The organism is Pseudomonas juntendi (assembly GCF_009932375.1).
GTDB classification, from domain to species: domain Bacteria; phylum Pseudomonadota; class Gammaproteobacteria; order Pseudomonadales; family Pseudomonadaceae; genus Aquipseudomonas; species Aquipseudomonas juntendi.
This window is the reverse complement of the sequence record NZ_BLJG01000210.1, coordinates 1-56,145: the sequence shown is the minus strand read 5'-3', so window position 1 is coordinate 56,145 and position 56,145 is coordinate 1. Positions and strand designations below refer to the sequence as shown.

Sequence of the window (56,145 nt, the reverse complement as noted above, 5' to 3'; positions counted from 1 at the left end):
CAAGCAAGCCGCCGCCGACCCGGCCTGGCTGGGTATGGCTACCGAGGGCTACGTTTTCGCCGCCCTGGTGTTCTGGATTTTCTGTTTCGGTATGTCCCGCTACTCCATGCACCTGGAGCGCAAGCTGGACACTGGCCACAAGCGTTAGGAGTTTCGAAATGAGTGAAGCGATCAAGCAGCCTGCCGGCCCCGAAGGGATCATCCAGATGCAGGGTGTGAACAAGTGGTACGGTCAGTTCCATGTGCTCAAGGACATCAACCTCAATGTTCGCCAGGGCGAGCGTATCGTGCTGTGCGGGCCGTCCGGCTCGGGCAAGTCCACCACCATCCGTTGCCTCAACCGCCTGGAAGAGCACCAGCAGGGGCGCATCGTGGTCGATGGCGTGGAGCTGACCAACGACCTCAAGCAGATCGAGGCGATCCGCCGTGAAGTGGGCATGGTGTTCCAGCACTTCAACCTGTTCCCGCACCTGAGCATTCTGGAGAACTGCACCTTGGCGCCGATGTGGGTGCGCAAGATGCCGCGCCGCAAGGCCGAAGAGATTGCCATGCATTACCTGGAGCGGGTACGTATCCCGGAACAGGCGCACAAGTACCCGGGGCAGTTGTCTGGTGGCCAGCAGCAGCGCGTGGCGATTGCCCGGGCGTTGTGCATGAAGCCGAAAATCATGCTGTTCGACGAACCCACTTCGGCCCTGGACCCGGAGATGGTCAAGGAAGTGCTCGATACCATGGTGGGTCTGGCCGAAGATGGCATGACCATGCTCTGCGTGACCCACGAGATGGGCTTTGCCCGCACCGTGGCCAACCGGGTGATCTTCATGGATAAAGGTGAAATCGTCGAGCAGGCGGCACCGGATGACTTCTTCGACCGGCCACGCAGCGACCGGACCAAGTTGTTCCTCAGCCAGATCCTGCATTGATACAGCCGGGGCCGCAAAGCGGCCCCGATGTTTACTTCTCTTCTTGTGGGGCAGCGGGTGCCGGTGGCGGCCGCAGCCCCACCTCAGCTACCAGTTTGAGCTGCTGCCCGTTACGCATCACCTCGATGGTGATCTTTTCGTTCGGTTTGATCCGCGCCACCTGGTTCATCGACTTGCGCCCGTCACCTGCCGGTTCGCCGTTGATGCTCAAGATCACGTCACCCAGCTGCAGCCCGGCCTTGGCCGCCGGCCCTTCGCGGAAGATGCCTGCAACCACGATGCCTGGGCGGTCCTTCATGCCGAACGACTCGGCCAGTTCCTGGCTCAGTGGCTGCACTTCGATACCCAGCCAGCCGCGGATCACCTGGCCATGCTCGACAATCGACTTCATCACCTCCAGTGCCAGCTTGACCGGGATGGCGAAGCCAATGCCCTGCGAGCCACCAGACTTGGAGAAAATGGCCGTGTTGATGCCGACCAGGTTGCCGTTGGCATCGACCAGCGCACCACCGGAGTTGCCCGGGTTGATCGCGGCGTCGGTCTGGATGAAGTCTTCGTAGTTGTTCAGGCCCAACTGGTTGCGGCCGGTGGCGCTGATGATGCCCATGGTCACGGTCTGGCCAACGCCGAACGGGTTGCCGATGGCCAGCGTCACGTCACCGATATGGATGGTGTCGGAGCGGCCGATGGTGATGGCGGGCAGGTTCTTCAGGTCGATCTTCAATACCGCCAGGTCGGTCTCCGGGTCGCTGCCAATGACCCGGGCCAGGGTCTCGCGGCCATCCTTCAAGGCCACCACGATCTGGTCGGCGCCACTGGTGACGTGGTTGTTGGTCAGCAGATAGCCCTCGGGGCTCATGATCACTGCCGAGCCCAGGCTCGATTCCCAGCGGCGCTGCTTGGGCAGGTTGTCGCCGAAGAAGCGGCGGAACTGCGGGTCTTCGAACAGCGGGTGGGCGCTCTTGTTGACCACCTTGGTGGTGTACAGGTTGACCACCGCCGGGGCCGCGAGGGTCACGGCGTCGGCGTATGACACCGGGCCCTGCATGATCTTCGTGGTCTGCGGTGCCTGCTGCAGGTTGACGTCCTGGCTGGGCAGGCCGACCCATTCCGGAAACCGCTGGATGATCAGCACGGCGATCAATACGCCGGTAAGCAGTGGCCAGCCAAAGTAACGCAAAGCCTTGAACATGAACGAGTCCTGAAAAGAGCGGGAGCCAGTGGCCGCGCGGTGGGGCATGAGCGCGCGCGATCATACACCGGTTCCCCCAGTGCCGGCGACGGCCCATAATGGCCGGCATTATACGGGCGTTCCCTGTGCGTTGCGCCTGGGGAGTGTGCAGTTTTTGAGGAGATTTTCATGGCCGTCGCGCTAAACACCCTGGTTGAAGAAGCCGAGCGTTACCTGGGCAGCGCCAGGATCCAGGACTACTGCCCCAATGGCCTGCAGGTCGAAGGCCGGCCGCAGGTCAGCCGTATCGTCAGCGGTGTCACCGCCAGCCAGGCGTTGCTGGATGCCGCGGTCGAGGCCGAAGCCGACCTGGTGCTGGTGCACCACGGCTACTTCTGGAAGGGCGAAAACCCCTGCATCACCGGCATCCGCCAGCGCCGCCTGAAAACCTTGCTGAACAACGACATCAGCCTGCTGGCATTCCACTTGCCGCTGGATGTACACCCTGAGGTGGGCAACAACGTGCAGCTGGCGCGGCAACTGGAGATTACCGTCGAAGGGCCGCTTGACCCGGAGAACCCCAAGGTGGTCGGGCTGGTGGGTTCGTTGGCCGAACCGATGACCGCCCGCGATTTTGCCCGGCGCGTGCAGGAGGTGCTGAGGCGTGAGCCGCTGCTGGTCGAAGGCGACGAAATGATCCGCCGGGTCGGCTGGTGCACCGGGGGCGGGCAGGGCTATATCGACACGGCGATTGCCGCCGGGGTAGACCTGTACCTGACGGGCGAGGCGTCGGAGCAGACCTACCACAGTGCGCGGGAGAATGGCGTCAGCTTCATCGCCGCAGGGCACCATGCCACCGAGCGGTATGGGGTGCAGGCGCTGGGTGATTACCTGGCGCGGCGGTTTGCCGTGGAACACTTGTTCATCGATTGCCCGAACCCGATCTGACCTGACTGGCCCCTTCGCGGGCACGCCCGCTCCCACAGGGGGGCGCGCATTTCTTGAGTTCAGCGCCAAACGAGTGGGAGCGGGCGTGCCCGCGAAGGGCTGCAAAGCAGCCCCAGTAACGCTTAATTGAGCAGGCATTAGCCTAACCCCCAGTCATATCGTTAGACTTTTTCGATCTAGCTGGCCGCCTAAATAGAAGCAGCCGCTGTGATACAGTGATCCGCTCGAACACGGCCCGCAGGCCGTCCATAAGATCGTTTTTCGTGAGTAGCCATGGTCGACAAACTGACGCACTTGAAACAGCTGGAGGCGGAAAGCATCCACATCATCCGCGAGGTGGCCGCCGAGTTCGACAACCCGGTGATGCTGTACTCGATCGGCAAGGATTCCGCCGTGATGCTGCACCTGGCGCGCAAGGCCTTTTTCCCGGGCAAGCTGCCGTTCCCGGTCATGCACGTCGACACCCAGTGGAAATTCCAGGAGATGTACAGGTTCCGCGACAAGATGGTCGAGGAAATGGGCCTGGAGCTGATCACCCACGTCAACCCCGAGGGTGTGGCGCAGGGCATCAACCCGTTCACCCATGGCAGCTCCAAGCACACCGACATCATGAAGACCCAGGGCCTGAAACAGGCGCTGGACAAGCATGGTTTCGACGCCGCCTTCGGTGGTGCTCGCCGCGACGAAGAGAAGTCGCGGGCCAAGGAGCGTGTGTACTCGTTCCGTGACAGCAAGCACCGCTGGGACCCGAAGAACCAGCGCCCCGAGCTGTGGAACGTGTACAACGGCAAGGTCAACAAAGGTGAGTCGATCCGCGTCTTCCCGCTGTCGAACTGGACCGAACTGGACATCTGGCAGTACATCTACCTCGAAGGCATCCCGATCGTGCCGCTGTACTTCGCTGCCGAGCGTGAAGTCATCGAGAAGAACGGCACCCTGATCATGATCGACGACGAGCGCATCCTCGAACACCTCTCCGAGGAAGAGAAAGCCCGCATCGTCAAGAAGAAGGTGCGTTTCCGTACCCTCGGCTGCTACCCGCTCACGGGCGCTGTCGAGTCGGAGGCCGAAACGCTCACCGACATCATTCAGGAAATGCTCCTGACGCGCACTTCCGAGCGCCAGGGCCGGGTCATCGACCACGATGGCGCCGGTTCGATGGAAGACAAGAAACGTCAGGGCTATTTCTAAGCTTCAAGTTACAAGCGGCAAGCTGCAAGACAGAAGCGGAGCGAGTAGTTTCTGATTTTTGTGGACTGCCGCCTGCATTGCGGGCGCACAGGGAGTGCCTGCAGTGGGTTTTGAGAAGTTGCTGGTTTGGCAGAGAAGTAAAAATTTAGCCGTCGCGATATATCGGGCATTTGCTGGGTGTCGGGATTTTGGATTCAGGTCCCAAATCACTCGAGCAGCCGTTTCAGTCCCCTCCAATATCGCTGAGGGAATGGAGCGCAGAGGAATGCGGGAGAAGGCATGGTTCCTGAGCGTGGCGAAGGCTTCCTGCGCAGAACTGCGGACCCAACTGATCATCGCCGGTGAAATTGGTTATTTGCCTGCCGAGTTGGCCAACGACTGGATAACTGAAACCCGTGAGCTATCCAGAATGCTTGCTGGGTTGATCAACAAAATTTCTAACTAGCTGTACGCCGACAAGCTTGCTGCTTGAAGCTTACAGCTTGGAGCTTGAATGCAATGAGTCATCAATCCGATCTGATCAGCGAGGACATCCTCGCCTACCTGGCTCAGCACGAGCGTAAAGAACTGCTGCGTTTCCTCACCTGCGGCAACGTGGATGACGGCAAGAGCACCCTGATCGGGCGCCTGTTGCACGACTCCAAGATGATCTACGAGGACCACCTCGAGGCCATCACCCGCGATTCGAAAAAGTCTGGCACCACCGGCGAAGAGGTCGACCTGGCGCTGCTGGTAGACGGCCTGCAGGCCGAGCGTGAGCAGGGCATCACCATCGATGTCGCCTACCGCTATTTCTCCACCGCCAAGCGCAAGTTCATCATCGCCGACACCCCGGGCCACGAGCAGTACACCCGCAACATGGCCACCGGTGCATCCACCTGTGACCTGGCGATCATCCTGGTCGATGCCCGCTATGGCGTGCAGACCCAGACCCGCCGCCACAGCTACATCGCGTCGCTGCTGGGCATCAAGCACATCGTGGTCGCGGTCAACAAGATGGACCTGAAGGGCTTCGATGAAGGCGTCTTCGAGGCCATCAAGGCGGACTACCTGAAGTTCGCCGAAGCCATCAACCTGACCCCGAGCAGCCTGCACTTCGTGCCGATGTCGGCGCTCAAGGGTGACAACGTGGTCAACCACAGCGAGCAATCGCCGTGGTACACCGGCCCGACCCTGATGGAAATCCTCGAAACCGTCGAAGTGTCGGCTGACCGCAATTTCACCGACCTGCGTTTCCCGGTGCAGTACGTCAACCGGCCGAACCTGAACTTCCGCGGTTTTGCCGGCACCCTCGCCAGCGGCGTGGTGCACAAGGGCGACGAAATTGTCGTGCTGCCGTCGGGCAAGAGCAGCCGGGTCAAGTCCATCGTCACCTATGAAGGTGAACTGGAAAGCGCCGGCCCAGGCCAGGCCGTGACCCTGACCATGGAAGATGAGATCGACATCTCCCGTGGCGACCTGCTGGTGCATGCCGACAACGTGCCACCGGTCACTGACCAATTCGATGCCATGCTGGTGTGGATGGCCGAAGAGCCGATGCTCCCGGGCAAAAAGTACGACATCAAGCGCGCCACCAGCTACGTGCCGGGCTCGATTGCCAGCATCACCCACAAGGTTGATGTGAACACCCTCGAGAAGGACGCCGCCAGCGCCCTGCAGCTGAACGAGATTGGCCGCGTCAAGGTATCCCTGGACAGCGCCATTGCCCTGGACGGTTACGACAGCAACCGCACAACCGGTGCGTTCATCGTCATCGACCGCCTCACCAACGGCACCGTCGGCGCAGGCATGATCATCGCCCAGCCAGTCTTGCCGCATGGCAGCACCGGCCAGCATGGCAAGCAGGCCCACGTGTCTACCGAGGAGCGCGCCCTGCGTTTCGGTCAGCAGCCAGCCACCGTGCTGTTCAGTGGCCTTTCTGGCGCCGGCAAGAGCACCCTGGCCTATGCCGTTGAGCGCAAGCTGTTCGACATGGGCCGTGCAGTGTACGTGCTCGACGGGCAGAACCTGCGCCATGACCTGAACAAGGGCCTGCCGCAGGACCGCGCTGGCCGCACCGAAAACTGGCGCCGTGCCGCCCATGTGGCGCGCCAGTTCAACGAAGCCGGCATGCTGACCCTGGCAGCGTTCGTGGCCCCGGATGCCGAAGGCCGCGAACAGGCCAAGGCGCTGATCGGCAAGGATCGCCTGGTGACGGTTTACGTCCAGGCGTCCCCACTGGTTTGCCGCGAGCGTGACCCACAGGGCCTGTACGCTGCCGGTGGCGACAACATCCCGGGTGAAAGCTTCCCGTTCGATGTGCCACTGGATGCCGACCTGGTGATCGACACCCAGGCCACCAGCGTGGACGAAGGCGTTAAACAGGTGTTGGACGTACTGCGTCAGCGTGGTGCGATCTAAGCGCTGGCCTGCACTACCAAAAACCCCGCTTCGGCGGGGTTTTTTTGTGCAGGTTGTCTCACGCCTGGTGATGCGCCAGGGGGGCGTGCTTGCCGTTCAGATGTGGTGTTCCGATAGAGGAATTACCCGGCGCTCCTTCACCGCCTTGTACGAAAAACTCGAATAGATCTCCTTCACCCCCGGCAACCGCTGCAGCACCTCGCGGGTGAATTCGCCGAACGATTCCAGGTCCCTCGCCAGAATCTCCAGCAGAAAGTCGTAGCGCCCAGAGATGTTGTGACAGGCGACGATTTCGGGAATTTCCATCAGCCGCTGCTCGAACGCCAGGGCCATGTCCTTGGTGTGCGAGTCCATCATGATGCTGACAAAAGCAGTGACGCCGAAGCCCAGTGACTTGGGCGAGAGCACGGCCTGGTAACCGGTGATGTAGCCGTTGTCCTCCAGCAGTTTGACGCGGCGCCAGCAGGGCGAGGTGGTCAGTGCCACCTGGTCGGCGAGTTCGGCAACGGTGAGGCGGGCGTTGTCCTGCAGGGCGGCCAGCAAGGCGCGGTCGGTGCGATCGAGGCTCGAAGGCATGTTTTGCCCTCCTGCTTGTTTGATTGTTGTTTTCTTTCCACCAAGTAGGCCGCTGTGTGGGCTACTTTGGAAAAATTCGGGCAGCTCGGTGGCATAAGCTTATAGCAAACCACAAGAGGCTGTTGCCATGCGCGACTCCCATAACAACACCGGTTTTTCCACGCGAGCCATCCACCACGGCTACGACCCGCTGTCCCATAGTGGCGCGCTGGTGCCGCCGGTTTTCCAGACCGCCACCTATGCTTTTCCCACTGTTGAACACGGCGCAGCGTGCTTTGCCGGGGACGTGGCAGGGCATTTCTACAGCCGCATCTCCAACCCCACATTGGCGCTGCTGGAGGAGCGCATGGCTTCGCTGGAGGGTGGTGAGGCAGGCTTGGCGCTGGCGTCGGGGATGGGCGCGATTACCTCGACAATCTGGACCCTGCTGCGCCCCGGCGACGAACTGATCGTGGGGCATACCTTGTATGGGTGCACCTTTGCGTTTCTGCATCACGGCATTGGCCAGTTCGGGGTGAAGGTCCGTCACGTCGACCTCAATGACGCCAAGGCTTTAAGGGCGTCCATCACCCGCAAGACACGCATGATCTACTTTGAAACGCCAGCCAACCCCAACATGCAGCTGGTGGATATCGCGGCGGTCGCCGAGGTGGCCCACGGGCATGGATTGCATATCGTGGTCGACAACACCTATTGCACGCCCTACCTGCAGCGGCCACTGGCGTTGGGGGCGGACCTGGTGGTGCATTCAGCGACCAAGTACCTCAGTGGCCATGGTGATATCACCGCGGGGTTGGTAGTGGGGCGCAAGGCGCTGGTCGACCGCATTCGTCTGGAAGGGCTGAAGGACATGACCGGGGCGGTGCTGTCTCCGCATGACGCGGCTTTATTGATGCGCGGGATCAAGACCCTTGCACTGCGCATGGACCGCCACTGCGCCAACGCACTGGAGGTAGCGCAGTTCCTGGCTCGGCAGCCTCAGGTCGAGCTTATCCACTACCCGGGCTTGCCATCGTTCGCCCAATACGAGCTGGCGCAGCGGCAGATGCGTTTGCCGGGCGGGATGATTGCTTTTGAGCTCAAGGGTGGCATCGAGGCCGGGCGCAGGTTCATGAACGCACTGCAGCTGTTTGCCCGGGCGGTGAGCCTGGGGGATGCCGAATCGTTGGCGCAGCACCCGGCGAGCATGACCCATTCCAGCTATACGCCAGAGGAGCGGGCGCATCACGGGATCTCGGAGGGGTTGGTGCGCTTATCGGTGGGGTTGGAGGATGTGGAAGACCTGCTGGCGGATGTCGAGCAGGCATTGCAGGCTTGCAGCTAGGTTGTTGGGGCTGGCCGTTCCATAGAGCAGTACATAACTTATTGATTTAGCAGGGGCCTGTGGGAGCGGGCGTGCCCGCGAAGAATCCAGCGCGGTGGCTCGCACCCCCTACCTCTGTGCTCGCGGGCACGCCCGCTCCCACAGATATTGCGCAGATTTCAAATGCTTCGGCGTACCTGGGCTGCCCACAAAAAAGGCCTCTCACGAGGCCTTCTTCATGTTCAGCGAATCAACGCTTGAGCCCGTAGCTCTCGTCGAGCATGCCCGGGGAATTCGGCACTTTTGGCGCATAATCGCGCGGCACTTCGGCAGTGTCCTTCGGTGGGGTCAGGCGATCACGGGGGCCATGCGCACCTTCGGAGTGCAGGGCGGCCAGCAGGCGCTGGCGGGTCAGTTCGTCCAGCGCCAGGGTGTTGGCACCGTCGGCCAGGTGGTCCTGGACATCCTGGTAGCTCTGGGTCAGCTTCTTGACCAGTACTGCAGTGCTGTTGAAGTGGGTAACCACTTCGTTCTGGTAGTTGTCGAAGCGTTTCTGCATTTCATCCAGCTGGCGCTGCGTGCTGCTGGGCGCGGCATTGGGCAGCAGGCGAGCCACGACGAAACCGACGACCACGCCAATGACCAGGGCCAAGGTCGGCAACAACCAAACAAGGAGCGAGAGTTCCACGAGTCCTTCCTCTATAAACGGCTTTGCTTTACGTTAACGGCTCAGACCTGCGCTGTATACCGCGAGCGATCGCAAATCAGAACAGAATTCCTCACCTAGACGAAACGACCCACCCCGAGGTCACGGAGTAGTGCCTTGCTTGTCCGCGAAACCCCCTTGTTCATCGATGGCCCCAGTGGCCAGTTGGAAGCCTTGTACCTGGACGTGGCCGATGCCCGCGGCGCGGTGCTCATCTGCCACCCCAACCCGGTTCAGGGCGGCACCATGCTCAACAAGGTGGTCTCGACCCTGCAGCGCACCGCCCGTGACGCCGGCTATGTGACCCTGCGGTTCAACTACCGGGGCGTTGGGCAGAGCGCTGGCAGCCACGACATGGGCGCAGGCGAAGTGGCCGATGCCGAGGCTGCTGCGGCCTGGCTGCGCGATAAGCACCCGCAATTGCCGCTGGTGCTGATGGGCTTCTCGTTCGGCGGCTTCGTTGCCACCAGCCTGGCTGGCCGCTTGGAGGCGGGCGGGGTGAGCCTGCAGCACTTGTTCATGATTGCCCCAGCGGTAATGCGCCTGACCGACGAATTCCCCCTGCCACAGCAATGCCCGATCACCGTGGTGCAGCCGGAGGCCGATGAAGTGGTCGCGCCGCAGCTGGTTTACGATTGGTCCGACAGCCTGTCGCGCCCCCATGAGCTGCTGAAAGTGGCAGAATGCGGACACTTCTTTCATGGCAAGCTGACCGATCTCAAGGATCTGCTGCTGCCGCGCCTTTCGAACTGAGCCAAGCCTGAATAAGCGAACACCCATGACCACGCGCATTCTCACCGGTATCACCACCACCGGCACTCCGCACCTGGGCAACTACGCCGGCGCCATCCGCCCGGCGATCCGTGCCAGCCAGCAGCCCGGTGTCGACTCGTTCTATTTCCTGGCCGACTATCACGCGCTGATCAAGTGCGACGACCCGCTGCGCATCCAGCGCTCGCGCCTGGAAATCGCCGCCACCTGGCTGGCCGGTGGCCTGGACGCCGACAAGGTGACCTTCTACCGCCAGTCCGATATTCCGGAAATCCCCGAATTGACCTGGTTGCTGACCTGCGTTGCAGCCAAAGGCCTGCTCAACCGTGCACATGCCTACAAAGCCTCGGTGGACAAGAACGTGGAAGCCGGTGAAGACCCGGATGCCGGCGTGACCATGGGCTTGTTCAGCTACCCGGTGCTGATGGCGGCCGACATCCTGATGTTCAATGCCAACAAGGTGCCGGTGGGCCGCGACCAGATCCAGCACGTGGAAATGGCCCGGGACATCGGTCAGCGTTTCAACCACCTGTTCGGCCAAGGCAAGGACTTCTTCGCCCTGCCAGAGGCGGTGATCGAAGAAAGCGTGGCGACCCTGCCGGGCCTGGACGGGCGCAAGATGTCCAAGAGCTACGACAACACCATTCCGTTGTTCACCAGCGCCAAGGACATGAAAGACGCCATCTCGCGCATCGTGACCGATTCGCGTGCGCCTGGCGAAGCCAAGGACCCGGACACTTCGCACCTGTTCACCCTCTACCAGGCCTTCGCCACGCCAGAACAGTGCGCCGGGTTCCGCGACGAGTTGTTGCAGGGCCTGGGCTGGGGCGATGCCAAGCAGCGCCTGTTCCAGTTGCTGGACGGTCAGTTGGCGGAAAAACGCGAGCACTACCACCAGCTGATCGCGCGCCCGGCCGACCTTGAGGATATCCTGCTGGCGGGGGCCGCCAAGGCCCGCAAGATTGCCACCCCGTTCCTGGAGCAACTGCGCGAGGCGGTTGGCCTGCGCTCGTTCCGCAGCAGCGTGCAAACCAGTACCGAAGTGAAGAAAAAGGCCGCCAAGAGCGCGCGTTTCGTCAGCTTCCGTGATGAGGACGGCAGCTTCCGCTTCCGCCTGCTGGCCGCCGACGGTGAGCAACTGCTGTTGTCGCGCAGCTTTGCCGACGGCAAGAGTGCAGGTGCGGTGAGCAAGCAACTGCAGCAGGGTGCTGAGGCCGATGTGCGTGTGCAGGGCCTGGGTTTCGGCTTGTGGCTCAACGGTGAACAGGTTGCCGACGGGCCGCAGTTCGCCAGCGCAGAAGCGCGGGATGCAGCCATTCGAAGCCTGCACGAAGCCCTGGCCCCACAACAGGACTGAGGCAATTCGCCGCAACTCCAATTGCCATAAAGCGGGCCGGTCGCTACAGTGACGGCCCGTTTTTTGTTGCCTCGCTAACGAATCATGACTCCCTTAGAACGCTATCAAGCAGATCTGAAACGTCCCGACTTCTTCCATGACGCGGCGCAGGAAACTGCTGTGCGTCACCTGCAGCGCCTGTACGACGACCTGGTACAGGCGCAGAACAACAAGCCGGGGGTATTCGGCAAGCTGTTCGGCAAGAAGGAGCAGACCCCGGTCAAGGGCCTGTACTTCTGGGGTGGAGTAGGGCGGGGCAAGACCTACCTGGTCGATACCTTCTACGAGGCGCTGCCGTTCAAGCAGAAAATGCGCACCCACTTCCACCGCTTCATGAAGCGTGTGCACGAGGAAATGAAGACCCTCAAGGGTGAGAAGAACCCGCTGACCATCATTGCCAAGCGCTTCAGCGAAGAGGCCAAGGTGATCTGCTTCGACGAGTTCTTCGTCTCGGACATTACCGATGCGATGATCCTCGGCACCTTGATGGAAGAGCTGTTCAAGAACGGTGTGTCGCTGGTGGCCACCTCCAACATCGTGCCCGACGGCCTGTACAAGGACGGCCTGCAGCGCGCGCGTTTCCTGCCGGCCATCGCCATGATCAAGCAGTACACCGACGTGGTGAACGTCGACAGCGGCGTGGACTACCGCCTGCGTCATCTGGAGCAGGCCGAACTGTTCCACTACCCGCTCAATGAGGCAGCGCACGAAAGCATGCGTGCCAGCTTCAAGGCGCTGACCCCGGAATGCACCCAGGCGGTCGAAAATGACGTGCTGATGATCGAGAACCGCCCGATCAATGCCTTGCGTACGTGCGACGACGTTGCCTGGTTCGACTTCCGGGCATTGTGCGACGGGCCGCGTAGCCAGAACGACTACATCGAGCTGGGCAAGATCTTCCACGCGGTGCTGCTGAGCAATGTAGAGCAGATGGGGGTGACCACCGATGATATCGCGCGGCGTTTCATCAACATGGTGGACGAGTTCTACGACCGCAATGTCAAGCTGATCATCTCGGCCGAGGTGGAGCTAAAAGACCTGTACACCGGTGGGCGCCTGAGCTTCGAGTTCCAGCGTACCCTGAGCCGCTTGCTGGAGATGCAGTCGCACGAGTTCCTGTCTCGGGCGCACAAGCCCTGAGATCAGCGGCAAGCTTCTAGCTGCAAGCCTCAAGAAAAAGCCGGAGCAGGCCACGAGCTGCTCCGGCTTTTTGCTTTGTCTTGTAGCTTGCAGCTAGAAACTTGCCGCTGCTGGAAGCCCTCAAGCCTCCTGCATGAACTGCTGCCGGTACTGGTTCGGCGACAACTCGGTATGCTGGCGGAACAGCCGCGCAAAGAAGCTGGCATCGTCGTAACCGACCTCGTAACTGATGGTCTTGATGCTCTTGCGCGTGCTCGACAACAACCCCTTGGCCGTTTCGATCCGCAGCCGTTGCAGGTAGTGCAGCGGCTTGTCGCCGGTCGCCCCCTGGAACCGGCGCATGAAGTTGCGGATGCTCATGCCGTGGTTGCGGGCCACATCCTCGAAGCGGAACTTGTCCGCGAAGTGCTCTTCCAGCCAGTGCTGGATCTGCAGGATGATCAGGTCCTGATGCAGCTTCTGCCCGCCAAACCCCATGCGCCCCGGCGTGTAGTTGCGCTGCACTTCGTAGAGGATGTCGCGCGACACCGCACGGGCCACATTGGCCCCGCAGAAACGCTCGATCAGATAGATGTACAGGTCACAGGCCGAAGTGGCGCCGCCAGCGCAATAGATGTTGTCGGCGTCGGTCAGGTGCTTGTCCTGGTTCAGGCGGATCTTCGGAAAGCGCTCGGCGAAGCTGCTGAAGAAGCGCCAGTAGGTGGTCGCCTCCTTGCCGTCGAGCAGGCCACTTTCGGCCAGCCAGAACACGCCACTGGCCTCGGCGCACAGCACCGCGCCGCGGGCGTGCTGGTTACGCAGCCACGGCAGCACCTGTGGGTAGCGTTGCAGCAGGTTGTCGAAGTCGTCCCAGTAGGCTGGCAGGATGATGACATCGGCGTCATCCAGGCCGCCGTCGACCGGTAGCTGAACATTGCTGAAGCTGTCCACGGGCAGGCCATCGGGGCTCACCAGACGGATCTCGAACATGGGCTGCAAGCCCAGGCCCAGCTGCTTGCCGTAGCGCAGGCTGGCGAGGTGGAAGAAGTCCTTGGCCTGCATCAAGGTCGAAGCGAACACCTTGTCAATGGCCAGGATGCTGACGCGCCGCAGCGACGCGGGGGGTTGGGTAAACATCATTGTCATTGTTCTTATAGGGTAGAGTGGTCAATCACCGGCTGGATCGTCTTATTTTTTTGGTCGAGCTGCAAGCTTCAAGCTTCAAGCTTCAAGCTGCAAGATAAAGCAGGTCAGCATGCGGACCGCTCTGTCTTGTAGCTTGTAGCTTGCAGCTTGCAGCTTGTAGCTTGCAGCTTGCAGCTTGCAGCTTGCAGCTTGCAGCTCTGATCAAGGTGCCGGGTTCGGCTGCGCCTGGTGAATGGCTTCGATCGCCGCCAGCAGCTCGTCGCTCAGGTGCAGCTCGGCGCTGGCCAGGTTGCTGTCCAGTTGCTCCAGGCTGGTAGCGCCAATGATGTTGCTGGTCACGAACGGCTGGCCCGTCACGAACGCCAGGGCCATCTGTGCCGGGTCCAGGCCGTGTTCGCGGGCCAGCTGCACGTAGCGGCTGCAGGCGGCCACGGTCTGCGGGTTGGAGTAGCGGGCAAAGCGGCTGAACAGGGTCAGGCGGGCGTTTTCCGGCCGAGCGCCGTTCTCGTACTTGCCCGACAGCATGCCGAATGCCAGCGGCGAGTACGCCAGCAAACCGCATTGCTCGCGAATGGCGACTTCCGCCAGGCCCACCTCGAAGCTGCGGTTGAGCAGGTTGTACGGGTTCTGGATCGACACCGCCCGTGGCCAGCCCCGGCTTTCGGCCAGTTGCAGGAATTTCATGGTGCCCCACGGCGTTTCGTTGGACAGGCCAACATGACGGATCTTGCCCGCCCGTACCTGGTCGTCCAGCACTTCCAGCGTTTCTTCCAGCGGCGTGAAGTGATCGTGCGGCAGGTGCTGGTAGCCCAGTTTGCCGAAGAAGTTGGTGCTGCGTTCCGGCCAGTGCAGCTGGTACAGGTCGATGCGATCGGTCTGCAGGCGCTTGAGGCTCTCGTCCAGCGCCGCGACGATGTGCTGGCGGTTGTGCTTGAGCTGGCCATCGCGGATGTGGCTGATGCCGTTGCCGGGGCCGGCAACCTTGCTGGCCAGCACCCAGTCATCCCGGTCACCGTTGGCCCTGAACCAGTTGCCGATGATGCGCTCGGTTGCGGCGTAGGTTTCCGCACGTGGCGGCACCGGGTACATTTCGGCCGTGTCGATGAAGTTGATCCCCGCGGCCTTGGCCCGGGCAATTTGGCCGAAAGCCTCTTCCTGGTCGTTCTGCTCGCCCCAGGTCATGGTGCCCAGGCACAGGGCGCTGACGTTGAGGTCGGTTCGGCCGAGCTGGCGGTATTCCATCGGGTAAACACTCCTTGGCAATGGAAGCTCATCAAAGCAGGTTGAAATTTTTCGCGCAATCTGGATAATTCAGCCCCTCTCCGCGTGGCGGAAGTGATGCACCATCACGCAGGAAGAACCCCGTCGAATATTGGCGTGCCCGACCCGAGCCCCCAAAAGCGTCAGTGTTCGGCTGCGCGCTTGCCCTTGGCAAGCTGTGCACTATCCAGTAAGATTCGCCGTCTATTTTTCGCTGGGCGGCCTCTGAGGCTTTAGAGAATGAAAACTTTTACTGCTAAACCGGAAACAGTAAAGCGCGAGTGGTTCGTAGTCGACGCCGCTGGCCAGACCCTGGGTCGTCTGGCTACCGAAATCGCTACCCGTCTGCGTGGCAAACACAAACCAGAATACACCCCTCACGTTGACACCGGCGACTACATCGTCGTTATCAACGCTGAACAGGTTCGTGTGACTGGTGCCAAGTCTTCCGACAAGATGTACTACTCCCACTCCGGTTTCCCGGGCGGTATCAAGGAAATCAACTTCGAGAAGTTGATCGCCAAGGCCCCTGAGCGTGTTATCGAAACCGCGGTCAAAGGCATGCTGCCTAAGAACCCGCTGGGTCGCGACATGTACCGTAAGCTGAAAGTGTACGCGGGTGCTGCTCACCCACACACTGCTCAGCAGCCTCAAGAACTGAAGATCTAACGGGATAGTTCATTATGTCGGCGACTCAAAATTACGGCACTGGCCGTCGCAAGACCGCAACCGCTCGCGTATTCCTGCGTCCGGGTACTGGTAACATCTCCATCAACAACCGTTCTCTGGACGTGTTCTTCGGTCGCGAAACCGCTCGCATGGTTGTTCGTCAGCCGCTCGAGCTGACCGAAACCGTTGAGAAGTTCGACATCTACGTCACCGTTTCCGGTGGTGGTGTCAGCGGTCAGGCCGGTGCGATCCGTCACGGTATCACCCGCGCTCTGATGGAATACGACGAAACCCTGCGTGGCGCTCTGCGTCGTGCTGGCTACGTCACCCGCGACGCTCGTGAAGTCGAGCGTAAGAAAGTGGGTCTGCGTAAAGCGCGTAAGCGTCCTCAGTACTCCAAGCGTTAATACCGCTTCGGCAGTCGAAAAGAGCCCGGTTCCTTGGAACCGGGCTTTTTTTTTGCCTTGAACTAACCTGTCAGCATGTCTGTGGCCGCTCGTCGCATAGACGCAGATCAAGCAAAGCGCTGGTAGTGGGCCCTTGCCCGGCTAATCCCTTGTCAGTGTGTGGATTTGTTTCTTACCATGGCGACCAAATTTTAGTGCCACAGACACAACCTAAGTACAGGCCTGGTTCAACAGGCCAAGCAAGCTGATGGGAGAGGACTGAATGAGCAATGACGGCGTCAACGCAGGCCGGCGCCGCTTCCTCGTAGCCGCGACATCCGTGGTCGGGGCAGCGGGAGCAGTGGGGGCTGCGGTACCGTTCGTGGGGTCATGGTTTCCCAGTGCCAAGGCGAAAGCCGCGGGGGCACCGGTGAAGGTCAATATCGCCAAGGTCGAGGCCGGGCAGCAGATGGTAGCCGAATGGCGAGGCCAGCCGGTGTTCATCGTCAGGCGCACCGAGGAGATCCTCGGTAACCTGAAGAAAATTACCGGCGAATTGTCTGATCCCGATTCCAAGTCTTCGGTGCAGCCGACCTATGTCGATCCCGAAGTCCGCTCCATCAAGCCGGAAATCCTCATTCTCGTCGGCCTGTGCACGCACCTGGGCTGCTCGCCCACCTTCCGCCCGGAGGTTGCGCCAGCCGACCTGGGCCCTAAATGGGTGGGTGGCTACTTCTGCCCGTGCCACGGCTCCCACTACGACCTGGCTGGGCGTGTCTACAAGTCGCAGCCGGCGCCACTCAACCTGCCCGTACCGCCGCACTCGTACGAGTCGGACGATATCATCGTCATCGGCGTCGACCAGGAGAAAGCATGATGAGCAAGTTCATGGACTGGATTGATGCTCGCTTCCCCGCGACCAAGATGTGGGAAGATCACCTGAGTAAGTATTACGCGCCCAAGAACTTCAACTTCCTGTATTTCTTTGGCTCCCTGGCATTACTGGTGCTGGTCAACCAGATCGTCACCGGTGTGTGGCTGACCATGAGCTTCACGCCCTCGGCAGAAGAGGCATTCGCCTCGGTCGAGTACATCATGCGTGACGTCGAATACGGCTGGATTCTGCGCTACCTGCACTCCACGGGTGCTTCGGCGTTCTTCATCGTGGTTTACCTGCACATGTTCCGCGGCCTGCTCTACGGCTCCTACCAGAAGCCCCGCGAGCTGGTCTGGCTGTTCGGCATGTTGATCTACCTGGCGCTGATGGCCGAGGCCTTCATGGGTTACCTGCTGCCGTGGGGCCAGATGTCCTACTGGGGCGCCCAGGTCATCATTTCGCTGTTCGGTGCCATCCCGGTGATTGGTGGCGACCTCACCCAATGGATTCGTGGTGACTACCTGATCTCCGGCATTACCCTGAACCGCTTCTTCGCCCTGCATGTGGTCGCCCTGCCTATCGTCATCCTCGGCCTGGTGGTGCTGCACATTCTTGCCCTGCACGAAGTGGGTTCGAACAACCCCGATGGCATCGACATCAAGAAGAACAAGGACGAAAACGGCATTCCGCTCGATGGCATTCCGTTCCACCCGTACTACACCGTCAAGGATATTGTCGGCGTGGTGGTGTTCCTCTTCGTGTTCTGTGCGGTGGTGTTCTTCTTCCCGGAAATGGGCGGTTACTTCCTGGAAAAGCCGAACTTCGAGCAGGCCAACGCGTTCAAGACCCCGGAACATATTGCCCCTGTGTGGTACTTCACACCGTTCTACGCCATCTTGCGTGCGGTGCCTGACAAGTTGATGGGTGTGATCGCCATGGGGGCGGCGATTGCGGTGCTGTTCGTACTGCCCTGGCTCGATCGCAGCCCGGTGCGCTCCATGCGTTACAAAGGCTGGATCAGCAAGCTCTTCCTGCTGGTGTTCTGCGTGGCCTTCGTCATCCTCGGCGTGCTGGGCGTGCTGGCACCGACACCTGGGCGCACGCTGTTGTCGCAGGTGTGCACGGTGCTGTACTTCGCCTACTTCCTGTTGATGCCGTTCTACACAAGGCTCGAGAAGACCAAACCGGTTCCGGAAAGGGTGACTGGCTGATGAAAAAGTTGATTGCAGTATTTTTGCTGGCACTGATGCCTGCCTTTTGCTTCGCTGCCGAACACGGTCTGGAGCTGGACAAGGTCGATATCGACCTTACCGACAAGGCTGCCATGCAGGACGGCGCGCGGACGTTCGCCAACTATTGCATGGGCTGCCACAGTGCCAAGTTCCAACGCTACGAGCGTGTGGCCGATGACTTGGGCATCCCCCACGAGCTGATGCTCGAAAAGCTGGTGTTTACCGGGGCCAAGATCGGTGATCACATGCAGATCGGCATGAAGCCCGAAGACGCCAAGACCTGGTTCGGTGCCGCGCCGCCCGACCTGACCCTGGTGGCCAGGGTGCGTGGTACCGATTGGCTGTACACCTACCTGCGCAGTTTCTACGAAGACCCCTCGCGGCCTTATGGGGTGAACAACAAGGTATTCCCGAACGTCGGCATGCCCAACGTGTTGGTCGGCCTGCAGGGCAACCAGGTGATTGGCTGCAAGCAGGTGCAGACGGTGACCGATGGGAAGAAGCAATTCGATCCGTTGACCGGTAGCCCGATTACCCATGAAGCCTGTGACCAGCTGACCGTTACGCCGAAATCCGGTACCCTGACCGCCGAGCAGTTCGACGAGAAGGTCAAGAACCTGGTGACCTTCCTGGCCTATTCGGCCAACCCGGTCAAACTGGAAAGCCAGCGCATCGGTACCTATGTGTTGCTGTACCTGGCTTTCTTCTTCGTATTCGCCTATTTGCTCAAGCGTGAATACTGGAAGGACGTGCACTGATCACGCAGTAATTTCTGGTTGTTGAACGCGCCCGGGGCGCCTGGCAGAAATGCCAGGATGCCCCGGGCGCGTTTTCATTTAAAGTTGCACAGCATCTCGTGCGAGGAGCCGCTACATGGGCGCAACCAACAGGTTAGCCTGCTATTCCGACCCCGCTGACCATTATTCTCATCGGGTACGCCTGGTGCTGGCCGAGAAGGGGGTCAGCGTGCAGGTCATCGATGTCGATCCGGCGCGCCTGCCGCCCAGGCTGGCCGAGGTCAACCCGTATGGCAGTGTGCCGACCCTGGTCGACCGTGACCTGGCGTTGTATGAATCGACCGTGGTGATGGAATACCTCGAGGAGCGTTACCCGCACCCGCCGCTGATGCCGGTATACCCGGTTGCGCGCGGCAACAGCCGTTTGCTGATGCACCGCATTCAGCGGGACTGGTGTGCCCTGGCCGATAGCGTGCTCGATTCGCGCAGCAGCGAGGCTGCCCGAAGTGAAGCGCGCAAGGCCCTGCGCGAAAGCCTGACCGGTGTTTCGCCATTGTTCAATGAGTTCGCCTGTTTCATGAGCGATGAGCAAAGCCTGGTCGATTGTTGTCTACTGCCCATACTCTGGCGCCTGCCAGTGTTGGGCATCGAGTTGCCCCGGCAAGCGAAACCGCTGCTGGATTACATGGAGCGCCAGTTCGCCCGCGAGCCATTCCAGGCGAGCCTGTCCTCTGTAGAACGTGAAATGCGTAAGCTTTAAGGAGCCGTTGATGAACTCCAGTCGCCCCTATCTGGTTAGAGCACTGTACGAGTGGATCGTCGACAACGATTGCACGCCCCATATGCTGGTCAATGCCGAATACAAAAAGGTGCAGGTACCGGATGGTTTCGCCAATGATGGCCAGATTGTCCTGAATATTTCGCCAAGTGCTGTGCGCCACCTGCACATGGATAACGACGCGGTCAGTTTCGAGGGCCGTTTCAGTGGCGTGACCCATTCGCTGTTCGTGCCGGTTGGCGCCATCCTGGGCATCTACGCCCGCGAAAATGGCCAAGGCATGGTCTTCGAGCTGGAGCAGCCGCTGACGGATGGCGATGACCTGGAAGACGATGATGTGCAGCCGGATGACGATGGTCCGCCAGAAGGTGGTGGCCAGCCGCCGCGCCCGACTGGTCGACCAAGCCTGAAAGTGGTCAAGTAATAAAAAAGGCGACCTTGTAGGGTTAATGCCAGCAGTTAACTAATTTGGGGCCGCTTTGCGACCCTTCGCGGGTACGCCCGCTCCCACAGGGGATCGCGTGTGGGAGCGGGCGTACCCGCGAAGGGCTGCAAAGCAGCCCCAATAACGCTTGACTGACAGGCATCAACCTTTAAGGGTCGCCTTTTTTAGGCCGGGATTGTTGCCTTGCCGGCCCAGGGTTCTTCAGTCGATGTACTCGAAGAGTTTGACGATTTTTTGCACACCCGATACACCCTGTACTACGGCGGTGGCGGAATTGGCCTCCTGCTGGGTCACCAGGCCGAGCAGGTAGACGATACCGTTCTCGGTAATGACCTTGATTCGCGAGCTGGGCACGGCGCTGTCGGTCAGCATCTGGGTCTTGATCTTGGTGGTCAGCCAGGCATCGTTGTTGCGCGCCAGAATCGAAGACGGCTGCATGACCTGCAGCTCGTTGTGCACCTTTTTCACACGTTGAACCTGGCTGGCGGTTTGCTCGGCAAGGCTCTTGAGGTCGGCGCGTGGGGTTTGGCCTGCGAGCAGGACGATACCGTTGTAGCTGCTGACAACGATGTGCGAGCCCTTGTCCAGGTCCGGGTTGGCCTTGGAGATGTTGACCGCGGCTTTGGTTTCGATCAGCGAGTCGTCGATCTTGCTGCCGATGGTGCGCGTGCCGCGGTCGTCTTCAATGGGCGAATTGCGGGCAGAGGTGAGTACCGAGCTGCAGCCGGTAACGCTCAGGCACAGAGTCAGGGCCAGCAGGCCAAGGCGCATAGGGGTCATTCTTCACTCCCGAACAGTTGGCTGTCGATCAGGTCGCACAGGCAGTGGATCGCCAGCAGGTGGACTTCCTGGATGCGCGCGGTCACTGTCGAAGGTACGCGGATTTCCACGTCCTCTGGCAGCAGCAGCGAGGCCATGCCGCCGCCGTCGCGCCCCGTCATTGCTACGACAATCATTTCGCGGTCATGCGCGGCCTGGATCGCCTGGATCACGTTGGCCGAGTTCCCGCTGGTGGAGATCGCCAGCAGAACATCGCCCGGTTGGCCCAGTGCGCGGATCTGCTTGGAAAAGACTTCGTTATAGCTGTAGTCATTGGCGATCGACGTCAGGGTCGAACTGTCGGTGGTCAAGGCGATGGCCGGCAAACTCGGGCGTTCGCGCTCGAAGCGGTTGAGCAGTTCCGAGGAAAAGTGCTGGGCGTCGCCGGCCGAGCCGCCATTGCCACAGGCGAGCATCTTGCCCTCATTGAGCAGCGCATTGACCATGACCAGGCTGGCCTGCTCGATGTGCGGTGCCAGGATGTCCATCGCCTGTTGCTTGGTTTCGATGCTGGCCTGGAACAGCCGGCGAATTCGGGATTGCATGTCCATCTGGTGACCTTAAATGGGGCGGTGGCCTTTGTTACGCGCAACAACGACCAGCCCGCGATACATAGAGCAAAAAAAACGTAGAGGGTTCAGCACTCGAAGGCGTTTTTCAGCCACTGAAGCGGTTTGCCTGCATGGTGGCTACCCTGCAGGGCGACAACGTCGAAGCGGCAGGGGTGGTTGCCCCATTGGGGCTCCTTGAGCAGGAACAGGCTGGCCGCATGCACCAGCCGTTTCTGCTTGCGCCCATCGATACTGGCGAGGGCGCCTCCGAAGGCCGCGTGCAACCGGTAGCGGACTTCGACGAATACTACTGTATCGGCGTCGAGCATGACCAGATCAAGCTCGCCGCCTTTGCATCGCCAGTTGCGCGCCAGCAGCCGCAGGCCTTGCCCCTGAAGGTACTCAAGGGCTTGGGTTTCTGCAGCGTGGCCGGCGCCGGTCGGTGATGCTGCAGCCATCAGCGCGGGGTATCAGGCAGGCGCTTGACTTGGCCGCCAGCGAATTCAGCCCATGGCAGTTGACGCTCCACACGCTGGTTGGCGTTGATGCTCAAGCTGCCGGATAGGCCCTGGACGCGGTTATCCGGCAGCGCCTTCAGTTGGCCCAGGCGCGGTGCCAGGCTGTAGGCATCGACGCCCATGGCGTACAGGCGGCCCAGGCTGCCGGCCGCTTGCGGCCACTGCTGAACCACCTGTTGGCGCAGGCTGTTGCTGGTATCGAGCAGCCACGGGGTTTCGCAGAAGCGGATGCCGTTCATGTCGTTGTACTGGTTGACGTCACCGCTGGCGCTGTACAGGTTGGAAGTGGCGTACACCGGTACGTCACCGGCGTACTGGAAATTCAGGGTCGGCTTGATCTGCTGCGCTTGCTGAGGGGTAGAGGCAAGGAAGAGGAAGTCGATGTCCTGGCGGCGCGACGGTTGTGCGGCGATGTTGCCGCCAACCGTGCTCTGCAGGCTCTTAGCGCGGCTTTCGCTCTGGCGCAGCTGGAACAGGTCGGCAATCTGCTGGGCCAGCGCAACCGGTTGCGCGATGCGTTGGGCTGCGAGCACGGTGCCGCCGTTGCCTTCCCAGTCCTGGCGGAAGGCGGCCAGCACGCGATCACCCCATTCGCCGCTCGGCACCAGGGCTACCGCGCGGACCATGCCATCGGCACGGGCGCGACGGGATACTTCGCGTGCTTCGTCTTCGGCCGCCAGGCCGAACTGGAACAATTGCGGTGGGGCCACCTGGCCAGCATCGGCGTAGTTGAGCGCCAGGGTGGTGATCGGCAGTTGCGGTTTGCTGGCCAATTGCTTGACCAGCGGTTTTTCCAGCGGGCCGATGACCAGCTGCACGCCTGCGGCCTGGGCCTGGCGGTAGAAGTCGTCGAGCGAGCCGATGCGCGAGCTGTCGAACACCTGCACCGCAGGGGCGGCTTGGCCAGCCTGCTGGGCCTGGAAGTGGGCGGCCATGAAGCCGTCACGCAGGGCCCGGGCAACCCCGGCCAGTGGCCCTTCCTGGGGCAGCAGCAGGGCGATTTTGGTCAGCGGTTGGCTGGCCAGTTCCTTGAGCTTGACCAGTGGCACTGGCAGCTGTTTGGCCGCCGGGTGGTCCGGGTGCTGTTTGACCCAGCTCTCGATGGCGCTCTGTTGCTGCTCGAGGGTGCCGGCACTTTTCACCGCCAGGGCCAGGCTGGTCCAGCCGGCCAGGGTCTGGTCAGTGGCCGGCTGCTGCAGCTGCTCGGCCGGCAGCGAGGCGACCAAGGCCCAGATGGCGTCGTTGTTTGCGCTGGCGGCCTGGTCGCTGAGCAATGGGGCCAGCAGTACGCGCTGTTGCGCGGCGGCCAGGGCCTGGCCATCGGCCTCCAGCGCGGCGGCGTGCACGTAGTAGGTGCGCGCCTGCTGTTCCTTCGGCAGCTCGGGAACGTGCTGCAGGCTTGGGTGGGCCAGGGCGGCCAGGGCAGCCTTGGGTTGGTTGCGGCTCATGGCCAGTTCTGCCGCCAGGGTGCTGGCGAACACTTGCTGGGCCGGCTTGAGCGTGTCCAGCGGGACCTGCTCGAGAATGCGTGCGGCGCGGGGGAAGTCCTTCTGCTTGTAGGCCAGGTCGGCTGCGCTCAGGCGCAGCAGGGCGGCGTCTTGCGCAGACTTGCTGGAAGCAGCCTGCTCGAGCAGTTGCTCGATGCTGGCATCCGGGGTGCGTGGCAGTTCGCCCAGGCTGGATGAGGGCGAGCTGGCGCAGGCTGCCAGCAGGGCAGCGAGGCAGAGGGCTGTGAGCAGCCGCAGGCAAGCGATCATGTAAAGGTCCTGTTACTCGATCAAGTTGGCCGGCAATTGTACCCAAGCACTGGCCGGGGCGCGATGTTGCCGTGTCGATCCTTCACTATAGGTGGCTTGCCGCCGGTCGCGTATGAAGTTCTTTGCGCCCTGTTGCGGGCGCTCGGGCTACAATGGCGCCTTTGATCCGAATGACAGGTGTGCGCAGTGACTGATGTGGCAGGGGCTTCTAAATCCACCGTGGGAACGCTGTATGTGGTGGCAACTCCCATCGGCAACCTCGATGACATGAGCGCCCGAGCGCTCAAGGTGCTGGCAGACGTGGCGCTGATCGCAGCCGAAGACACTCGCCATTCAATCCGCCTGCTGCAACATTTTGGCATCGATACACCACTGGCGGCCTGCCACGAGCATAACGAGCGGGACGAAGGCGGGCGCTTTCTCGGCAAGCTGTTGGCCGGCGAAGATGTGGCGCTGGTTTCCGATGCCGGTACCCCGTTGATTTCCGACCCTGGCTACCACCTGGTGCGCCAGGCGCGGGCTGCCGGGGTCAGCGTGGTGCCGGTGCCGGGCGCCTGTGCCTTGATCGCGGCATTGTCGGCGGCGGGCCTGCCCTCGGACCGTTTCATTTTCGAAGGTTTCCTGCCGGCCAGGCAGGCGGGGCGCCTGGCACGCCTGGAGCAAGTGCGCGAAGAGCCGCGCACGCTGATTTTCTATGAAGCGCCGCACCGTATCCTCGAGTGCCTCGAGGACATGGAAACGGTGTTTGGCGGTGAGCGCCCAGCCTTATTGGCGCGCGAACTGACGAAAACCTTCGAGACGCTCAAGGGCTTGCCCCTGGCCGAGTTGCGGGCGTTCGTCGCCGGTGATAGCAACCAGCAGCGCGGTGAGTGCGTGGTACTGGTCGGTGGCTGGAGTGCACCGGAGGGCGAGCAGGCCATCAGTAGCGAGACCCAGCGCGTGCTCGACCTGTTGCTGGCCGAGTTGCCGCTGAAGCGGGCGGCGGCGCTTGCCTCGGAAATTACCGGCGTGCGCAAGAATCTGTTGTATCAACTTGCCCTGGATAAACAGAAGGCTCAGTAGTGGCAAATTGATATAAATGCTGCTGGCGCTTGTTCTTGAGCGCGTGTGCCGTTACCCTTGTCGGCGGAGAGTCGATCGGACAGTCGCTGCCGTCTTTTGTTCCGCAAAAGTTCGGGGGAGGAAAGTCCGGGCTCCATAGGGCAGAGTGCCAGGTAACGCCTGGGAGGCGTGAGCCTACGGAAAGTGCCACAGAAAATAACCGCCTAAGCACTTCGGTGCCGGTAAGGGTGAAAAGGTGCGGTAAGAGCGCACCGCACGGCTGGCAACAGTTCGTGGCTAGGTAAACCCCACTCGGAGCAAGACCAAATAGGGTTCCATCAGGCGTGGCCCGCGTCGGAACCGGGTAGGTTGCTAGAGGCGTCCAGTGATGGCCGTCGTAGAGGAATGACTGTCCTCGACAAAACCCGGCTTACAGATCGACTCTCCACCTTTCTTTTCTGCATCTTTCGATAGCAGACCCCCCTTTGGTAATACCGAAAAAATCTTACTCTTAATAAATCACTTTAAGTTCAAGCCCCAGTGGCTTGTGCGGGTTTGATTTTTCTCGTGTTTTTTTCATTGTGAAATACCTTTCACAATCCTTTAACGCGCTAAATCTCGGTCCTGTAAGGCTTTTCCTTCCGAACGTGCCTTGACGGTGCCTCCGGCGGATTCCTATAGTGTGCGCAAGTGGCAGAAAGTGGGATGAAGTGGGTTTTCTGGCACAAAAAAGATAACATTGTGGGGAATCGCAGCCGTGTTCCGCGGAGCCAACGCCGTCAGTCTCGATGCCAAGGGCCGTCTCGCCATGCCGAGCCGGTACCGTGACGAGCTCGATTCGCGTTGCAATGGTCAGCTGATCGTGACCATCGACGCCGTGGACCCGTGCTTGTGTGTTTATCCCCTCGATGAGTGGGAACAGATAGAAGCCAAGTTGCGTGCCTTGCCATCGTTGCGTGAGGAAAACCGCCGCCTGCAGCGATTGCTGATTGGCAATGCGGTAGACCTGGAACTCGACGGCAGTGGGCGTTTCCTGGTGCCGCCCCGTTTGCGTGAGTACGCCAAGCTCGACAAGAAGGCGATGCTGGTGGGGCAACTGAACAAATTCCAGCTGTGGGATGAAGATGCCTGGAACGCGGTTTCGGCAGCCGACCTTGCAGCTATTCAACAACCGGGCGCCATGCCCGACGAATTGCGTGACCTGATCCTGTGACCATAGATAGCGGCTTCAACCACATTACCGTCCTGCTCGACGAAGCTGTCGAGGCATTGGCCTTGCGCGCCGACGGTTGCTATCTGGACGGCACGTTTGGCCGTGGCGGACACAGCCGCCTGATCCTCAGCAAGCTCGGGCCGCAAGGGCGGCTGCTGGGCTTCGACAAAGACCCACAAGCGATTGCCACAGGGCAAGCGCTGGCGGCCGAAGACGGCCGCTTTGTCATTGTGCAGCGCAGCTTTGCCGAGCTGGGCGCAGAAGTGGCCGAGCGGGGCCTGCATGGCAAGGTCAGCGGCGTGTTGCTGGATCTTGGCGTGTCCTCGCCGCAACTGGACGACCCCGAGCGGGGCTTCAGCTTTCTCAATGATGGCCCGCTGGACATGCGCATGAACCCCGACCAGGGCGTCAGCGCTGCTGAATTCATTGCCACCGCACCGGTGGAAGAAATTGCCCGCGTGTTCAAGGAATACGGCGAAGAGCGCTTTGCCGGGCGCATGGCGCGTGCCGTGGTCGAGCGCCGCGAAAAGCAGCCGTTCACCCGCACTGCCGACCTGGCAGAGGTGCTCAAGGTGGCCAACCCGGCCTGGGAAAAGGGCAAGAACCCGGCTACCCGCGCCTTCCAGGGCTTGCGCATCCACGTCAACAATGAACTGGGTGACCTGGAGGCGGGGCTCGAGGCCGCGCTCGACGCACTTGAAGTCGGCGGTCGGCTGGCGGTTATCAGCTTCCACTCGCTGGAAGACCGCATCGTCAAACTGTTCATGCGCAAGCTGGTCAAGGGCGAGGCCGACAACCTGCCACGCAACCTGCCGGTGCAGCACAAGGTCTTCGAGCCCAAGGTCAAGCTCATCGGCAAGGCCCAGTTCGCCTCCGAAGCCGAGCTCAAGGCCAACCCGCGGTCGCGCAGCGCCGTGATGCGTGTGGCGGAGAAGTTGCGGTGAGCAGGCTGTTCGCCAAGCCCTTGCCTGGCGGGAGCTTCCTGATGCTCCTGCTATTCGTTGCCGTGCTGGTTTCGGCCATTGCGGTGTCCTATAGCGCGCACTGGAACCGCCAGTTGCTCAATACCCTGTACGGTGAGCTGAACGAGCGCGACAAGGCCCAGGCCGAGTGGGGCCGGTTGATCCTCGAGCAGAGCACCTGGACCGCTGCCAGCCGTATCGAAAACCTTGCGTCCGAGCAATTGAAGATGCGCGTGCCTGCGGCTGACGAAGTGCGGATGGTGGCGCCATGATGAAACTCGAAGGCGCACTGTACCCATGGCGCTTCCGCGTGGTCATCGGCCTGCTGGCACTCATGGTCGGGGCCATCTGCTGGCGCATCATCGACCTGCAGGTGGTCGACCGCGACTTCCTCAAGGGCCAGGGCGACGCGCGCAGCCTGCGCCATATCTCGATCCCGGCACACCGTGGGCTGATTACCGACCGCAACGGTGAGCCATTGGCGGTCAGTACCCCGGTCACGACCTTGTGGGCCAACCCCAAGGAAATGCAGGCCTCCAAAGAGCGCTGGCCGCAACTGGCAGCAGCATTGGGGCAAAACCCGCAGCAGCTGAGCGAGCGCCTGACCCAGCAGGCCAACAAAGAGTTCATCTACCTGGTCCGCGGCCTGACCCCGGAGCAGGGCCAGCACGTGCTCGACCTGAAAGTGCCCGGCGTGTACGGGCTGGAAGAATTCCGCCGGTTCTACCCGGCCGGTGATGTCACTGCGCATATGGTCGGCTTCACCGACCTGGACGACCACGGGCGCGAAGGGGTCGAGCTGGCCTATGACGAGTGGCTTGCCGGCGTGCCTGGCAAGCGCCAGGTGATCAAGGACCGGCGCGGCCGGCTGATCAAGGACATTCAGGTCACCAAGAACGCCAAGGCCGGGAAGACCTTGGCGTTGTCGATTGACCTGCGTCTGCAGTACCTGGCTACCCGCGAGCTGCGCAACGCCATTGCCGAACAGAACGCCAAGGCCGGCAGCCTGGTGATCATGGACGTCAAGACCGGTGAGGTCCTGGCCATGGTCAACCAGCCGACCTACAACCCCAACAACCGCCGCAGCATGTTCCCGGCGGCCATGCGTAACCGGGCGATCATCGACGTGTTCGAGCCAGGTTCGACGGTGAAGCCGATCTCCATGAGCGCAGCGCTGGAAAGCGGCCGCTGGAAACCTACCGACAAGGTCGAGGTATACCCCGGCAGCCTGCAGATCGGCCGCTACACCATCAAGGATGTGTCGCGCAGCGAGGGTCCGATCCTCGACCTGACCGGCATCCTGATCAACTCCAGTAACGTGGGCATGAGCAAGATCGCCTTCGACATCGGTGGCGAGGCCATCTACCGCGTGATGTCCCAGGTCGGCCTGGGCCAGTACACCGGCCTTGGCTTCCCGGGTGAGCGTGTCGGCAACCTGCCGAACCACCGCGAGTGGCGCAAGGCCGAGACGGCCACCCTGTCTTACGGCTACGGCGTGTCGGTGACCGCCCTGCAGTTGGTGCATGCCTACGCGGCATTGGCCAACGACGGCAAGATGGTCCCGCTGTCGATCCTCAAGGTGGACAAGGCGCCCGAGGCCGTGCAGGCCATTCCGAAGGAGACCGCGGAAACCATCCAGGGCATGTTGCAGCAGGTGATCGAGGCGCCGCGTGGCGTGTTCCGCGCCCAGGTGCCGTTCTACCACGTGGCCGGCAAGTCCGGTACTGCACGTAAAGCCACGGTGGGTTCCAAGGGGTACACCGAAAACGCCTACCGCTCGCTGTTTGCAGGCTTCGGCCCGATGAGCGATCCGCGTTACGCCATCGTCGTGGTGATTGACGAACCGGGCAAGGGTGGCTACTTCGGTGGCCTGGTTTCGGCACCGGTGTTCAGCAAGGTCATGTCCGGCACCCTGCGCCTGATGAACGTGCCGCCAGACAACCTGCCGCCGCCAGCTGCTGCTGCACCTGCCGGGCAACCACAAGTCAATGCTGCCGCTGCCAAGGGAGGGCGTGGGTGATGACAATGCCATTGAGCAAACTGTTCGCACACGCCAGCCGCGATCCGATGATCCGCGAACTGACCCTGGACAGCCGCAACGTGCGCCCGGGTGACTTGTTCCTGGCAGTGCCGGGGGCCAAGGTCGATGGCCGTGGGCACATTGCCGATGCCTTGGCCCGTGGTGCTGCCGCCGTGGCTTATGAAGAGCAGGGCGCCAACGTGCTGCCGTTGACCGATGTGCCGCTGATCCCGGTCAAAGGCCTGGTCGCTCAGCTGTCGGATATTGCCGGCCGCTTCTATGGCGAGCCCAGCCGGCAGCTGGACCTGGTCGGCGTGACCGGTACCAACGGCAAGACCAGTGTCACCCAATTGCTCGCGCAGGCGTTGGACCTGCTCGGCAAGCGCTGCGGCCTGATCGGCACTCTCGGTACCGGGTTCTACGGTGAACTGCAAAGTGGCCGCCTGACCACCCCTGACCCGATTGCCGTGCAGTCGACGCTGTATGGCCTGAAAAAGGCTGGCGCCAAAGCCGTGGCCATGGAGGTGTCTTCCCATGCCCTGGAACAAGGCCGCGTGGCTGCACTGGCTTTCGACATTGCGGTGATGACCAACCTGTCCCGCGATCACCTCGACTATCACGGCAGCATGCAGGCGTACGAAGCGGCCAAGGCCAAGCTGTTCGCCTGGCCGAGCCTGCGCTGCCAGGTGGTGAACCTGGACGACGAGTTCGGTCGGCGCCTGGCTCAAGCTTTCGACGATAGGGCGCCGGCAGATCCTATCGAGTCACGGCTGCTCAGCTATAGCCTGGAAAACCGGGACGCGGATCTATTCTGCACCAAGGCCGAATTCGATGACCATGGCGTGCGCGCCACATTGGTCACTGCCCAGGGTGAACGCATTCTGCGCAGCCAGTTGCTGGGCCGTTTCAACCTGAGCAACATGCTGGCGGCGGTGGCAACCCTGCTGGCAATGGACTTCGCCCTCGACGAGATCCTCCGCGTCATCCCCAAACTGCAAGGGCCGGTTGGCCGCATGCAGCGCCTGGGTGGCGGTGCCAAGCCATTGGTGGTGGTCGACTACGCACATACGCCAGACGCGCTGGAGAAGGTTCTGGAAGCCCTGCGCCCGCATGCTCACGGCCAGCTGCTGTGCCTGTTCGGCTGCGGTGGCGACCGTGATCGCGGCAAGCGCCCACTGATGGCCGAAGTGGCCGAGCGCCTGGCGGACCGCGTCCTGGTCACCGACGACAACCCGCGTAGCGAAGACCCGCTGCGTATCTTCGACGACATTCGCCCCGGTTTTGCCAAGCCTGCCGGGGTGGAGTTCATCGCTGGCCGCGGCGCGGCCATTGCGCACCTGATTGCCACCGCTGCTGCCGACGACGTGATCGTGCTGGCCGGCAAGGGGCACGAGGATTACCAGGAGATCAACGGCGAGCGCCATGAGTTCTCCGACTTGATCGAAGCCGAAAAGGCACTTGCAGCCTGGGAGGCTCCACATGCTTAAGCCCATGTCACTCAGCCAGCTGGCCCCGCTGCTGAACGGTCAGCAGATCGGCGCCGATGCGGCGTTCACCGGCGTCAGCATCGACAGCCGCAGTGTCAGTGCCGGGCAACTGTTCGTCGCCTTGACCGGCCCGCGTTTCGACGGCCACGACTACCTGGCCGATGTCAAAGCCAAGGGTGCCGTCGCGGCGCTGGTCGAGCGCGAGGTGGCCGATGTCGAGCTGCCGCAATTGCGCGTGGCTGACTGCCGCCTGGCCCTGGGCCAGCTCGGGGCACTGAACCGTGCTGCCTATGACAAGCCGGTGGTGGCCATTACCGGTTCCAGCGGCAAGACCACAGTCAAGGAAATGCTTGCCAGCATCCTGCGCACCCGTGGTCTTGTCCACGCCACCCGTGGCAACCTCAACAACGACCTCGGTGCGCCGCTGACCCTGCTGGAAATCGCTGCGCAGCACAGTGCTGCGGTGATCGAGCTGGGCGCTTCGCGCATCGGTGAAATTCGCTACACCGTCGGCCTGACCCGGCCGCAGGTGGTCGTCATCAACAACGCCGGTACCGCGCATGTTGGCGAGTTCGGCGGCCCGGAGAAAATCGTCGAAGCCAAAGGCGAGATTCTTGAAGGCTTGGGCGAGGGCGGTATCGCCATTCTCAACCTGGACGACAAGGCCTTCGCGACCTGGAAGGCCCGTGCCGGGGCGCACAAGGTCATCAGCTTCGCCCGCAGCGACGCCCGTGCCGATTTCCATGCCAGCGCCATTGGGCGCGACGCCCGTGGTTGCCCGTCATTCCAGCTGCATGGCGCCGGCGAGGTGGCCCAGGTGCAGCTCAATGTGCTCGGTGAGCACAATGTCAGCAACGCCCTGGCCGCTGCCGCCGCTGCCCATGCCGTTGGTCTGAGCCTGGCTGGCATTGCAGCTGGCCTTGCGGCGGTGCAGCCGGTCAAGGGCCGCACCGTGGCGCAGATCGCGCCCAGTGGCGTGCGTGTGATCGACGACAGTTACAACGCAAATCCCACCTCGATGTGCGCGGCCATTGATATACTCGCCGGCTTCTCCGGCCGCACCGTCCTGGTGCTTGGGGATATCGGCGAACTGGGGCAGTGGGCGGAAGAAGGCCACCGGCAGGTGGGTGACTACGCGCGCGGCAAGGTCGACGCCCTGTACGCAGTGGGTTCCAACATGAAACATGCGGTCGAGGCGTTCGGCGCCGATGGCCGTCATTTCGCTACTCAAGCTGAGCTGATCGGCGCGGTTAGTGCCGAAAACGCCAGCGACACCACTATTTTGATCAAGGGCTCGCGCAGCGCTGCGATGGAAAACGTCGTGGCGGCTTTGTGCGGTGCCAGCGGGGAGAAACATTAATGCTGCTGCTGTTGGCCGAGTATCTGCAACAGTTCCACAAAGGCTTCGCGGTCTTCCAGTACCTGTCCCTGCGCGGGATTCTGGGTGTACTGACCGCGTTGTCCCTGGCGCTGTGGCTGGGGCCGTGGATGATCCGTACGCTGCAAATTCGCCAGATCGGCCAGGCCGTACGTAACGACGGCCCGCAATCGCACCTGTCCAAGTCCGGCACCCCGACCATGGGCGGCGCACTGATCCTGTCGGCCATCGCTGTCAGCACCCTGCTGTGGGCCGACCTGAGCAACCGCTACGTCTGGGTGGTGCTGATCGTCACCCTGGCCTTCGGTGCCATCGGCTGGGTCGACGACTACCGCAAGGTGATCGAAAAGAATTCGCGGGGCCTGCCAAGCCGCTGGAAGTACTTCTGGCAGTCGGTGTTCGGCCTGGCGGCGGCGGTGTTCCTGTACAAGACCGCACCGACCAGCGTCGAAACCACGCTGATCCTGCCCTTCATCAAGGACGTCACCATTCCGCTGGGCGTCGGCTTCGTGGTGCTGACCTACTTCGTCATCGTCGGCTCCAGCAACGCGGTCAACCTCACCGACGGCCTCGACGGCCTGGCGATCATGCCCACGGTGATGGTCGGCGGCGCCCTGGGCATCTTCTGCTACCTGTCGGGTAACGTGAAATTCGCCGAGTACCTGCTGATTCCCTACGTGCCTGGCTCGGGCGAATTGATCGTGTTCTGTGGCGCCTTGATCGGTGCCGGCCTGGGCTTTTTGTGGTTCAACACCTACCCGGCACAAGTCTTCATGGGTGACGTCGGCGCGCTGGCGCTGGGCGCTGCCCTGGGCACCATCGCGGTGATCGTGCGCCAGGAAATCGTGCTGTTCATCATGGGCGGCATCTTTGTCGTGGAAACCCTGTCGGTGGTGATTCAAGTCGCCTCGTTCAAGCTGACCGGCAAACGGGTGTTCCGCATGGCACCGATCCACCACCACTTTGAACTCAAGGGCTGGCCAGAGCCACGCGTGATCGTCCGCTTCTGGATCATCACCGTGATCCTGGTGCTGATCGGCCTTGCCACCCTGAAACTGAGGTAGATGAGCGTGTCTTTGATCGCTTCCGACCAATTCCGCATCGTTGTCGGCCTCGGCAAGAGCGGCATGTCCCTGGTTCGCTTCCTGGCGAGCCGGGGCATTGCCTTTGCGGTCGCCGACACCCGCGAGCAACCGCCGGAACTGGACACCCTGCGCCGTGAGTACCCGCAGGTGGAAGTGCGCTGTGGTGAACTGGACGTGGACTTCCTGTGCCGCGCCAACGAACTGTACGTGAGCCCTGGCCTGGCCCTGGCTACCCCGGCCCTGCAGCAGGCCGCTGCGCGGGGCGTGCAGCTGTCGGGGGACATCGAGCTGTTCGCCCGCCATGCCAAGGCGCCGATCATCGCCATCAGCGGTTCCAACGCCAAGAGCACCGTGACCACGCTGGTAGGTGAAATGGCAGCCAAGGCCGGCAAGCGCGTGGCCGTGGGCGGTAACCTGGGGACCCCGGCACTGGACCTGCTGGCCGATGACGTCGAGCTGTACGTGCTGGAGCTGTCGAGCTTCCAGCTGGAAACCACCGACCAGCTCAATGCCGAAGTGGCCACCGTGCTGAACATCAGCGAAGACCACATGGACCGCTACAGCGGCCTGCCGGCCTATCACCTGGCCAAGCACCGCATCTTCCGCGGTGCCAGGCAGGTGGTCGTGAACCGCCAGGACGCCCTGAGCCGGCCACTGCCGGTAGAAGGCCGCCCTTGCTGGTCCTTCGGCCTCAACCAACCAGACTTCAAGGCGTTCGGCCTGCGCGAAGTGGATGGCGAGAAATACCTGGCGTTCGAATTCCAGGCATTGCTGCCGGTGCGCGAGCTGAAGATTCGCGGTGCCCATAACCAGAGCAATGCACTGGCGGCGTTGGCCTTGGGCCATGCTGCCGGCTTGCCGTTCGAGCCGATGCTCGAAGCGCTGCGCGAATTCGCGGGCCTGGCCCACCGTTGCCAGTGGGTGCGCGAGCGTGACGGCGTGAACTGGTACGACGATTCCAAGGCCACCAATGTCGGTGCTGCATTGGCCGCCATCGAAGGCCTGGGGGCCGATATCGAGGGCAAGCTGGTGTTGATCGCAGGTGGCGACGGCAAAGGCGCCGAGTTCGGCGCCCTGCGTGAACCGGTCAAGCGGTTTTGCCGCGCCGTGGTGTTGCTGGGCCGTGATGCCGAGCGCCTTGCCCAAGCCTTGGGTGATGACGTGCCGCTGGTGCGGGTAAAAACCCTCGACGACGCCGTGCAACAGTGCGCCGACCTGGCCCGGGCCGGGGATGCCGTGCTGTTGTCGCCAGCCTGCGCCAGCCTCGACATGTTCCGGAACTTCGAAGAACGCGGGCGGCTGTTCGCCCAGGCAGCGGGGGCCCTGGCATGATCTTCGGTGTGCTCAAGCCCTATCCGTCGCCGCTGATCAGCGGCCGTGGCATCGACCTCGACTTCGCGATGCTGGCCGGCTGCCTGGCCTTGCTCGGCCTGGGCCTGGTGATGATCACCTCGGCCTCCTCGGAAGTGGCTGCAGTGCAGTCGGGCAACCCGCTGTACCACATGTTCCGCCACCTGGTGTACGTGTTCCTGGGCCTGGTGGCTTGTGGTGCGACCCTGATGATCCCGATCGCCACCTGGCAGCGCATGGGCTTCCTCATGCTGCTGGGCGCCTTCGGCTTGCTGGTGCTGGTGCTGGTGCCGGGGATCGGCCGTGAAGTGAACGGCTCCATGCGCTGGATCGGCTTCAGCTTCTTCAACGTGCAGCCTTCGGAAATCGCCAAGGTGTTCGTGGTGGTCTACCTGGCCGGGTACCTGGTGCGCCGCCAGACCGAAGTCCGCGAGACCTGGATGGGCTTCTTCAAACCCTTCATCGTGTTGCTGCCGATGGCTGCGCTGCTGCTGATGGAACCGGACTTCGGCGCCACCGTGGTGATGATGGGCGCGGCCGCGGCCATGTTGTTCCTTGGCGGTGTCGGGCTGTTCCGCTTCAGCCTGATGGTGGTGCTGGCAGTGTTGGCGGTGTTCGTACTGGTGCAGGCGCAGCCTTACCGCATGGCGCGCCTGATCACCTTTACCGACCCATGGTCCGACCAGTTCGGCTCCGGTTACCAGTTGACCCAGGCGTTGATCGCGTTCGGCCGTGGCGAGTGGCTGGGCGTGGGCCTGGGCAACAGCGTGCAGAAGCAGTTCTACCTGCCTGAAGCGCACACCGACTTCGTGTTCTCGGTACTGGCCGAAGAGCTGGGCGTGGTCGGCTCGCTGGTGACCATCGCCCTGTTCGTGTTCGTGACCGTCCGCGCCCTGTACATCGGCCTGTGGGCGGAGAAGGCCAAGCAGTTCTTCGCCGCGTACATGGCGTTCGGCCTGGCCTTCCTGTGGATCGGCCAGTTCCTGATCAACATCGGGGTGAATGTCGGCTTGCTGCCGACCAAAGGCCTGACCCTGCCGTTCCTCAGCTACGGGGGCAGCTCGCTGGTCATCTGTTGTGCTTGCGTGGGCTTGCTATTGCGTATCGAGTGGGAAAGCCGTACGCACCTGGGCAGCGAGGAGCACGAATTCAGCGAAAGCGATTTTGCCGAGGAGACCAGTCATGGCCGCTGACGGCAAGAACGTACTGATCATGGCCGGCGGTACCGGCGGACACGTGTTCCCGGCCCTGGCCTGCGCCCGTGAGTTCCAGGCGCGCGGGTACAGCGTGCACTGGCTGGGCACCCCGCGCGGCATCGAGAATGAACTGGTGCCCCAGGCCGGCCTGCCGCTGCACCTGATCCAGGTCAGCGGCCTGCGCGGCAAAGGCAAGCTGTCGTTGCTCAAGGCACCCTTGACCCTGGTCAAGGCCGTTCTCCAGGCAAGGCGGATCATTCGCCAGCTCAAGCCGGTGTGCGTGCTGGGCTTTGGTGGTTATGTGACCGGCCCTGGCGGCGTGGCTGCGCGGCTGTGTGGCGTGCCGCTGGTGATCCATGAGCAGAACGCCCGCGCCGGTACCGCCAACCGCTTGCTGGTGCCGCTGTCTGCGCGGGTTTGCGAGGCGTTCCCGAACACCTTCGAGGCCAGCGACAAGCGCCGCACCACCGGCAACCCGGTGCGCCCCGAGCTGTTCCTGGATGCGCCACGCGCGCCCCTGGCCGAACGCCGTGCACGGCTGTTGGTGCTGGGCGGCAGCCTGGGGGCGGAACCATTGAACAAATTGTTGCCTAAGGCCCTGTCCGAAGTGCCTGCTGCCGTGCGGCCCGAGGTGTTTCACCAGGCCGGCAAGCAGCACGCGCAGATCACCGCCGAGCGTTATCACGAGGCCGGCGTCGAGGCTCAGGTCGAGCCTTTCATCAAGGACATGGCCCAAGCCTATGGCTGGGCCGACATGGTGGTGTGTCGGGCGGGTGCGCTGACCGTCAGCGAGCTGGCGGCGGCAGGCCTGCCTTCGGTGCTGGTGCCGTTGCCTCACGCAATCGACGATCACCAGACCCACAACGCTCAATATCTGGCTCGCGAAGGTGCTGCCTTCCTGATGCCACAAGCGACAACTGGCGCAGCGCAGCTCGCTGAACGCCTGAACGAGGTGCTGATGCAACCCGAGAAACTCAATGTCATGGCAGGTACCGCACGGCGCCTGGCCAAACCTGCAGCAACCAGCACCGTGGTCGATATCTGCCTGGAGGTGGCCCATGGTTGAGAGCCAGAAAGCCATGCCCCAGCCGAAAATGGGTCGTATCCGTCGCATTCACTTCGTCGGTATCGGCGGCGTGGGCATGTGCGGCATTGCCGAAGTGTTGCTGAACCTGGGCTATGAAGTGTCCGGTTCCGACCTGAAAGCCTCGCCGGTCACCGAGCGGCTGGAGTCATTCGGTGCCGAGATCTTCGTCGGCCACCGTGCCGAAAACGCTGCCACTGCCGATGTGCTGGTGGTTTCCAGCGCCATCAACCCGGCCAACCCGGAAGTGGCCACCGCCCTCGAGCGGCGCATTCCGGTGGTACCGCGTGCCGAGATGCTCGCCGAACTGATGCGCTACCGCCACGGTGTGGCAGTCGCCGGTACACACGGCAAGACCACCACCACCAGCCTGCTGGCCTCGGTATTCGCCGCCGGCGGTCTGGACCCGACCTTCGTCATCGGGGGTCGCCTGACCGCGGCCGGCACCAATGCCCAGCTGGGCACCAGCCGCTACCTGATCGCCGAAGCCGATGAGAGCGATGCCAGCTTCCTGCACCTGCAGCCGATGGTGGCTGTGGTCACCAACATCGACGCCGACCACATGGCGACCTATGAAGGCGACTTCAACAAACTGAAGAAAACCTTCGTCGAGTTCCTGCACAACCTGCCGTTCTATGGCCTGGCGGTGATGTGCCTGGACGACCCGGTGGTACGCGAGATTCTGCCGCAGGTGAAGCGCCCGACCGTGACCTACGGTTTCAGCGAAGAGGCCGACATCCGCGCCATCAATGTGCGCCAGCAGGGTATGCAGACCCATTTCACCGTGCTGCGCCGCGACTGCGAGCCGCTGGACGTGTCGGTGAACATGCCGGGCAACCACAACGTGCTCAATGCCCTGGCCACCATCGCCATTGCCACTGACGAAGGCATCACTGACGAAGCCATCGTGCAGGGCCTTTCCGGCTTCCAGGGCGTTGGCCGTCGCTTCCAGGTCTACGGCGAGCTGCCGGTCGAAGACGGCAGCGTGATGCTGGTCGATGACTACGGCCACCACCCGACCGAAGTGGCCGCCGTGATCAAGGCTGTGCGTGGTGGCTGGCCAAGCCGCCGCCTGGTGATCGTCTACCAGCCGCACCGCTATAGCCGCACCCGCGACCTGTACGACGATTTCGTTCAGGTGCTGGGCGATGCCAACGTGCTGCTGCTGATGGAGGTGTACCCGGCTGGCGAAGAGCCAATACCTGGCGCCGACAGCCGGCAGCTGTGCCACAGCATTCGCCAGCGCGGCAAGCTCGACCCGATCTACATCGAACGTGGCGCCGAGCTGGCGCCACTGGTCAAGCCGTTGCTGCGCGCTGGCGACATCCTGCTCTGCCAGGGTGCCGGTGACGTTGGCGGCCTGGCCCCGCAACTGATGAAAAGCCCGCTGTTCGCTGGCGCCAAGCAGGAGAAGTCGAAATGACCAGCGCCTACGACAAGCTGCACTCTACCCTCGACGTGAAAGCGTTTGGCCGCGTTGCCGTGCTGTACGGCGGCAAGAGTGCCGAGCGCGAAGTGTCGCTCAAGTCCGGCGCCGCCGTGATCGATGCGCTGACCACCGCCGGTGTCGACGTCGTTGCCATCGACGTCGGTGACGACCTGCTCGACCGCCTGCAGAACGAGAAGATCGACCGCGCCTTCATCATCCTCCACGGCCGTGGCGGTGAGGATGGCAGCATGCAGGGGCTGCTGGAGTGCCTGGGCATCCCTTATACCGGTAGCGGCATCCTCGCTTCGGCCCTGGCCATGGACAAGCTGCGTACCAAGCAGGTGTGGCAGAGCCTGGGCATTCCTACCCCGCGCCACGCGGTGCTGGCGAGTGAAAGCGATTGTTTGCAGGCCAGTACGGAACTGGGCTTCCCGCTGATCGTCAAACCCGCCCATGAAGGCTCTAGCATCGGCATGGCCAAGGTGAACAGCGCCGAGGAACTGATCGCCGCCTGGCAAGACGCTGCCCAGTACGATTCCCAGGTACTGGTAGAGCAGTGGATCCACGGCCCGGAGTTCACCATTGCGGTGCTGCGCGGCCAGGTGCTGCCGCCGATCGCCCTGGGTACACCGCACGTGTTCTACGACTACGACGCCAAGTACATCGCCAACGATACCCAGTACCGCATTCCGTGCGGCCTGGATAGCGCCAAGGAACAGGAACTGATCGACCTGACCGCCCGTGCCTGTGATGCCGTTGGCATCGAGGGCTGGGGGCGGCTGGACGTGATGCAGGACGAGCAAGGCCGGTTCTGGCTGCTCGAAGTAAACACCGCACCCGGCATGACCGATCATAGCCTGGTGCCCATGGCGGCCCGCGCGGCTGGCCTGGACTTCCAGCAACTGGTGCTGGCAATCCTGGCCGAAAGCGTGGCGACGCGAGGTTAATCATCATGCAAGGCGCAATGATACGTCAGCAGCAACCCGTAACCGGCCGTAGCAAGCCGGTGCCGCGTGGTGCCAGCAGGCTGGTGGCCGACGAGCCCGTATCGGCGCGCCTGCCGCGGCCCAGCCTCGGCGGCCTGAAGCGCCTGCTGTGGCCGGTATTGCTGGTGGCAGCAGGCTTCGGTGCCTACGAAGGGGCCATCCGCCTGATGCCTTATGCCGACCGGCCCATCGCCAAGATCGATGTGCAGGGCGACCTCACCTACATCAGCCAGCAGTCGGTGCAGCAGCGTATCGCCCCTTACGTGGCCGCGAGCTTCTTCAGTGTCGACCTGCCGGCGATGCGTGCGGAGCTCGAGCAGATGCCCTGGATCGCCCACGCCGAAGTGCGCCGGGTGTGGCCTGACGAGGTGGTCATCCGCCTGGAAGAACAGCTGCCGGTGGCGCGCTGGGGCGACGAAGCCTTGCTCAACAACCAGGGCCAGGCATTCACCCCGCGTGAGCTGGCCAACTATGAGCACCTGCCGCAGCTTGCCGGGCCGCAGCGTGCCCAGCAACAAGTCATGCAGCAGTATCAGGTACTGAGCCAGATGCTGCGCCCCTTGGGCTTTTCCATCGCTCGCCTGGAGCTGCGCGAGCGAGGCAGCTGGTTCCTGACCACTGGCGCGAGCAGCGCCGGGCCGGGCATCGAGCTGCTGCTGGGGCGCGACCATCTGGTGGAGAAGATGCGCCGTTTCATTGCCATTTACGACAAGACACTCAAAGACCAGATCAGCACTATCGCCCGCATTGATCTGCGTTATTCCAACGGACTTGCCGTTGGTTGGCGGGAACCGATTGCACCGACGACGGCCCAACCCGCCGTTGCGAAGAATTAGAGAGAGGCAGGACCATGGCAAACGCGCATAGCGGCAAAATGATCGTCGGGCTGGATATTGGCACCTCCAAGGTGGTGGCACTGGTCGGCGAAGTGGGCGAAGACGGCACCCTGGAAATCGTCGGTATCGGCACACACCCGTCCCGCGGCCTGAAAAAAGGCGTGGTGGTGAACATCGAGTCGACCGTGCAATCGATCCAGCGCGCCGTCGAAGAAGCGCAGCTGATGGCCGGCTGCCGCATCCACTCGGCGTTCGTGGGCGTCGCCGGTAACCATATCCGCAGCCTGAACTCCCACGGCATCGTCGCCATCCGTGACCGCGAGGTCAGCCTGGCCGACCTGGAGCGGGTACTGGACGCGGCCCAGGCGGTGGCCATTCCGGCCGACCAGCGCGTGCTGCACACCCTGCCGCAGGACTACGTGATCGACAACCAGGAAGGCGTCCGCGAGCCGCTGGGCATGTCTGGCGTGCGTCTGGAAGCCAAGGTTCACGTGGTGACCTGCGCGGTCAACGCGGCACAGAACATCGAAAAGTGCGTGCGCCGCTGCGGCCTGGAAATCGACGACATCATCCTCGAGCAGCTGGCTTCGGCCTATTCGGTGCTCACCGACGATGAAAAGGAATTGGGCGTGTGCCTGGTCGACATCGGTGGCGGTACCACCGACATCGCCATCTTCACCGAAGGCGCGATCCGCCACACAGCGGTCATTCCGATTGCCGGCGACCAGGTGACCAACGACATCGCCATGGCCCTGCGTACCCCGACCCAGTACGCCGAAGAAATCAAGATCCGCTACGCCTGCGCCCTGGCCAAACTGGCGGGCGCTGGCGAGACCATCAAGGTGCCGAGCGTGGGCGACCGCCCACCGCGCGAGCTGTCGCGTCAGGCCCTGGCCGAGGTGGTGGAGCCGCGTTACGACGAGCTCTTCACCCTGATCCAGGCCGAACTGCGCCGCAGCGGGTACGAGGACCTGGTGCCAGCGGGCATCGTCCTCACCGGCGGTACCGCGAAGATGGAAGGTGCCGTGGAACTGGCCGAGGAAATCTTCCACATGCCGGTACGCCTGGGCGTACCGCACAGCGTTCGGGGCCTGAGCGACGTGGTTCGCAACCCCATCTATTCCACCGGCGTGGGCTTGCTCACCTACGGCCTGCTCAAGCAGTCCGAGGACATGGTCCTGACCGGCAGCAGCAACAGCAGCAACAACAGCTATGGCGATGAACCGAAGGCCCCAGTGCTTGAACGCTTCAAGCGCTGGGTACAGGGCAACTTCTAAGTTTCAAAGCAGTAGTGGTAGGCGCAACAACTAGAGAACTGTAAGGAGAGGGAAAATGTTCGAGCTCGTAGACAACGTCCCGCAAAGCCCGGTCATCAAAGTGATCGGCGTTGGTGGTGGTGGCGGCAACGCCGTCAACCACATGGTCAAGAGCAGCATCGAAGGCGTGGAATTCATCTGCGCCAACACGGATGCTCAGGCCCTGAAAAACATTGGTGCACGCACCATCCTGCAATTGGGCACTGGCGTGACCAAGGGCCTGGGTGCTGGCGCCAATCCGGAAGTCGGCCGTCAGGCCGCACTGGAAGACCGTGAGCGCATCGCCGAAGTGCTGCAAGGCACCAACATGGTGTTCATCACCACTGGCATGGGCGGCGGTACCGGTACCGGTGCTGCACCGATCATTGCCGAAGTGGCCAAGGAAATGGGCATCCTCACCGTAGCCGTGGTGACCCGTCCGTTCCCGTTCGAGGGCCGCAAGCGCATGCAGATCGCCGATGAAGGCATCCGCATGCTGGCTGAAAGCGTCGACTCGTTGATCACCATCCCCAACGAGAAACTGCTGACCATCCTGGGCAAGGATGCCAGCCTGCTGTCCGCCTTCGCCAAGGCCGACGATGTACTGGCCGGTGCCGTGCGCGGTATCTCCGACATCATCAAGCGCCCGGGCATGATCAACGTCGACTTCGCCGACGTGCGCACCGTCATGGGTGAAATGGGCATGGCGATGATGGGTACTGGTTGCGCCAGCGGCCCGAACCGTGCACGCGAAGCCACCGAAGCAGCCATCCGCAACCCGCTGCTGGAAGATGTCAACCTGCAGGGCGCCCGCGGCATCCTGGTGAACATCACCGCTGGCCCGGACCTGTCGCTGGGTGAATACTCCGACGTGGGTAGCATCATCGAAGCCTTCGCCTCTGACCACGCCATGGTCAAGGTCGGTACCGTGATCGATCCGGACATGCGTGACGAACTGCACGTGACCGTTGTGGCCACCGGCCTGGGCGCGCGTATCGAGAAGCCTGTGAAGGTGGTCGACAACACCCTGCAGACTGCCCAGCAGGCGTACGAAGCGTCCAACCCGGCGCCCGTTCGTCAGGAGCAGCCAGCCGTGAACTACCGTGACCTGGAGCGCCCGACCGTAATGCGCAACCAGGCCCACGCCGGTGCTGCGGCAGCCGCGAAAATGAACCCTCAGGATGACCTGGATTACCTGGATATCCCGGCATTCCTGCGTCGTCAGGCTGATTAATGGAATTTATCAGGGGTATAAAGGTGATTGGTATTCATCAAAGGTTGGGTCTGTTATCATCCCCAGCCTTTGTTGATACCTGTTCGCAATTTGCGCTGAAGCGGCCAATGCCATGATTAAACAACGCACCCTGAAGAATACCATCCGTGCCACAGGTGTCGGCCTGCACTCCGGGGAGAAGGTTTACCTGACCCTCAAGCCTGCACCTGTTGACACCGGCATCGTCTTCCGCCGCGCCGACCTCGACCCTGTGGTCGAGATCCCTGCGCGTGCGGCCAACGTCGGCGAGACCACCATGTCGACGACGCTGGTCAACGGTGACGTCAAGGTCGATACGGTCGAGCACCTGCTCTCCGCCATGGCGGGCCTGGGCATCGATAACGCCTACGTCGAGCTCTCCGCCTCGGAAGTGCCGATCATGGATGGCAGCGCCGGTCCCTTCGTATTCCTGATTCAGTCTGCCGGCCTGGAAGAACAGGACGCAGCCAAGAAGTTCATCCGCATCCTGCGTGAGGTGACTGTGGAAGAGGGCGACAAGCGCGCCACTTTCCTGCCTTTCGACGGTTTCAAGGTGAGCTTCGAGATCGACTTCGATCACCCGGTCCTCAAGGGCCAGACCCAGAGCGCGGTTGTCGACTTCTCCAGCACCTCGTTCGTGAAGGAAGTCAGCCGCGCCCGCACGTTCGGTTTCATGCGTGACATCGAGTACCTGCGCAAGCACAACCTTGCGTTGGGTGGCAGTGTCGAGAATGCCATCGTGGTCGACGAGACAGGTGTGCTCAACGAAGACGGCCTTCGTTCCGATGACGAATTCGTCAAGCACAAGATCCTCGACGCCATTGGCGACCTCTACCTGCTGGGCAACAGCCTGATCGGCGAGTTCAAGGGCTACAAGTCCGGCCACGCGCTGAACAACCAGCTGTTGCGCAAGCTGATTGCCGAAACCGATGCCTGGGAAGTGGTCACGTTCGAAGATGCCAGTACGGCACCGATCTCGTACATGCGCCCTGTTGCGGCCGTGTAAGTTCGAACACTCTCTCTAGTGTTGTAATCAAGGCCACCTTTGGGTGGCCTTTTTTATTGCTTGTCGCCAGCGTGGGCGGCCAAGCGCTCCAGTGCAGCGCGCAGCTTGGGGTCGGCGATGCCCTCGGCGGTGTCACGCAGGCTTGCCGCGGCGCTGGTGGACAGCTCGGCAGCATGCCCGCCGCGTTTGGCCGGTACCAGGGGCGGCTGCACCTTGTAGAGGATGCGCCGGAGGTTGCCAAAGGCTTCCATGGCCTGCAATGCGGCCAGCAGGCGCTTCTGCTGGTAGCGCAGGCGGGTAGCCCAATGGCCATCGGTAACCACCAGCAACAAGGTGCCATCGCGCCATGAGGCCACGTGGCAATGCTCGCGGGCAGCCGGTTGCAGCTGGCTTTCCAGCAGGCGCTGCAGGTGTTCCAGGCGTTCGGCCTGGTTCAGCAGCAGGCGCAGCGGGCGCACCTGGCGCAGCAGGGCCGAGGGTGGCTGGGCGGGGGAGGGTTTGTAGGCCATGGGGGTACGCATGAGGTTACAAGATCGGCAGTTTAACACCTGTAGAACCTGTGCTGGCCGCTTCGCGGGCACGCCCGCTCCCACAGGGATTGCGCAACACTCAGGCCTGTAGTGATCCTGTGGGAGCGGGCGCGCCCGCGAAGAGGCCAGCACAGGCGACGCAAGATAAGACTGGTTCTCGATACCTTTCATGTTGCCAAACCTTGAACTCAGGGAAAATGCCCCTATCTAAACCAAGCCCCTGCCAAAGCGCTGTGCCAGCATCGTGGAAATCCACCACTTTCCTCACCATCGTTTCCGGGTAGAATGCTCGTTCGCATGCGGCCTCAGGGCTGCACGGGCGACTCATGGGGCCGCCCTCCATCCCTACGTGTGGAAGATCCTGCCGATATGTTTGCGCCTTTGTTAAAAAAACTTTTTGGAAGCAAGAACGAGCGTGAAGTAAAACGCATGCTCAAGACGGTGAGTATCGTCAATGCCTTCGAAGAGAAGATGGTGGCCCTCTCCGACGAGCAACTGCGGGGCAAGACTGCAGAGTTCAAGGAACGCCTGGCCAAAGGCGAGACACTGGACCAATTGTTGCCCGAAGCCTTTGCCGTGGCCCGCGAGGCCGGCAAGCGCGTGATGGGCATGCGCCACTTCGACGTTCAGTTGATTGGCGGCATGACCCTGCACGAAGGCATGATCGCAGAAATGCGTACCGGTGAAGGCAAGACCTTGGTCGGTACCCTGGCCGTGTACCTCAACGCACTGTCCGGCAAGGGCGTGCATGTGGTTACCGTCAACGACTACCTGGCCCGCCGTGACGCCAACTGGATGCGCCCGCTGTACGAGTTCCTCGGCCTGTCGGTCGGTATCGTATCGGCCTTCCAGCCGCCGGAAGAAAAGCGTGCTGCCTATGCGGCCGACATCACCTACGGCACCAACAACGAATTCGGTTTCGACTACCTGCGCGACAACATGGCGTTCAGCCAGGACGAGAAGTTCCAGCGTGAACTGAACTTCGCCGTGATCGACGAAGTGGATTCCATTCTCATCGACGAAGCGCGTACCCCGCTGATCATCTCCGGCCAGGCCGAAGACAGCTCCAAGCTGTACATCGAGATCAACCGCCTGATCCCGCGCCTGACCCAGCACATCGAAGAAGTCGAAGGCCAGGTCACTCAGGAAGGCCACTTCACCATCGACGAGAAGAGCCGCCAGGTCGAGCTCAACGAGGCCGGTCACCAGTTCATCGAAGAGATGCTGACCCAGGCCGGGTTGCTGGCCGAAGGCGAGAGCCTGTACTCGGCGCATAACCTGGGCCTGCTGACCCACGTGTATGCCGGCCTGCGCGCACACAAGCTGTTCCACCGCAACATCGAGTACATCGTCCAGGACGGCCAGGTACTGCTGATCGACGAGCACACCGGCCGGACCATGCCGGGCCGGCGCCTGTCCGAAGGCCTGCACCAGGCCATCGAGGCCAAGGAAAACCTGAACATCCAGGCCGAGAGCCAGACCCTGGCCTCGACTACCTTCCAGAACTACTTCCGCCTGTACACCAAGCTGTCCGGCATGACCGGTACCGCCGACACCGAAGCGTTCGAGTTCCAGTCGATCTACGCGCTGAACGTGATGGTCATCCCGCCGAACAAGCCGCTGGCGCGCAAGGACTTCAACGACCTGGTGTACCTGACCGCCGACGAGAAGTACGCCGCGATCATTGCCGACATCAAGGAAAGCATGAAGCAGGGCCGGCCGATTCTGGTCGGTACCGCGACCATCGAAACGTCCGAACACATGTCGAACCTGCTGAAGAAAGAAGGTATCGACCACAAGGTGCTGAACGCCAAGTACCACGAGAAAGAAGCCGAAATCATCGCCCAGGCCGGTGCGCCGGGTGCCCTGACCATCGCCACCAACATGGCCGGCCGTGGTACCGACATCCTGCTGGGCGGTAATTGGGAAGCCGAGGTGGCCGCCCTGGAAAACCCGACCGCCGAGCAGATCGCCCAGATCAAGGCCGACTGGCAGAAGCGTCACCAGCAGGTGATCGAGGCCGGTGGCCTGCACGTGATTGCCTCCGAGCGCCACGAGTCGCGCCGTATCGACAACCAGTTGCGTGGCCGTTCCGGCCGTCAGGGCGACCCGGGTTCCAGCCGCTTCTACCTGTCGCTGGAAGACAGCCTGATGCGTATCTTCGCCTCCGACCGGGTGAAGAACTTCATGAAGGCCCTGGGCATGCAGGCGGGCGAGGCCATCGAACACCGCATGGTCACCAATGCCATCGAGAAGGCGCAGCGCAAGGTCGAAGGCCGCAACTTCGACATCCGCAAGCAGTTGCTTGAATACGACGACGTGGCCAACGAGCAGCGCAAGGTGATCTACCACATGCGCAACAGCCTGCTGGCGGCCGAGAACATTGGCGACACCATCGTCGAATTCCGCAAGGAAGTCCTGGACGCTACCATCAGCCAGCACATTCCGCCGCAGTCGCTGCCCGAGCAGTGGGACGTGGCCGGCCTGGAGGCATCGCTGGCCAGCGACTTCGCCATCAAGCTGCCGATCCAGCAGTGGCTCGACGAAGACGACCACCTCTACGAGGAGACGCTGCGCGAGAAGCTGCTGAACGAGATCACCACGGCCTACACCGAGAAAGAAGACCAGGCCGGCCTCGACGCCCTGCGTACCTTCGAGAAGCAGATTCTGCTGCGTGTGCTGGACGACCTGTGGAAAGACCACCTGTCGACCATGGACCACCTGCGCCACGGTATCCACCTGCGTGGCTATGCGCAGAAGAACCCCAAGCAGGAGTACAAGCGCGAGTCGTTCAGCCTGTTCCAGGAGCTGCTGGAGTCGATCAAGCGCGATACCATCCGCGTGCTGTCGCACGTTCAGGTACGCCGCGAAGACCCGGTCGAAGAGGAAGCCCGCCTGCGCCGCGAGGCCGAGGAGCTGGCCAGCCGCATGCAGTTCGAGCACGCCCCAGCCCCTGGCCTGGAAGGCGAGCAGCTGAGCGAGGAGGAGGCCGAAGTGGCCGTTGCCTCGGCGCCGGTGCGCAACGAGCAGAAGCTGGGCCGCAATGAGCCTTGCTGGTGTGGTTCGGGCAAGAAGTTCAAGCATTGCCACGGGCAGATCGAGTGATCTGACCTGGGTGTTGTAACCTGATACATCCTGGGGCCGCTTTGCGGCCCCGTTTTTTGTACATCCACCGAATTTTCTAGGAGCGCTCTAATGGCTGTTGGTCTTGGTCCTTTGCCCACCCTGCACCCGGTTGCGGGTTTTGAACTCGGCATCGCTTCTGCCGGCATCAAGCGTCCTGGGCGCAAGGATGTGGTGGTCATGCGCTGCGCCGAAGGCTCCAGCGTGTCGGGCGTGTTCACCCTCAACGCGTTCTGCGCGGCACCGGTGATCCTCTCCAAGCAGCGTGTACAGGGCACCGTGCGCTACCTGTTGACCAACACCGGTAATGCCAACGCCGGTACCGGCGCCCCAGGGCTGGCAGCCGCCGAACGCACCTGCGCCAAGCTGGCCGAACTGGCCGGCGTACCCGCCGAATCGGTACTGCCGTTCTCCACCGGGGTGATCGGCGAGCCACTGCCGGTCGAAAAGATCGAAGGCGCGCTGCAGGCCGCCCTCGATAACCTGTCGGAGAACAACTGGGCCGAAGCGGCCACCGGCATCATGACCACCGATACCTTGCCCAAGGGCGCCAGCCGCCAGTTCCAGCACGATGGCGTGACCGTGACCGTGACCGGTATCAGCAAGGGCGCCGGCATGATCCGCCCGAACATGGCCACCATGCTTGGCTACATCGCCACCGACGCCAAGGTTGCCCCGGCGGTGCTCAAGGACCTGATGCTGGACGGCGCCAACAAGTCGTTCAACCGCATCACCATCGATGGCGACACCTCGACCAACGATTGCTGCATGCTGATCGCCACCGGCAAGGCCAACCTGCCAGAGGTCACCGAAGCCAGTGGTGCGCTGTTCGAGGCCCTGAAAAAAGCCGTGTTCGAAGTGTGCATGGACGTGGCCCAGGCCATCGTGCGTGACGGCGAAGGTGCGACCAAGTTCGTGACCGTGCAGGTCAACGGCGGTGGCAACCACCAGGAATGCCTGGACGTCGGTTACGCAGTGGCCCACTCGCCGCTGATCAAGACCGCACTGTTCGCGTCGGACCCGAACTGGGGCCGTATCCTCGCCGCGGTGGGCCGTGCCGGTGTGCCGGAGCTGGACGTGAGCCTGATCGACGTCTACCTGGATAACGTGTGCATCGCCAGCCAGGGCGGCCGCAGCCCCAGCTACACCGAAGCCCAGGGCTCGGCAGTGATGGCCCAGGAAGAGATCACGATCCGTATCGAACTGGGCCGTGGCCAGTGCAGCGAAACCATCTGGACCACCGACCTGTCGCACGAGTACGTGAAGATCAACGCCGAATACCGTACCTGATGCAGTGCTGGGGTCGGGCAACGGCCCCACAATTCCAGAACCAGGAGACGAACCATGAGCGATCACCTGAACTTCGGCGACACGTTGCGCGCCTTGTTGCAGGCTGGCCTGGCGGAGCGTGAAGTGTGAAACGGATTCATGTTGTAGCAGCAGTCATTCGTGGCGCCGATGGCCGCATTCTGATCGCGCGGCGGGCCGCCACCCAGCACCAGGGTGGCCTGTGGGAGTTTCCCGGCGGCAAGGTCGAAGCCGGTGAAAGCGTGGATGCGGCACTGGCCCGCGAGCTGCGCGAAGAGCTGGGTATCGAGGTAAGCCGTTCGCGTGCGCTGATCAAGGTCAGCCACGACTACCCGGACAAGCAGGTGTTGCTGGACGTGCGTGAAGTGCAGGCCTTTACCGGCGAAGCGCATGGCGCCGAGGGTCAGCCGCTGGCGTGGGTTGCCCCGCGCGATTTGCCGCAGTACGAATTCCCCGAGGCCAACCAGCCGATCGTGGCTGCCGCGCGCCTGCCGGACCAGTACCTGATTACCCCCGATGGCCTGGAAGTGCCGCAACTGCTCAAGGGCATCCAGAAGGCGGTTGCCAGCGGCATTCGCCTGATTCAGTTGCGCGCCCCGGACATGTACGACCCCAAGTACCGCGACGTGGCGGTGGATGCGGTTGGGCTGTGTGCGGGCAAGGCGCAGTTGATGCTCAAGGGGCCGCTGGAATGGCTGGGCGATTTTCCTTCGGCCGGCTGGCACCTGACCGCGGCGCAGTTGCGCAAGTACGCCGCCAAAGGTCGGCCGTTTCCCCGCGAGCGGTGGTTGGCGGCTTCCTGCCACTGCGCCGAAGAGCTGGCACTGGCCGAGCAGATGGGCGTCGACTTCGTCACCCTGTCGCCAGTTCAGGCAACCCAGACCCACCCCGAGGCGGCGCCGTTGGGCTGGGACGAAGCTCGACGTTTGCTGGCCGGGTTCAGCAAGCCGGTGTACTTGCTGGGTGGGGTAGGGCCGGGTGAGCGCGAGCGAGCCTGGGAAGCCGGGGCCCAGGGTGTGGCCGGCATCCGGGCATTCTGGCCCGAGGCCTGAGCCATTGGGGCGGCCCTTCACGACACCGCGCAGGCCGCCCGGAACCTGTCAGCCCTGCGGCTTTTCAGCAGGCTGCCACAACACCTCGGCCACCCCCTGTCGCCGCCCGATGATCCGCGCCGCCACGAACAGCAGGTCGGACAGGCGGTTGATGTACGCCAGACCCACCCCTTCCAGTGGTTCCAGCGCATGCAGCTGCTGGCAGCGCCGCTCGGCGCTGCGCGCCAGGCTGCGGCACACATGGGCCTGCGCCACCAGCATCGAACCACTGGGCAGGATGAAGTTCTTCAGCGGCCCCAGCTCTTCGTTCCACACATCGATGACCGCCTCCAGGCGCTCCACTTCTGCCTGGTTCAAGGCCTGGTAGCTGGGCATGGCCAGCTCGCCACCCAAGTCGAACAAGCGGTGCTGACACGGCGCGAGCACCGTAGTGACCTCTTCCAGGCCTTGCTCGGCCAGGCCTGCCAAAAGCACCCCGAGCTGGCTGTTGAGGCTGTCTACCTCGCCAATGGCTTCTATGCGCGGGTGGCTTTTCGGCACCCGCCGGCCGTCGCCCAGGCCGGTTTCGCCCTGGTCGCCGGTACGGGTGTAGATCTTCGATAGGCGGTTGCCCATGTCATTGCTCCGGTAAGGTCGGCGCCGCTGCTGCCGGCTGGCCGAGGGGCAGGCGCAGGGTGAAGCACGTACCCTGGCCAGGCGTGGAGTGCACCTCCATCTGCCCCTTGTGGTTGTTGGTGATGATGAAGTACGAAACCGACAGGCCCAGCCCGGTGCCCTGGCCGATTTCCTTGGTGGTGAAGAACGGCTCGAAGGTGCGCTTGCGCACGGCCTCTGGCATGCCGACGCCATTGTCCTCGACCTGAATCTCCGCCCACGGCGGGTTCAGCCGGGTGCGCAGGGTGATCCGCCCCGGCTCGCTCGGTTGCGGGCGCAGGTGGATGGCCTGGGCGGCGTTCTTCAACAAGTTCAACAGTACCTGTTCCAGTTCGTTGGCAGTGCACGGCACAGGCCCCAGTTCAGGGTCGAACTGCCGGACGATGGCCTGCCCCTTGAAGTCGAAACCGATCGCCAGGTCGAAGTCGTTGCCGGCAATTTCCACCGCCTGGTCGATCAGCGCCGGCAACTCGCAAGGCTCCAGCTGTCGGTTGCTGCGGCGGCTGAAGCTGAGCATGTGGGTGACGATCTTCGCCGCGCGGGCCCCGGCCTGCTGAATGCCATCGAGCAGTTGCGGCACTTCGCGGCTGGCCAGGTAGCGGTTGATCATGGCCAGGTCGAGGCCAAGCTCGCTGGCCTGTTCCTGGTTGCGGGGCAGGTCTGCCGACAGGCGTCGGCGGATGTTCTGTACGTTGTGCAGGATGGCGCCCAGCGGGTTGTTGATTTCGTGAGCCATGCCCGCCGCCAGGCCGCCGACCGAGAGCATTTTTTCCGACTGGACCATCATTTCTTCCAGCGACAGGCGCTGGGTGATGTCGTCGATGCGGATCACCACGCCGCGCCCGCCGCCGCCGGTGAGCGGGTAGAAGGTGAGGGCGTAATGGCGCAGCTCGTCGCCCTTGGGCCAGGTGACCCGCTCGATCTTGGCCACCCGGTGCTTTTCCACGGTTTCCTTCAGTTGCGGCAGGAACGGCTTCAGCGGCTCGAAGGCGATGAATACCGGCTGGTTCAGCGCCTCATGCAACGGCGTGCCGGAGAGGACCGTGGCTTCGTGATTCCACTGGGTGACATAGAGCTGTTCGTCCAGGGCAATCAATGCCGAGGGCATCGAGTCGATGATGCTGTTGAGGTAGTTCTGGAAACCGGTGAGTTTTTTCTCGATCTTGCTGCGCACCTGCACTTCCAGTTCCAGCTTGCGGTTGGTATGGCGGGTTTCCTCGGCCAGGCCCTGGGCCTGGTCATAGGCATCCTGGAACTCGTCACGGGCGCGTTTGAGTTGCTGCTCACGGGCCTCGATGCGCGAAAGCATGGTGTTGAAGGCGTCGGCCAGGCTGCCGATCTCATCGTCGTTGCCACGCCGGGCGCGCAGGGCGTAGCTCTCTTCGCGGGTGACCTGGCGGCTGAGTTCTTCAAGCTGGTTGATCGGTTGGGTGATCAGGCGTTTGATCTGGCGGGCGATGAAGATCCACAGCAGGATGCTGAACACCAGGATAGCCAGGCTGGCACTGAGCGTGCCGGTGTAGAACGCGGTGGGCAGCTCGCTGCTGGCCACCAGCAACAGATGGGCCGGCGGGTTGGCCTCGCGCGGGATGCGGATCAGTTGGGTGCTGCGAAACTCCATCAGGCGCCAGCCGTCGATGTTGCGAAAGCGCTTGGGCAAGGTCAACGGGTCGCCATGCTGGAGTTGCGCCAGCATGCGACCGTCCCCCCCGTACACGGCTGCCGCGCGCAGCGGGGTGTAGCTGTCCAGCTCCTTGAGCAGGGCACTGGCGGTGTCTGGGGTGTCGCCCGCGCGCTCGGCCAGTTGCGGGTTGGCCACCAGCCGGCCGATGGTCTGCAGGGCCTGGGGTGCCATGCTCTCCTGGGTGATCCAGTAAGCCGCGCTGATGAAGGTGAGGTTGGCCACCAGCAGGATGGTCACCAGCAATACCAGCAGGGCCGCCAGCAGCTTCTGCCCGACCGGGAGGTTTTCCAGGCGATGGCGCAAGGTCATGGGCTAGGCAGTGTCCGTATCCAGGTAATAGGGCTGCGTCAGTCGCAGGGCAAGCCACGTAAGCGCAGGTGTTCGACCAGGCGTTGCAGCAGGTGTTCCAGTTGCGGCAGCTGCAGGCCGTGCCGGGCGGCAACCCGGCAGGCATGGCCGAGCAGGTAATGCACCTCGGTGCGTCGGCCTGCGTGCACGTCCTGGTACATGGAAGAGTAGTTGGCTGCGGTGGCCACGATCACCCGTTGCACTTCTTCGTCCAGGCCCTCGGCCGCTTGCGGCTGGCCACAGCGGCGTAGCAGTGCGGCCAGTTCGGTACACAGGCCATGTACTTCCCCCAGGTGGCCCAGCAAGCCGCCGTTCTGGCAAGCGTGCAGCACGGTCAGCGGGTTGATCGCGCAGTTGAGGGCCAGCTTGCGCCACAGGCGGGTGAGGATATCCACCGTCCATTCGGCAGGGATGCCTGCTTCGTGCAGGTCATCGAACCAGGCCGGCAGCGCCGGGTTGCGCGGGTCGCCCAGCCAGTTGAAGCCATGCCCGGCGAAACGCACTTGCCAGTCGCCTTCGCGGAAGGCGCCTTCGGTGCTGGAGGCGAAAACGCAGCGCGCCTGTGGCAGCAGGTCTGCCACCGCGTCCTGGCTGCCCAGGCCGTTCTGTAGCAGTAGCACGTCTGCGCCCTCGGCCAGGCGTGGTACCAGGCCGGCAATCGCCGGGGCCGCGTCGTAGGCCTTGCAGGCCACCAGCAGGCGATGGATCGGCCCGTCAGCCTGGGCGGTTTCGGCGGGTATGGCGTAGTGCCTGGGCTGTTCTTGCTCGATCAACGTCAGGCCGCCAGCCTGCTCATAGGCCTGCAGCCGTTGCCGATCGCGCAGCACCAGGCGCACTGCCTTGCCCGCGCGTGCCAGGCGGCAAGCCCACAGGCTGCCGAGGCTGCCGGCGCCGAGAATATGCCAGGTGCTGCTCATATGCGTTTCGCAACCCGTTATAATGAGCCCGCATTTTAACCGTCAAACCCGGCGCGCTCCATCTTCAGCCTGAGCGCGCTTTTATTTTGGGAGAACAACCATGCCTTCGTTCGACGTGGTATCGGAACTGGACAAGCACGAAGTGCAGAACGCGGTGGACAACGCCATCAAGGACCTGGACCGCCGTTACGACCTCAAAGGCAAGGGCTCCTTCGAGTTCAAGGACAAAGAGCAGACCGTGATGCTCACCGCCGAGGAAGAGTTCCAGCTCGAAGCCATGCTGGAAATCCTGCGCCTGGCGCTGGTCAAGCGCAAGATCGACGTGAAATGCCTGGAAACCAAGGACCCGTATGCGTCCGGCAAGGAAAAGAAACAGGAAGCCAAGTTCCGCGAGGGTATCGACAAGGACCTGGCCAAGAAGATCGTCGCCACCATCAAGGACGGCAAGCTGAAGGTGCAGGCCGCCATCCAGGGTGAGCAGGTACGGGTAACCGGCAAGAAACGCGACGACCTGCAGGAAGCCATTGCCTTGCTGCGGACCAAGGAATTCGAGATGCCGCTGCAGTTCAACAACTTCCGCGACTGATGCGGGTGTGGCCAGGAACCCCCATGGCTCAATGATGTCCATGGGGGCCGGGGCCGTGTGATAGCGCGGTCTGTTCTACCGTGTACTTGCCGTTCGGCATCAGGAGATGAATATGGATTTGAACGCTGAAGTCGATCAGCTGGTTCGCCAGTCGCAAACCTGGATCCCCTTGATCATGCAATACGGCAGCCGTGTGCTGCTGGCGCTGGTGACCCTGGCGGTCGGCTGGTGGATCATCAACAAGGTCAGCGCCCGCCTGGGCAAGCTGGTCGGCCTGCGCAATGCCGACCTGGCGTTGCAGGGCTTCATCAGCACCCTGGCCAACATCGTGCTGAAGGTCCTGCTGCTGGTCAGCGTGGCGTCGATGATCGGCATCGAGACCACCTCGTTCGTCGCGGCTATCGGTGCCGCCGGCCTGGCCATCGGCCTGGCGCTGCAGGGTAGCCTGGCCAACTTCGCTGGCGGCGTGCTGATCCTGATGTTCCGCCCGTTTCGCATCGGCGACTGGATCGAGGCACAAGGTGTTGCCGGCACTGTCGACAGCATCCAGATCTTCCACACCGTGCTGCGCACCGGTGATAACAAGACGGTGATCATGCCCAACGGCAGCCTGTCCAATGGCATCATCACCAACACCAACCGCCAGCCCACGCGCAAGGTGGTGTTCGATGTGGGCGTGGATTACGAGGCCGATTTGCAGAAGGCCCGCAATGTGTTGCTGGAGCTGGCCCAGGACCCTCGTGTGCTGGCCGACCCCGCTCCGCAAGCGGTGGTGGCGACGCTGGGTGACAGTTCGATCACCGTGTCGCTGCGCTTGTGGACCAAGACCGCCGATTACTGGGATGTGATGTTCATGCTCAACGAGCAGGCGCGTGACCGCCTGAAGGCCGAAGGGATCGACATTCCGTTCCCGCAGCGGGTCATTCGGGTGGTGCAGGAAACTGCCGCCCAGTAACAGCGCATCAGCGCCGGGGCTGCACAGCGGCCCCGCTTTTTTCGCCCCGATTACACTTGTTCACAGCAAACCTCTGCAATTTCTGGCATATACCCTGCTCCTGCCTGTCACCCCTGATATGCCATCATGAAACCACTGCTGTACATCACCCCCCTGCGGGCCTTGCTGTTTGGCCTGACCCTGGCCCTGTTCGAACTGCTGACCTACCTGGCCAGTGACGCGGTGATGCCGGCCATGCCGGTCGTGGTCGGCGACCTGAAGGCCAGCCCTGAATACATCCCCCATGCCCTCAACCTGTACTTGCTCGGTGGCGTTGTGCTGCAGTGGCTGATCGGCCCGCTGGCAGACCGCTATGGTCGGCGCCCGTTGCTGCTGGCCGGCTGCGCATTCTTCGGCCTGGCCTGCCTGGCGACCTTCTGGGCCCATGATATTGGCCTGTTCAACCTGTTGCGCCTGTTGCAGGGGATAGGCCTGGGCTTTGTGGTCACGGTCAGCTACCCGGCGCTGAATGAGGCATTCAGCGAGGCGGATGCCGTGCGCATGATGGCGCTGCTGGCCAATATCGCGCTGCTGTCGCCGCTGCTTGGCCCGCTGGTCGGGGCCTTGCTGTTGCAGTGGCTGGACTGGCGTTGGCTGTTCGTGGCTTTCGCCGTGGGGGCCGTGGTGTGCTGGGGGCTGCTGTACCGGCTCATGCCCGAAACCCTGGGGGTAGAGCGCCGCGACGGTTCGCGCCTGGCGTTCACGCCGATCCACCTGTTGCCATTGTTGGCAGGCTACGGCCAATTGCTCGGCAACCGCCGCTTTGTCGCGGGCAGCGCCGCCCTGGGCCTGGTCGGGTTGCCGCTGATTGGCTGGATTGGCCTGTCACCGGTATTGCTCATTCACGATGAGGGCCTGACGACCCTGGAATATGCGCTGTGGCAGCTGCCGGTGTTTGGCGGGTTGATCCTGGGCAACCTGATCATCAACCGTATTGCCGACCGCTACCCGCTGCCGGCCCTGGTTCGTGGTGCCCTGTGGCCGTACCTGGCAGGGTTGAGCGTGATGGTGCTGGCGACATGGTATTGGCCGAGCGTGACCAGCTTGGTGGCAGGCATGTCGTTGTATGCACTGGGCCTGGGTGTGGCCAACGCGGTGCTGTACCGCATGACGCTGTTTTCCAGCGAGCAAAGCAAAGGCCTGGTCTCGGCCATGCTGGGGATGATTACTATCGCCCTGTTGGGGCTGGGTGGGGCGTTGCTGGCCATGATCGGCGCCGGCGCCAGCTTGCTGCATTTCGCACTGGCGGCGGGGCTGGCGGGCGCGCTGGCGCTGTGGCCGTTGTGGTTTGTGGTGGGCGGCCGGCCGGGGCAAGGGGCCGTGGCTGACTGATCTGCAGTACCTGTGCCTTGTCGATCTGTAACTTGCCAAGGTCGCTATCGTGGCCTGCATGCGGGTCTTCCTGGTGCGACTCAATGCCATGCTCAGGACTGGCGAGCCTTGGCTGGATCTGGTGTTGCCTCAGCCGAAGAGGGTGTAGATCAACAGCCAAAATGCAGGACTCGAAGATCACACGGTTCCTGTGGGAGCGGGCGTGCCCGCGAACACCGGCGCAGCCGGTGCCCGACACCGCGGCGCCTGCTTCGCGGGCAAGCCCGCTCCCACAATGAATCGCGCAGCTTTTCAAATTCTGAGAAAGACAGTTGCTCC

At 62.5% G+C, this 56,145-nt stretch carries 53 protein-coding genes, 1 other RNA gene and 1 pseudogene (1 of these 55 only partly in view); 42 read left to right on the top strand and 13 right to left on the bottom strand.

What is annotated here, in order from left to right; genetic code table 11:
- Both GYA94_RS21995 and GYA94_RS21990 read left to right on the top strand, forming a co-directional pair.
- Positions 1-148, top strand: partial view of an amino acid ABC transporter permease gene (locus tag GYA94_RS21995; protein ID WP_009684448.1) — the 3' portion only. 950 nt of this gene lie to the left of the window's left edge; only the last 148 of its 1,098 coding nucleotides appear in the window; its start codon lies beyond the left edge, outside the window; its stop codon occupies positions 146-148.
- 10 nt (positions 149-158) lie between these two features.
- On the top strand, positions 159-923 hold the full coding sequence (locus GYA94_RS21990; RefSeq protein WP_003251792.1) for an amino acid ABC transporter ATP-binding protein: 765 nt from the start codon (positions 159-161) through the stop codon (positions 921-923).
- A 31-nt stretch (positions 924-954) separates the two neighbouring features.
- Here GYA94_RS21990 and algW read toward each other — a convergent pair whose 3' ends face one another.
- Entirely contained in the window at positions 955-2,115 is a 1,161-nt protein-coding gene (algW, locus tag GYA94_RS21985; protein ID WP_009684447.1) for a Do family serine endopeptidase AlgW, read from the bottom strand.
- A 168-nt stretch (positions 2,116-2,283) separates the two neighbouring features.
- Here algW and GYA94_RS21980 point away from each other — a divergent pair, with 168 nt between their 5' ends.
- From GYA94_RS21980 to cysN, 4 genes are all read left to right on the top strand, one after another.
- Positions 2,284-3,042: a Nif3-like dinuclear metal center hexameric protein gene (locus GYA94_RS21980; protein WP_161893095.1), complete on the top strand. Its 759-nt coding sequence runs from the start codon at positions 2,284-2,286 to the stop codon at positions 3,040-3,042.
- Between the two features lie 273 nt (positions 3,043-3,315).
- Positions 3,316-4,233, top strand: a complete 918-nt coding sequence (cysD, locus tag GYA94_RS21975; RefSeq protein WP_009684445.1) for a sulfate adenylyltransferase subunit CysD — start codon at positions 3,316-3,318, stop codon at positions 4,231-4,233.
- Between the two features lie 103 nt (positions 4,234-4,336).
- The gene (locus tag GYA94_RS21970; RefSeq protein ID WP_110675620.1) at positions 4,337-4,678 is read left to right on the top strand and encodes a four helix bundle protein; all 342 of its coding nucleotides are present in this window, start codon (positions 4,337-4,339) and stop codon (positions 4,676-4,678) included.
- A gap of 53 nt (positions 4,679-4,731) precedes the next feature.
- A complete protein-coding gene (gene cysN, locus GYA94_RS21965; RefSeq protein ID WP_009684444.1) occupies positions 4,732-6,633 on the top strand; it encodes a sulfate adenylyltransferase subunit CysN in 1,902 nt (633 codons plus the stop codon).
- Positions 6,634-6,729: 96 nt separating this feature from the next.
- Here cysN and GYA94_RS21960 read toward each other — a convergent pair whose 3' ends face one another.
- The gene (locus GYA94_RS21960) at positions 6,730-7,209 is read right to left on the bottom strand and encodes an Lrp/AsnC family transcriptional regulator (protein WP_161893094.1); all 480 of its coding nucleotides are present in this window, start codon (positions 7,207-7,209) and stop codon (positions 6,730-6,732) included.
- Positions 7,210-7,336: 127 nt separating this feature from the next.
- On the opposite strand from GYA94_RS21960, the gene GYA94_RS21955 reads away from it, so the two are divergent.
- Positions 7,337-8,533: a methionine gamma-lyase gene (locus GYA94_RS21955; RefSeq protein WP_161893093.1), complete on the top strand. Its 1,197-nt coding sequence runs from the start codon at positions 7,337-7,339 to the stop codon at positions 8,531-8,533.
- 229 nt (positions 8,534-8,762) lie between these two features.
- On the opposite strand, the gene GYA94_RS21950 is transcribed toward GYA94_RS21955, so the two are convergent.
- Positions 8,763-9,200: a Z-ring associated ZapG family protein gene (locus GYA94_RS21950; protein WP_009684440.1), complete on the bottom strand. Its 438-nt coding sequence runs from the start codon at positions 9,198-9,200 to the stop codon at positions 8,763-8,765.
- A gap of 135 nt (positions 9,201-9,335) precedes the next feature.
- Between GYA94_RS21950 and GYA94_RS21945 the strand changes: the two genes are divergently transcribed.
- The 3 genes from GYA94_RS21945 to zapE all read left to right on the top strand — a co-directional run bounded on the left by GYA94_RS21945 (position 9,336) and on the right by zapE (position 12,525).
- Positions 9,336-9,971, top strand: coding sequence for an alpha/beta hydrolase (locus GYA94_RS21945; RefSeq protein WP_054905345.1), 636 nt, complete (start codon positions 9,336-9,338; stop codon positions 9,969-9,971).
- 25 nt (positions 9,972-9,996) lie between these two features.
- Positions 9,997-11,346: a tryptophan--tRNA ligase gene (locus GYA94_RS21940; RefSeq protein WP_161893092.1), complete on the top strand. Its 1,350-nt coding sequence runs from the start codon at positions 9,997-9,999 to the stop codon at positions 11,344-11,346.
- Positions 11,347-11,430: 84 nt separating this feature from the next.
- Positions 11,431-12,525, top strand: coding sequence for a cell division protein ZapE (zapE, locus tag GYA94_RS21935; RefSeq protein ID WP_029886538.1), 1,095 nt, complete (start codon positions 11,431-11,433; stop codon positions 12,523-12,525).
- 120 nt (positions 12,526-12,645) lie between these two features.
- On the opposite strand, the gene GYA94_RS21930 is transcribed toward zapE, so the two are convergent.
- Positions 12,646-13,566, bottom strand: a complete 921-nt coding sequence (locus GYA94_RS21930) for a GlxA family transcriptional regulator (protein ID WP_172828420.1) — start codon at positions 13,564-13,566, stop codon at positions 12,646-12,648.
- A 285-nt stretch (positions 13,567-13,851) separates the two neighbouring features.
- Entirely contained in the window at positions 13,852-14,892 is a 1,041-nt protein-coding gene (locus tag GYA94_RS21925) for an NADP(H)-dependent aldo-keto reductase (RefSeq protein ID WP_110675628.1), read from the bottom strand.
- A gap of 258 nt (positions 14,893-15,150) precedes the next feature.
- On the opposite strand from GYA94_RS21925, the gene rplM reads away from it, so the two are divergent.
- From rplM to GYA94_RS21890, 7 genes are all read left to right on the top strand, one after another.
- Positions 15,151-15,579, top strand: coding sequence for a 50S ribosomal protein L13 (rplM, locus tag GYA94_RS21920; protein WP_003251819.1), 429 nt, complete (start codon positions 15,151-15,153; stop codon positions 15,577-15,579).
- A gap of 14 nt (positions 15,580-15,593) precedes the next feature.
- Positions 15,594-15,986, top strand: a complete 393-nt coding sequence (gene rpsI / locus GYA94_RS21915) for a 30S ribosomal protein S9 (RefSeq protein WP_003260797.1) — start codon at positions 15,594-15,596, stop codon at positions 15,984-15,986.
- 262 nt (positions 15,987-16,248) lie between these two features.
- On the top strand, positions 16,249-16,842 hold the full coding sequence (gene petA, locus GYA94_RS21910; protein WP_009684434.1) for a ubiquinol-cytochrome c reductase iron-sulfur subunit: 594 nt from the start codon (positions 16,249-16,251) through the stop codon (positions 16,840-16,842).
- A complete protein-coding gene (locus tag GYA94_RS21905; protein WP_029886541.1) occupies positions 16,842-18,053 on the top strand; it encodes a cytochrome b in 1,212 nt (403 codons plus the stop codon). The genes petA and GYA94_RS21905 overlap by 1 nt, the downstream gene beginning before the upstream one ends.
- On the top strand, positions 18,053-18,832 hold the full coding sequence (locus tag GYA94_RS21900; RefSeq protein ID WP_029886542.1) for a cytochrome c1: 780 nt from the start codon (positions 18,053-18,055) through the stop codon (positions 18,830-18,832). The genes GYA94_RS21905 and GYA94_RS21900 overlap by 1 nt, the downstream gene beginning before the upstream one ends.
- Positions 18,833-18,947: 115 nt before the next feature.
- Positions 18,948-19,571, top strand: coding sequence for a glutathione S-transferase N-terminal domain-containing protein (locus GYA94_RS21895; protein WP_054913251.1), 624 nt, complete (start codon positions 18,948-18,950; stop codon positions 19,569-19,571).
- A gap of 10 nt (positions 19,572-19,581) precedes the next feature.
- Positions 19,582-20,013, top strand: coding sequence for a ClpXP protease specificity-enhancing factor (locus tag GYA94_RS21890; RefSeq protein WP_161893091.1), 432 nt, complete (start codon positions 19,582-19,584; stop codon positions 20,011-20,013).
- A 222-nt stretch (positions 20,014-20,235) separates the two neighbouring features.
- Here the strand turns inward: GYA94_RS21890 and GYA94_RS21885 are convergent, their stop codons facing one another.
- The 4 genes from GYA94_RS21885 to GYA94_RS21870 all read right to left on the bottom strand — a co-directional run bounded on the left by GYA94_RS21885 (position 20,236) and on the right by GYA94_RS21870 (position 23,679).
- Entirely contained in the window at positions 20,236-20,814 is a 579-nt protein-coding gene (locus GYA94_RS21885; protein WP_009684429.1) for a BON domain-containing protein, read from the bottom strand.
- Positions 20,811-21,404 carry a phosphoheptose isomerase gene (locus tag GYA94_RS21880; protein WP_029887793.1) on the bottom strand — a complete coding sequence of 198 codons (594 nt, stop codon included), beginning with the start codon at positions 21,402-21,404 and terminating at the stop codon, positions 20,811-20,813. The genes GYA94_RS21885 and GYA94_RS21880 overlap by 4 nt, the downstream gene beginning before the upstream one ends.
- Positions 21,405-21,490: 86 nt before the next feature.
- Positions 21,491-21,862: a YraN family protein gene (locus tag GYA94_RS21875; RefSeq protein ID WP_054889886.1), complete on the bottom strand. Its 372-nt coding sequence runs from the start codon at positions 21,860-21,862 to the stop codon at positions 21,491-21,493.
- Positions 21,862-23,679: a penicillin-binding protein activator gene (locus GYA94_RS21870; protein WP_009684425.1), complete on the bottom strand. Its 1,818-nt coding sequence runs from the start codon at positions 23,677-23,679 to the stop codon at positions 21,862-21,864. The genes GYA94_RS21875 and GYA94_RS21870 overlap by 1 nt, the downstream gene beginning before the upstream one ends.
- Positions 23,680-23,865: 186 nt before the next feature.
- Here GYA94_RS21870 and rsmI point away from each other — a divergent pair, with 186 nt between their 5' ends.
- The 18 genes from rsmI to lpxC all read left to right on the top strand — a co-directional run bounded on the left by rsmI (position 23,866) and on the right by lpxC (position 43,299).
- Complete coding sequence (rsmI, locus tag GYA94_RS21865; RefSeq protein WP_161893090.1) at positions 23,866-24,741, top strand: 16S rRNA (cytidine(1402)-2'-O)-methyltransferase; 876 nt, start codon at positions 23,866-23,868, stop codon at positions 24,739-24,741.
- A 67-nt stretch (positions 24,742-24,808) separates the two neighbouring features.
- An RNA gene (gene rnpB / locus GYA94_RS21860) (RNase P RNA component class A) lies at positions 24,809-25,169 on the top strand.
- Between the two features lie 308 nt (positions 25,170-25,477).
- Positions 25,478-25,933, top strand: coding sequence for a division/cell wall cluster transcriptional repressor MraZ (mraZ, locus tag GYA94_RS21855; RefSeq protein WP_004575120.1), 456 nt, complete (start codon positions 25,478-25,480; stop codon positions 25,931-25,933).
- The gene (rsmH, locus tag GYA94_RS21850) at positions 25,930-26,877 is read left to right on the top strand and encodes a 16S rRNA (cytosine(1402)-N(4))-methyltransferase RsmH (RefSeq protein ID WP_009684422.1); all 948 of its coding nucleotides are present in this window, start codon (positions 25,930-25,932) and stop codon (positions 26,875-26,877) included. The genes mraZ and rsmH overlap by 4 nt, the downstream gene beginning before the upstream one ends.
- Entirely contained in the window at positions 26,874-27,167 is a 294-nt protein-coding gene (gene ftsL, locus GYA94_RS21845; protein ID WP_009684421.1) for a cell division protein FtsL, read from the top strand. Before rsmH ends, ftsL begins: the two co-directional genes overlap by 4 nt.
- A complete protein-coding gene (locus tag GYA94_RS21840) occupies positions 27,167-28,915 on the top strand; it encodes a peptidoglycan D,D-transpeptidase FtsI family protein (RefSeq protein WP_161893096.1) in 1,749 nt (582 codons plus the stop codon). Before ftsL ends, GYA94_RS21840 begins: the two co-directional genes overlap by 1 nt.
- Positions 28,915-30,402: a UDP-N-acetylmuramoyl-L-alanyl-D-glutamate--2,6-diaminopimelate ligase gene (locus GYA94_RS21835; protein ID WP_161893089.1), complete on the top strand. Its 1,488-nt coding sequence runs from the start codon at positions 28,915-28,917 to the stop codon at positions 30,400-30,402. Before GYA94_RS21840 ends, GYA94_RS21835 begins: the two co-directional genes overlap by 1 nt.
- Positions 30,395-31,762 (top strand): UDP-N-acetylmuramoyl-tripeptide--D-alanyl-D-alanine ligase, encoded by a 1,368-nt coding sequence (locus tag GYA94_RS21830; RefSeq protein ID WP_161893088.1) that lies wholly within the window; start codon positions 30,395-30,397, stop codon positions 31,760-31,762. The genes GYA94_RS21835 and GYA94_RS21830 overlap by 8 nt, the downstream gene beginning before the upstream one ends.
- Positions 31,762-32,844, top strand: coding sequence for a phospho-N-acetylmuramoyl-pentapeptide-transferase (gene mraY / locus GYA94_RS21825; RefSeq protein WP_003251852.1), 1,083 nt, complete (start codon positions 31,762-31,764; stop codon positions 32,842-32,844). Before GYA94_RS21830 ends, mraY begins: the two co-directional genes overlap by 1 nt.
- A gap of 6 nt (positions 32,845-32,850) precedes the next feature.
- A complete protein-coding gene (gene murD / locus GYA94_RS21820) occupies positions 32,851-34,197 on the top strand; it encodes a UDP-N-acetylmuramoyl-L-alanine--D-glutamate ligase (protein WP_110675753.1) in 1,347 nt (448 codons plus the stop codon).
- The gene (gene ftsW, locus GYA94_RS21815) at positions 34,197-35,408 is read left to right on the top strand and encodes a putative lipid II flippase FtsW (protein WP_174824202.1); all 1,212 of its coding nucleotides are present in this window, start codon (positions 34,197-34,199) and stop codon (positions 35,406-35,408) included. Before murD ends, ftsW begins: the two co-directional genes overlap by 1 nt.
- On the top strand, positions 35,398-36,477 hold the full coding sequence (murG, locus tag GYA94_RS21810; RefSeq protein WP_029886558.1) for an undecaprenyldiphospho-muramoylpentapeptide beta-N-acetylglucosaminyltransferase: 1,080 nt from the start codon (positions 35,398-35,400) through the stop codon (positions 36,475-36,477). Before ftsW ends, murG begins: the two co-directional genes overlap by 11 nt.
- Positions 36,470-37,918, top strand: a complete 1,449-nt coding sequence (murC, locus tag GYA94_RS21805; RefSeq protein WP_029886559.1) for a UDP-N-acetylmuramate--L-alanine ligase — start codon at positions 36,470-36,472, stop codon at positions 37,916-37,918. Before murG ends, murC begins: the two co-directional genes overlap by 8 nt.
- On the top strand, positions 37,915-38,871 hold the full coding sequence (locus tag GYA94_RS21800) for a D-alanine--D-alanine ligase (RefSeq protein WP_029886560.1): 957 nt from the start codon (positions 37,915-37,917) through the stop codon (positions 38,869-38,871). The genes murC and GYA94_RS21800 overlap by 4 nt, the downstream gene beginning before the upstream one ends.
- 5 nt (positions 38,872-38,876) lie before the next feature.
- On the top strand, positions 38,877-39,746 hold the full coding sequence (locus GYA94_RS21795; RefSeq protein ID WP_029886561.1) for a cell division protein FtsQ/DivIB: 870 nt from the start codon (positions 38,877-38,879) through the stop codon (positions 39,744-39,746).
- A gap of 14 nt (positions 39,747-39,760) precedes the next feature.
- Positions 39,761-41,023 (top strand): cell division protein FtsA, encoded by a 1,263-nt coding sequence (ftsA, locus tag GYA94_RS21790; protein ID WP_009684408.1) that lies wholly within the window; start codon positions 39,761-39,763, stop codon positions 41,021-41,023.
- A 55-nt stretch (positions 41,024-41,078) separates the two neighbouring features.
- Positions 41,079-42,275 carry a cell division protein FtsZ gene (ftsZ, locus tag GYA94_RS21785; protein ID WP_009684407.1) on the top strand — a complete coding sequence of 399 codons (1,197 nt, stop codon included), beginning with the start codon at positions 41,079-41,081 and terminating at the stop codon, positions 42,273-42,275.
- 112 nt (positions 42,276-42,387) lie between these two features.
- Complete coding sequence (gene lpxC / locus GYA94_RS21780; RefSeq protein ID WP_003260771.1) at positions 42,388-43,299, top strand: UDP-3-O-acyl-N-acetylglucosamine deacetylase; 912 nt, start codon at positions 42,388-42,390, stop codon at positions 43,297-43,299.
- 53 nt (positions 43,300-43,352) lie between these two features.
- Here the strand turns inward: lpxC and GYA94_RS21775 are convergent, their stop codons facing one another.
- Positions 43,353-43,808: a DUF721 domain-containing protein gene (locus GYA94_RS21775; protein WP_009684406.1), complete on the bottom strand. Its 456-nt coding sequence runs from the start codon at positions 43,806-43,808 to the stop codon at positions 43,353-43,355.
- 390 nt (positions 43,809-44,198) lie between these two features.
- Here GYA94_RS21775 and secA point away from each other — a divergent pair, with 390 nt between their 5' ends.
- The 3 genes from secA to GYA94_RS21760 all read left to right on the top strand — a co-directional run bounded on the left by secA (position 44,199) and on the right by GYA94_RS21760 (position 49,312).
- Positions 44,199-46,934, top strand: coding sequence for a preprotein translocase subunit SecA (gene secA, locus GYA94_RS21770; RefSeq protein WP_009684405.1), 2,736 nt, complete (start codon positions 44,199-44,201; stop codon positions 46,932-46,934).
- 90 nt (positions 46,935-47,024) lie between these two features.
- A complete protein-coding gene (gene argJ / locus GYA94_RS21765; RefSeq protein ID WP_161893087.1) occupies positions 47,025-48,242 on the top strand; it encodes a bifunctional glutamate N-acetyltransferase/amino-acid acetyltransferase ArgJ in 1,218 nt (405 codons plus the stop codon).
- Positions 48,243-48,367: 125 nt separating this feature from the next.
- Positions 48,368-49,312 carry a Nudix family hydrolase gene (locus tag GYA94_RS21760; RefSeq protein ID WP_110675638.1) on the top strand — a complete coding sequence of 315 codons (945 nt, stop codon included), beginning with the start codon at positions 48,368-48,370 and terminating at the stop codon, positions 49,310-49,312.
- A 48-nt stretch (positions 49,313-49,360) separates the two neighbouring features.
- Here GYA94_RS21760 and GYA94_RS21755 read toward each other — a convergent pair whose 3' ends face one another.
- From GYA94_RS21755 to GYA94_RS21745, 3 genes are read right to left on the bottom strand one after another with little or no spacing between them, the layout of a single operon-like run.
- A complete protein-coding gene (locus GYA94_RS21755; protein WP_054905817.1) occupies positions 49,361-49,927 on the bottom strand; it encodes a cob(I)yrinic acid a,c-diamide adenosyltransferase in 567 nt (188 codons plus the stop codon).
- Between the two features lies 1 nt (position 49,928).
- Positions 49,929-51,959 (bottom strand): sensor histidine kinase, encoded by a 2,031-nt coding sequence (locus tag GYA94_RS21750; protein ID WP_029887627.1) that lies wholly within the window; start codon positions 51,957-51,959, stop codon positions 49,929-49,931.
- A 38-nt stretch (positions 51,960-51,997) separates the two neighbouring features.
- Positions 51,998-52,915: a putative 2-dehydropantoate 2-reductase gene (locus tag GYA94_RS21745; protein ID WP_110675640.1), complete on the bottom strand. Its 918-nt coding sequence runs from the start codon at positions 52,913-52,915 to the stop codon at positions 51,998-52,000.
- 100 nt (positions 52,916-53,015) lie between these two features.
- Between GYA94_RS21745 and GYA94_RS21740 the strand changes: the two genes are divergently transcribed.
- From GYA94_RS21740 to GYA94_RS28325, 4 genes and pseudogenes are all read left to right on the top strand, one after another.
- Positions 53,016-53,501 carry a YajQ family cyclic di-GMP-binding protein gene (locus tag GYA94_RS21740; RefSeq protein ID WP_009682794.1) on the top strand — a complete coding sequence of 162 codons (486 nt, stop codon included), beginning with the start codon at positions 53,016-53,018 and terminating at the stop codon, positions 53,499-53,501.
- Positions 53,502-53,613: 112 nt separating this feature from the next.
- Positions 53,614-54,456 carry a mechanosensitive ion channel family protein gene (locus tag GYA94_RS21735; protein WP_009682793.1) on the top strand — a complete coding sequence of 281 codons (843 nt, stop codon included), beginning with the start codon at positions 53,614-53,616 and terminating at the stop codon, positions 54,454-54,456.
- A 126-nt stretch (positions 54,457-54,582) separates the two neighbouring features.
- A complete protein-coding gene (locus GYA94_RS21730) occupies positions 54,583-55,827 on the top strand; it encodes an MFS transporter (protein ID WP_110675642.1) in 1,245 nt (414 codons plus the stop codon).
- Positions 55,828-55,861: 34 nt separating this feature from the next.
- A pseudogene (locus GYA94_RS28325) lies at positions 55,862-55,975 on the top strand (IS110 family transposase); the annotation flags it as partial.
- Positions 55,976-56,145: the final 170 nt, after the last annotated feature.

What these genes read in the sequence shown, in the direction of transcription:
- GYA94_RS21990 (WP_003251792.1), top strand. Translation starts at nt 159, where the DNA reads ATGAGTGAAGCGATCAAGCAGCCTGCCGGCCCCGAAGGGATCATCCAG.
- algW (WP_009684447.1), bottom strand. Translation starts at nt 2,115, where the DNA reads ATGTTCAAGGCTTTGCGTTACTTTGGCTGGCCACTGCTTACCGGCGTA.
- GYA94_RS21980 (WP_161893095.1), top strand. Translation starts at nt 2,284, where the DNA reads ATGGCCGTCGCGCTAAACACCCTGGTTGAAGAAGCCGAGCGTTACCTG.
- cysD (WP_009684445.1), top strand. Translation starts at nt 3,316, where the DNA reads ATGGTCGACAAACTGACGCACTTGAAACAGCTGGAGGCGGAAAGCATC.
- cysN (WP_009684444.1), top strand. Translation starts at nt 4,732, where the DNA reads ATGAGTCATCAATCCGATCTGATCAGCGAGGACATCCTCGCCTACCTG.
- GYA94_RS21960 (WP_161893094.1), bottom strand. Translation starts at nt 7,209, where the DNA reads ATGCCTTCGAGCCTCGATCGCACCGACCGCGCCTTGCTGGCCGCCCTG.
- GYA94_RS21955 (WP_161893093.1), top strand. Translation starts at nt 7,337, where the DNA reads ATGCGCGACTCCCATAACAACACCGGTTTTTCCACGCGAGCCATCCAC.
- GYA94_RS21940 (WP_161893092.1), top strand. Translation starts at nt 9,997, where the DNA reads ATGACCACGCGCATTCTCACCGGTATCACCACCACCGGCACTCCGCAC.
- zapE (WP_029886538.1), top strand. Translation starts at nt 11,431, where the DNA reads ATGACTCCCTTAGAACGCTATCAAGCAGATCTGAAACGTCCCGACTTC.
- GYA94_RS21930 (WP_172828420.1), bottom strand. Translation starts at nt 13,566, where the DNA reads ATGCAGGCCAAGGACTTCTTCCACCTCGCCAGCCTGCGCTACGGCAAG.
- GYA94_RS21925 (WP_110675628.1), bottom strand. Translation starts at nt 14,892, where the DNA reads ATGGAATACCGCCAGCTCGGCCGAACCGACCTCAACGTCAGCGCCCTG.
- rplM (WP_003251819.1), top strand. Translation starts at nt 15,151, where the DNA reads ATGAAAACTTTTACTGCTAAACCGGAAACAGTAAAGCGCGAGTGGTTC.
- rpsI (WP_003260797.1), top strand. Translation starts at nt 15,594, where the DNA reads ATGTCGGCGACTCAAAATTACGGCACTGGCCGTCGCAAGACCGCAACC.
- petA (WP_009684434.1), top strand. Translation starts at nt 16,249, where the DNA reads ATGAGCAATGACGGCGTCAACGCAGGCCGGCGCCGCTTCCTCGTAGCC.
- GYA94_RS21905 (WP_029886541.1), top strand. Translation starts at nt 16,842, where the DNA reads ATGAGCAAGTTCATGGACTGGATTGATGCTCGCTTCCCCGCGACCAAG.
- GYA94_RS21900 (WP_029886542.1), top strand. Translation starts at nt 18,053, where the DNA reads ATGAAAAAGTTGATTGCAGTATTTTTGCTGGCACTGATGCCTGCCTTT.
- GYA94_RS21895 (WP_054913251.1), top strand. Translation starts at nt 18,948, where the DNA reads ATGGGCGCAACCAACAGGTTAGCCTGCTATTCCGACCCCGCTGACCAT.
- GYA94_RS21890 (WP_161893091.1), top strand. Translation starts at nt 19,582, where the DNA reads ATGAACTCCAGTCGCCCCTATCTGGTTAGAGCACTGTACGAGTGGATC.
- GYA94_RS21885 (WP_009684429.1), bottom strand. Translation starts at nt 20,814, where the DNA reads ATGACCCCTATGCGCCTTGGCCTGCTGGCCCTGACTCTGTGCCTGAGC.
- GYA94_RS21880 (WP_029887793.1), bottom strand. Translation starts at nt 21,404, where the DNA reads ATGGACATGCAATCCCGAATTCGCCGGCTGTTCCAGGCCAGCATCGAA.
- GYA94_RS21875 (WP_054889886.1), bottom strand. Translation starts at nt 21,862, where the DNA reads ATGGCTGCAGCATCACCGACCGGCGCCGGCCACGCTGCAGAAACCCAA.
- GYA94_RS21870 (WP_009684425.1), bottom strand. Translation starts at nt 23,679, where the DNA reads ATGATCGCTTGCCTGCGGCTGCTCACAGCCCTCTGCCTCGCTGCCCTG.
- GYA94_RS21840 (WP_161893096.1), top strand. Translation starts at nt 27,167, where the DNA reads ATGAAACTCGAAGGCGCACTGTACCCATGGCGCTTCCGCGTGGTCATC.
- GYA94_RS21835 (WP_161893089.1), top strand. Translation starts at nt 28,915, where the DNA reads ATGACAATGCCATTGAGCAAACTGTTCGCACACGCCAGCCGCGATCCG.
- GYA94_RS21830 (WP_161893088.1), top strand. Translation starts at nt 30,395, where the DNA reads ATGCTTAAGCCCATGTCACTCAGCCAGCTGGCCCCGCTGCTGAACGGT.
- mraY (WP_003251852.1), top strand. Translation starts at nt 31,762, where the DNA reads ATGCTGCTGCTGTTGGCCGAGTATCTGCAACAGTTCCACAAAGGCTTC.
- murG (WP_029886558.1), top strand. Translation starts at nt 35,398, where the DNA reads ATGGCCGCTGACGGCAAGAACGTACTGATCATGGCCGGCGGTACCGGC.
- murC (WP_029886559.1), top strand. Translation starts at nt 36,470, where the DNA reads ATGGTTGAGAGCCAGAAAGCCATGCCCCAGCCGAAAATGGGTCGTATC.
- GYA94_RS21800 (WP_029886560.1), top strand. Translation starts at nt 37,915, where the DNA reads ATGACCAGCGCCTACGACAAGCTGCACTCTACCCTCGACGTGAAAGCG.
- GYA94_RS21795 (WP_029886561.1), top strand. Translation starts at nt 38,877, where the DNA reads ATGCAAGGCGCAATGATACGTCAGCAGCAACCCGTAACCGGCCGTAGC.
- ftsA (WP_009684408.1), top strand. Translation starts at nt 39,761, where the DNA reads ATGGCAAACGCGCATAGCGGCAAAATGATCGTCGGGCTGGATATTGGC.
- ftsZ (WP_009684407.1), top strand. Translation starts at nt 41,079, where the DNA reads ATGTTCGAGCTCGTAGACAACGTCCCGCAAAGCCCGGTCATCAAAGTG.
- lpxC (WP_003260771.1), top strand. Translation starts at nt 42,388, where the DNA reads ATGATTAAACAACGCACCCTGAAGAATACCATCCGTGCCACAGGTGTC.
- GYA94_RS21775 (WP_009684406.1), bottom strand. Translation starts at nt 43,808, where the DNA reads ATGGCCTACAAACCCTCCCCCGCCCAGCCACCCTCGGCCCTGCTGCGC.
- secA (WP_009684405.1), top strand. Translation starts at nt 44,199, where the DNA reads ATGTTTGCGCCTTTGTTAAAAAAACTTTTTGGAAGCAAGAACGAGCGT.
- argJ (WP_161893087.1), top strand. Translation starts at nt 47,025, where the DNA reads ATGGCTGTTGGTCTTGGTCCTTTGCCCACCCTGCACCCGGTTGCGGGT.
- GYA94_RS21755 (WP_054905817.1), bottom strand. Translation starts at nt 49,927, where the DNA reads ATGGGCAACCGCCTATCGAAGATCTACACCCGTACCGGCGACCAGGGC.
- GYA94_RS21750 (WP_029887627.1), bottom strand. Translation starts at nt 51,959, where the DNA reads ATGACCTTGCGCCATCGCCTGGAAAACCTCCCGGTCGGGCAGAAGCTG.
- GYA94_RS21745 (WP_110675640.1), bottom strand. Translation starts at nt 52,915, where the DNA reads ATGAGCAGCACCTGGCATATTCTCGGCGCCGGCAGCCTCGGCAGCCTG.
- GYA94_RS21740 (WP_009682794.1), top strand. Translation starts at nt 53,016, where the DNA reads ATGCCTTCGTTCGACGTGGTATCGGAACTGGACAAGCACGAAGTGCAG.
- GYA94_RS21735 (WP_009682793.1), top strand. Translation starts at nt 53,614, where the DNA reads ATGGATTTGAACGCTGAAGTCGATCAGCTGGTTCGCCAGTCGCAAACC.
- GYA94_RS21730 (WP_110675642.1), top strand. Translation starts at nt 54,583, where the DNA reads ATGAAACCACTGCTGTACATCACCCCCCTGCGGGCCTTGCTGTTTGGC.